Raw genomic sequence first — 56,879 nt, 5'->3', positions numbered from 1 at the left:
CTTGAGCGCGGGATTCTGCCCCGAAAGGTTTCGTTCAATCTCCTGCTGCGCGATCGCAAAAACGTCGAGTCCCGAGCCCCCCTGAGTTTCGTAGGCGCGGCGAACCGCCTGAACGATCTGGGTGGTGACGGCCATTCCGAGATCCCCCGCGATCAGGGCTGCTTCCAATTCTTCCAATGATTCGCCCGTCATCCGCGGCGAGCGCGTGACGATGCGTTTGATTTCGTGAACGAGCTTGTTCTGCGTCTTCTGCAGGCCCGCTTTAAGTTTGTCGAAGAGTCCCATGAAAGATCAGAGCGGAAACTAAAGGGAAACGGCCGGCCCCCCGGACCGTCGCGCAGCAGCCGCAGCCTGCAGCCTTTCAACCCGTTCCATCGGGAGCTTCACGGTTCCAATCAGCGGCTTGCCCTTGCTCAAGCCGTGGCAGTCGGAACCGCCCGTCACCAGCAGATTGAATCGCATTGCCATCCGCAGGTAATGCTCCGCCGTCGGGGCTGGATGCTTTGTGTGATAGCACTCCAGTCCATCAAGGCCCGATTCCACCAACTCAGGGATGACCTGATCCGTGCGATTCAGACCGGGATGCGCCATGACTGCCAATCCACCCGCCTGATGAATCAACGCAATGGCAGTGAGCGCATCCATCTTGGCTTTGGGAACCCATCCCGGACGTCCCTTCTTCAAAAACCGTTCGAACGCCTCATCGAGGGAATCGCAGAATCCGCCCTCCACCAACGCGCGCGCGACGTGCGGGCGTCCGGGTGAACGGCAGTTCGCGAGCCGGAACACAGCTTCAGCCTCCAGCGGAACATTCAAGCGATTCAGACGAGCAGCCATTTCGCGAATGCGTTCCTGGCGAACGGATTGAAAACGCGTCAACTCTGCAATCAGGACGGGGTTTGTGGCATCCAGGAAATAACCCAGGATATGCACCTCATTTCCGTCCTGCTCGGCCGTCAGTTCCGACCCGATGATGAACTCAATGCCCGCAGCACGACACGCAGCCTGAGCCCGCGCGCAACCTTCTGTCGTGTCGTGATCCGTCAATGCTATCGCGGCAAACCCATGCCGCGCCGCCTGCGCGATCAGCTCCTCGGGCGTGTAGGTGCCGTCCGAAAAATTTGTATGAAGATGAAGGTCAGCAAACATTGCAAAAACGCATCGGCTTCATGGCAGCATTATTCGACGATTCGCGCCGGCCGCATCAATTCGCCCTTTATCTTGTCCAGGATCCCGTTCACGAATTTCCCGCTGTCCTGGGTGGAGAACTTCTTCGCAATATCCACCGCCTCATTGATGCTCACAATGGGGGGAATGTCTTCGCGATACAGCATCTCGTAAATGGCCAGCCGAAGGATATTGCGATCGACCGCTGCGATGCGGTGCAGATCCCAGTTCTTCGCATACTTCTTGATCTGCGCGTCCACGGCTTCGCGGTTCTGGATCGCGCCGCGAATCAAGGGCTCGGCAAAAAGGCGCATCGCCGCCTCATCCGCGGTGGGCGGAGGCAATTCCTGGTGTTCACCCCATCGTGCACTCCCCTTGTCCTCCGCGATCGCCGCCGCACGCTGCGAATCCCAGAACTGCGTCAGCGCGGCCTCGAGATCGTCCGGCGGATTGAGGTCGTGCTGAAACAGAAACTGAACGGCGCGTTCGCGCGCCTCACGTCGCTTACCCATGCAGTAACAATGCCGCAGAAAGCAGTGTCTAGAAACGAAAAACTTTCCCGCGTGACTTTGAAGTCCCGGCATGGAAGATTGCGCCGCCTATGAAATCCTATGCTTTGCTGTGCGCCGCAGCGCTGTTGTCCGGCATCGCCGGGCTGTCCGCCGCTGAGGACACCAATACGGCTGCCGCCAATATTCCTGCCCAATCGACGCAACAGTCGGCAGGTTCCGACTCCTCATTTGCCAGCCCTGAACGGCTAAAGGAAAAGGCGCCCGAAAGCTTCAAGGCGAAATTCGACACCAGCGAGGGAGTGTTTGTCGTCGAAGTCACGCGGGCGCTCTCCCCAAATGGCGCCGACCGCTTTTACAATCTTGTGCGCTCAGGCTACTTCACCGACGTCCAATTCTTCCGCGTCATCAAGGGTTTCATGTGCCAGTTCGGAATGCATGGCGACCCCAAGGTTTCGGCCGCGTGGCGTTCAGCGCGGATCCAGGATGATCCCGTCAAGGGCTCCAACAAGCGCGGCACAGTGAGTTTTGCCATGGCAGGACCCAATACGCGAACGACGCAACTCTTTATCAATTACGTCGACAACACGCGCCTCGATGACATGGGCTTTTCGCCGTTTGGAACCGTGATCGAAGGAATGGACGTGGTGGATAAAATCAACGGCGAATACGGGGAAGGCGCCCCTCAGGGCCGCGGCCCGTCGCAGGGACGAATTCAGGCGGAAGGCAACGCCTACCTGAAAAAGGATTTTCCAAACCTGGATTACATCAAGTCCGCCACCATCGTGCCCTGAATTGACTTCAAATATGAACAACCCGAATAACAGCGAAGTAGCGATCATCAAAACGTCCGAAGGCGAAATGGTTGTAGAGTTCTGGTCCGATGTGGCGCCTGGCCATGTGGAAAATTTCAAGAAGCTTGCAAACCAGGGTTTTTACGACGGCACCTGTTTTCATCGCGTGATCAAGGGTTTCATGATCCAGGGCGGCGATCCGCTGACCAAGGATGAATCCGCGCGGTCCCGCTGGGGCACTGGCGGACCCGGGTATCAGATCAAGGCGGAGTTCAACACCAAGCCGCATGTGCGCGGCGTGCTTTCCATGGCGCGCTCCAGCGATCCTGATTCAGCCGGATCGCAATTCTTTATCTGCCACGCTGATGCTCGTTTTCTGGATCGCCAATACACGGCGTTCGGAAAATTGGTCAAGGGCGACGATGTGCTCGAGAAAATTGCCACGACGCAAACAGCTCCGGGCGACCGGCCAACAAAGCGGATGGGCATTGAATCAGTGAAAATTGTCCCCGCAGATCAGGCCAAATAATTGGGTGGCTCCGCCGCGAACATGGATGCTGTTGTGAACGCCGAGGATCTCGGTTCTGTCCTGGTTGCGCTCGGCTGTCCGCAGGATAAGGCGCCCGAGATGGCATCCCAACTCGACAAGCGGGCTCGTCAGCTGGCCGCAGAAAAAGGCCGCACGTATGAGGAAGCATTGACCCATCTGCTGACCTTGATGCGCCAGGGTTGGGCCGCCAAGGAACGCGGAATCTGAGCTGAAGCGTGAATCATCCACAGATCAAACCCTGGGAAAAAGTGCGCTCACGGGATGTGGGCGACTTCCGGATCTTCACGATTCGCTCGGAAACCAAGGTCTCGCCGCGAACGGGCAAAGAACACGACTTCTACATCATCGATTCCGTTCACTGGGTCAACATTGTGGCCGTCACTCCCGACCAGCAACTCGTCATGGTCGAGCAATATCGCCATGGCTCGAACACGGTAGAGTTGGAAATCCCGGGAGGATTAATGGACGCCAAGGACTTGCGGCCTGAGGTGACGGGCGCGCGCGAATTGCGGGAGGAAACGGGATTTGAAGGCGGCACGCCGCGGATTCTCGGCCAGACTTACGCCAATCCGGCAATCATGAGCAACACGTGTTACACGATCCTCATCGAGAACTGCCGCTGTGTGCATCCCGTGGAGTTTGACCACGGCGAGGACCTCGTGACGCGCCTGGTCCCCGTGCAGGACCTTCCCGCGCTGGTTGCGACGGGCAAGATTGCGCACCCGCTTGTGGTGGTCGGACTGTACTTTTTCGACCTTTATCAACGCGGGCTGAAAAAAGTCTGACCGGCGGACGCCTTCAGCAGAACTCCGTCACTTTCCTGAGCGAACTTGCTCCTTCTTTTCCTCGAGCTCGGTTTGCAGCGCCTTGCGTTCGCGCCCCAGCTGCTGCTGCAGTTCATCATACTTCGCAAAGTCTCCGGCGCCTGCCGCGCGATCCATCTCGCCTTTTGCGGCGATCTCGCGTTCAGCGATCTTCGCTGCATAACGTGAATCCAGGTCAGCGAGTTGGGCTTTTTTCTCTGCCGTCAATTTAACAGTCGGCGCCGTCTTGCTCAGGCGTTCCATCGCCAGTTCGTAGCTCGATTTCATATCAGTGTTTAAACGAACCTACTTCTTCTTCCACGGCATGTCAGGAAATTGCGTGGGCGGCGGAACGGCTGGGGCAGGAGGCTTTGCGAGCTCCAAGTCAGGATCCCCACCCGCCTTTTCACCGGGCTTCGACTTGTCTGATTTCCACGAGGCGATGCGGGCTTGAAGACCGTGATGCTCGGCAGTGGCCTTGTCTCCAGCCTTCATGTAGAACAGCGAAAGGTTGGTGTGGACGAGTTGCTCCTGCGGTCGCAGGTTCAGCGCTTTCAGGCCTTCAGCGATGGCCGTTTGATAATCGCCCTTGCGATAGTAAGCCATTCCGAGCCCGAGTTGCGCGTCGAAGTGAAGCGGCTCATCGGCGAGCACGCTCCGCAACTTTTCAATGGCCCGGTCGTAATCGCCCGTGCTGAAGTCGTACATCGCGTCGTCGAAACGTTCCTGCAGGGACATCGCGGCCACAATAGCGCACGCGCAGGCACTGGAGCAAGGGCCGAGGCATACCCGAATCTCGCGCCCCGACATTTGCGCCCCAGACCCAAACGGGTTTAGGATAACGCGACGCCGGGGAAGACCGCGCGAAATGATATCGAATACGATTTACAATAACAATGCCTCCGCCCATCCAGCTCATCTCAACCGACTTCGACGGAACCATCTTTGCCGAATTTGAGAACCCGCCGATCGCGCGCGAGTTCCAGGAACTGATCGCCGAGTTGCAAGCCGATGGCGCCAAGTGGGTAATCAATACGGGTCGGGACATGTCGAGCCTTATGGAAACGCTGGCGCGGGCGAAGGTAACCATCCAGCCCGATTATCTCGTCCTCGTTGAACGCGAAATCCAGGTGCATGACGGGGTTCGATACGCGGGGCTGGAGGAGTGGAATTCAGCGTGCACCCGCGCTCACGAGGAATTGTTCGTGCGCGTTCGAGAAGACGTTCCGCGCATAGCCGATTGGATCAACGCCCGATTTCAGGCAACCGTTTACTCGGATCCTTATTCGCCGTTTTGCCTGATAGCCGGGAACAACAAGGACGCGGACGTCATTAACGCATTTCTCGAAACCTACTGCCGTTCAATTCCCAATCTCGTTCCTGTTCGCAACGACGTTTACGTCCGCTTCAGCCACGCTGCGTTCAACAAGGGAACCGCTCTGGCCGAGCTCAGCCGCCGGCTTGGGATTGGCGCCGAGTCGGTGTTTGCCGCGGGGGATCACTTGAACGATCTGCCAATGCTCAATCCCCGTTTCGCCCGATGGCTCGGCGGACCAAGGAACGCGATCCCCAGCGTAAAACACCAACTGCAGCAGCACGGCGGACTGATCAGCGACCTTCCTCATGCCTGCGGCACCACGGAGGTCCTTAGAGAGTGTCTGCAGCGGGCTGGGGCGAAAACCCCCGATGATTCACCCGTGACCGCAAAGCAGATGAACTAATGCGAATGTTTCGCGACCTTGGTTCCGATCTGGGCCATCATACGTAAGTCTCTGATATGCAGGCACATTCGAATATTATTAGAATTTGACACGTCAGGGTGGGGTGTTAGTGTTTCAGGGCGTCGGTGCCGCCCGTTGCAATTCTTCAGGTGCGCCGAGGGCACAACGTCGAATAGAACTAACTATTTTCATGAGCGATACGTCCACCGCTGCCTCGTCCGCAGGCAGCGCTCCCAAAATTTCGAACATCTCCGAAGCAGTCATCCGTATAGCCGGGAATTCCCAGGATGGAATTCAAGCAATCGGCGGTTTTCTCGCGCGCCTTGCCGGCCGCAGCGAACAGGAAGTCATGACGTTCATGACCATTCCGTCCACCATTTCGGGTGGTCCATCCATATTCCAGGTGCGCATTGGATCGGGCGAGGTCCTCAGCGCTGGCGATGATGCCGATGTCCTGCTGGCCTTTTATCAGCACTCCTATGAAGGTCATATCAACTCGCTCAAGAAGAAGGGCATCGTGCTCTATGATGCCGACCACGTGGAGCCCAAGCCGGAATGGAAGGATGATTATCATCACGTCGGCATTCCGATTTCCACGCTGACAATTGAGTCTATCGGCGGCACCGCGAAGGACAAGGGCAAGAACATTTACGCGCTTGGCTTGATCGCACGCATGTTTGATCTCAACGTGGCGAAGCTGGAAAAGCTGATTCACGAACGCTTCGGCGGAAAGGACGACAGCATCGTGAAGAACGCGCTGTCAGCGTTTCAAGCTGGCTACAGTTATTCCATCGGCAACGTCATTGATACATTCCGGTTTGTTGACAGCACCAAAAAGGAGCGTCATCAGGTGGTCATGAACGGCAACGAAGCGATGGCCTATGGATTGATCGCGGCGGGAGTGCGTTTCGGCGCGGGGTATCCCATTACACCCTGGTCGGATATCATGGAATTGCTGCGGCGAGAGCTTCCCAAATACGGCGGGGCCTTCATTCAATGCGAAGATGAAATTGCGTCGATTTCGATGGCGATTGGAGCTGGCTATGCCGGGCGCGTCGCAGTCACAGGATCCAGCGGCCCCGGCATCGCGCTGAAGGCCGAAGCTGCGGGTTGGGCTGGGATGGCGGAAGTTCCGGTCATCGTGATCGACATTCAACGCGGAGGCCCGTCGACGGGCATGCCCACGAATGTTGAACAATCGGATCTTAACATCGCACTCTATGGCGCCCACGGAGATTCTCCCCGTGTTGTGATAGCGCCTGCGAATGTTGAAGATTGTTTTTATACGGCGATTGAAGCGGTAAACATCGCGCGCACCTACAATGTTCCGGTTTACATCCTTAGCGACCAGGCGATCGCGACCCGAATCGAAGCGTTTGATGAACCTGACCTTGAGAAGGTTTGCCAGGACATCAGTCCCGACCTGACGCCGGTTCAAGACTACAAACCTTACGATCTGTCGACCCCCACGGGCGTCGTTCAACGCGTGGTTCCCGGGACCCGCATTCTCAGCGGCAAGTATCCTGTTGCGACAGGACTTGAACATGACGAAATGGGACACCCGACCGGATCGCCGAAACTGCACCAGCAGATGACGATCAAGCGGCGCAAGAAACTCCAGGCCCTCGCGGAAACGCTTCCCGCGCCGCGCATTTACGGGCCGAGCGAAGGCAATGTTCTGCTCGTCGGATGGGGTTCAACGCAAGGTCCCATCAAGGAAGCTGTGGATCGCGCCCGCGCCGCTGGCGACAGCATTTCCTCGATTCACCTGCGGGCCATCAGCCCTTTGCCGCACGGATTGGAGAATATTTTCTCAGGATTCAATCACGTTTTTGTCGTCGAGATGAACGACGAAGGCATTTACAATCAGGGCGGGCAGCTCGCGTCGGTCCTCCGCGCGCGCTTTTGCAATCCTGCCATTCGCGGCATCAACAAGACAGACGGCCTGACATGGAAGGTTAAGGAAATCCTTGCAGCCGTGCAGGCAAGACTCGCCTCAAACGGCCAGCCCGTGACGGCTTGAAACTTTCGAACGATTCTCAACGCATTACCAACATGAGTTCCCTGACCGATTCCCCCGCTCTTACCACCGTCATTACAGTTCCTCCCGACGCAGAACGCAAAGGCCTGACCAAGAAGGAAATTGCAGCGGATCATCCCACGTGGTGCCCCGGTTGCGGAGATTTCTCCGTGCTGGCGCTGTATTTCAAGCTGATCGAAAAGCGGAAGCTCTGGCACGAGAAGATCACGACGGTTGCCGGCATCGGCTGCTCCAGCCGCTTTCCCTACTTCGTCCAGGCGCACGGCGTTCATTACATTCACGGCCGCGCCCTGCCATTCGCAACCGGAGTTTCGCTCTCCCGTCCCGACCTGCACGTGTTTGTGTTCGGCGGTGATGGCGACGCGTTTTCCATTGGCGGCAACCATTTCAACCACACCGCGCGCAAGAACGTGAAGCTCACCTACGTGGTCATGGACAATTGGGTCTACGGCCTGACGAAGAAGCAGACTTCCCCGACGTCGCCGCTCGGATTCAAAAGCAAGACCGATCAATGGGGCGCAATTGATTATCCCATCAATCCCATGAAGCAGGCGATTTCAGCAGGGGCCAGTTTCGTCGCACGCACGACGCACACGAACCCAAACCATGTGCTGCAGATGATGGAGGCCGCGATGGATCACGACGGTTTCAGCTTCATCGAATGTCTCAGCGAATGCGTGGAGTTTTACGAAGGCGCCTTTGACGCCTCGAATCCGCGCAAGGGCGGCGTGTTCAACGAAGTTCCCAAGGACCACGACGTGACGGATGAGCTCGCGGCGTACAAGCTCGCCAACGAACCGTTCCCCGGATACTTCGGCATTTTCTACAAGGCATCCAAGCCGACCAAGAACGCGAAGGAAGCGGAGATCGGCAAGTCTGCAATGGAGAAGGTCAAGGGCATGAAAGATTGGCAGATCCTGCAGAAAACGTTTGATCGTCTGAAGTAATTCAACTCTTAGCTCTACACGTTTCCAACCTGTCCGGCCCTCCGCAGTGGCTGCTACGGAGGACAGGCTGTATCGCCGGCTTCGCGCCGGCAGGATGTAGACAACGCCAGCACGTTGACCCATCTGCAGGACAGCAGAATGCCTCGCCCCACGCAGGTGTTCTGTGCCCGCGGTCATCCGCCGATCGGTCGAGCCTTACGCGACTATTGATCGGCACCGTTAGCCGGGGCTTACGCGGGAGGACCTCGGCGTTTACGGCCGCTTCAGCGTGCGCGAACGCGCAGGTCAATCATTTCACACGATTCCGTGCTCTCATTGAAGCGACCTGAAGATCCCGGTCCGAACGCACCCACCTCGTCTTGCGGAGAAAAAGCACTTGAAACGTTCGAAGCCTGCAGAAAAGCTGGAGGCCAACCGACGTCAAGGCACTTATTCATCCAAGCTGAAAGTGAGATTCCATGAAGAGCGAAATACGCGAGGCCGTGGAGAAATTCTTTGCGCAGGGCAAGTTCTCCCGGTTCGATCAACCGGAAGTTGAGATCACCACACGCGAAGAAGCCGAGGAATTCTGCCGCGTTTTCAAAGAGACTCTGGCCAGCCCCAGCCGCGCGGCCCGCCTCCTTCGCGCCTTCCAGCCCGAAGAACCTGCCCAAGAAGTCTTTCAAGTCTTTCGCGACGACGGAGTTCCGCTGCTGTTGGAATTGGAACCCTGCCTCATGGACGACGCGCCCACCGCCATCAGCGATCGACTGTTTCTTCTAAAGCTCCTGACGCAGTTTGCGACAGAAGACGGCACTGACCGCATCATTGCAGTCGCCCAATCTGGTTTTGCTTCCGAGGCATACATGTGGTCGTCAATCATCGGCGGCTTTAACAACGAGCACCCGCATTGCAGGCGGTTCTTCTCGGCATTCAAACTCTCGCTGCCTTCAGGGTTCGCGGCTGTCACCTTGTTGGATGCAGCCAACCAATGCGCGTTGGACGGTGGCGACATCGAGCATCCTTACGACTCTCCTTCGGGAATTGAGATGCTCCGCGGATGGCTGCGGGATTTGAACCCCGAACACTTCAGTTACGCGCACAGTGCAACCGCTGCGTTGCCGTTCATGACCCATCCGGCACGAAACGAATTGCTTGAACTGGCGATGGACCATCCGGATCCAGGCGTGTCAGTTGAAGCTGCGTGGGCGGCCGCGAAGATGGGCATGGAACGCGGCATTCGAAACCTCGCCCGCTTTGCCGTCCATGTGAACACTTCGTCGGCTGCCGTCCAGCTGCTCGAGGAGCTCGGCCGCGAGGACGCAATTCCGGCCGAGGCTGCCGATCCCAATTTCCAGGCGATGGCAACGATGGTTGCATGGCTGTCGCATCCCAGTGAGTTCGGCGAACCGCCCGCGCGGATCAGCATAGTCGACACGCGCGAGCTTTACTGGCCGCCCACGCAGGATCGCCGCCAGCTTTGGCTGTTGCGCTATGAGTATCCCAGGACGGACGAGCGCGAGGCAGACGACATAGGCCTTGGGATGGTTGGTTCGGTCACATTCGCGCTCTTTGGCGAAACGACAGCAGATCTCACCCCGTTGCAAGCCTATGCGCTTCACTGCTGCTGGGAGCTTGAGACGAACGGAGACCCGCTGGCGCCCAAGAAGCGTACGGTGCAGGCCGGTTTGACGATCCTAGGTGGGTACAATGAATTGCCGGACAACGAACTGAACGCGATTGCAGCGGCCCCGGATATCGCCGAGACGGATGACACGGCCGGGGAATCGCAACTTGAAGAATCGTATTCAGATGATCCCGCCAGCGATGCGCTCTCGCAGATTCTTGCACATACGAAGGATAACCTCGCAAAAGGAAACTCGGAGAAAAGAGCGTTACGTTCTGCAATGAAGCAGCTGATGGAAGAGCAGACCGCTCGTTTAAAGAAGGAAGTCGAAGAGTTTCGCACTCACCTTGTTGCCAAGCGCAAATTGGCGCCTGCCGTGCAGACTTCAACGCGGCGCGTCCCAATGGAGGCTGTGCAGCACCCGGATGTGGAACGTCAACGGAACGCGCTTGAAGCTGCGGGTTACCGTCTGGAGGGCATCTATGCCTTTGAGAACATACCCGGGTTCCAGCTCTTCCTTTTCGGGCATTCAGAAAATGGCACGACCGCCTCCATCAGCAGCGGCAAGGATCTTACGACCGAGATTGGGGCGCGTTATCCCGACGGCCGCGGTTTTAACGTCCGCGATACCGCTGCCGTCCCAGGACTCACCCCTGCCCCGTGGATTACTTACCGATATGAGCCGGGCCGAAGCGTCGCTGAACTCGTCGCCATCTTCGATTCATCCAGGCCGCCGGGACATTCGAAGATAACGGGGGCAGAAGCCGCCGCGACGCTCGCTGCAGACTTTCGCAAAGTCCAGCTTTGGCGCATGGAACGCGGAGGTTGGAACAGGGACGAAGTCCAGACCCAGCTCCGCATTGCCGATGCAGTCGCCGAGGAGGAAAGACTGAGCGAAATGTGTTTGGCCGTTCGGGAAACCTGGCTCTACGCCTGGTTCAAGGATCGTTACCCCGAGCTTGCTGAAGGCCTGATGGAATCATTGGTGATCGTTCATGACGAAATGGATGGTGCGCTACTGTATGTGCTCTGGATGATGGGAGGCGGCTCCTCAGAAGTCAGGACGGGCGAGTTCGACGATGGCAACCCCCGGGAGGTCTTTTCACAGGTAAACCTGAAGCACGGCCGCCCGCTCACGCTGATTGCATGCAAACAGGACGGTTTCCCCGCAGACTTCTACCGCCCCGCTGACCAACAATCTGCAACCTGATGACGCGACGTTCCCTGCAGCGAACCGCACCTCCGTGGGATCTCAACCGCTTCACGTTTTTGATTGTTCAGAGCTCTGCACCTGAAGTCTGCCGCTCGCCCGCAGCCAAGAACAGCCAGGCACACCATTTCATCAATCACGCCAGGCAACTGCTTCCGTGTGTCACGCTCATCGCGCTCGTGACGTTCGCAGGTTGCACTTCAAAACATTCAGCCAATCCTCCGTCCAAAACGGTTCATCGATTACGCGGCGGAGATGGAATGGGAGTATTATCACGATATTCTTCAGGACAGCGGAAAGTACGGCTTCGCGATGAACTTTCACGGGGCAACCCTGCCGCGCGGATGGATGAGCTTGGGGTTGAACGCACAGCCACGTTGATCACGGATGGCGACGGCGGCAATCTTCCCTTCCGGAACGGGAACTGAAAAGCAGGAGGGCTACGGAAGTGATGATCGCTAGGAAATTCAAAATCGGATGCGCTAAGGCTCCGCTCGAAAGAACTCGCTTTTGCCGTTTGAGGGCCTCGGCTGCAGGATGCGAAATGTGTTCGTCATGACAACTGTGTCGAACGCCTGCCACGGTGCCGACAACAGATTCGTGTTCGCCAGCAAATGGCGTATGGACCCACTCGGCGCGTAAAGCGTCAACTGCACATTGGTCGCTTGTCGGATGTGCAAGTCCAGCAACGCCGGTTCGGCCACAAACTCCCAGGCGCGATATTCCACGCTGCCGGTGGCAGGAGGTGCGATCACTTGAAAGTCATTGGTCAGCGGCACGCGGCCGTAAAACGCCCACGGAATTTGGGGCGCTTCGGGATTTCGATATTCGATCCAATAACTGCGCCACGGCACTCCCCGCATCACCAGATTCGTTGCCGCGATGCGGGTCAATGGCAAACCTGGAGTCCCTCCGGCAATTTCCAGGCTCACACCCGAGAAGAAGGCCGGTCCTGCGGGCAACGCCAGCCCGCCGCCATTGGTTGCCGTCAGCCTCGATGCGCTAGCTGTGTGAATCAGATTCAAAAGCGACGGCAGCGCGATGATGCTGCCCGCGCCCGATGATGCCATGGTGAGCCACGCAGTCCCATTTGTAAGAGCGTTTAACAGCACCTGCCCGCCGTTGGTTGCCACAATCTCCAGCGGAACGCAGTTACCGCCATCCATGCGTTGCAGCTGTGGAAGACTAAGAAGGCTCCCGGGACCGCGTGCCAGCCAGGTCGTGCTGTCACACCAATCCCCTTTGACATACTCGCGCAACGATGGTGCAGTCACGGTGCCACCGTCCAAAACCGTGAACGTTCCACGATCGATGTTGGTCAATCCATCGAGGAAAATATTGGCTCCGATCGCAGTCACGCTGCGCAACGTCGATAACCGGCTCGTCGGAATTACTCCGTTGGTCTTGATCGTGATCCACACGCTCGAACCGCCAAGCATGCTCGGCATTGCAATTTCGCCGGCGTTCCGCGCTTCAAACGAAACGACATTCTCATCAGCGCGTGACTCTCGCAGCGACGACAGGTTAATTGTGCTGTTGATTCCGTCGACCACGAACGCCACCGTCCCGTCGGCAACTGTGACAAGATTGCTGATGTTCACCAACCCTCCCGCCGTGGCTGAAATTACCAGGCTTCCGCATCCGCTGCCCACGAGATTCGTGAGCGACAGCAGCTCCAGGACACTGCCCGAGCCCGTGACTGACCATGCGTTCAGTGGGCATCCCGTCGACTGGTCGTGATTGAAAACACCCGGCAGCGACAACACCGCGCCTTGCTCAACGATCAAATTACCTGCGAAAAGGTTCGTGAGTCCGGCAAGGCTGAGGGATGTTCCGCTGACCGTGAGGCTTCTCAGCAACTTCAAGTGGGTCGTGTCGAACGAACCGCCCGAACGAATGACCAAGGTCACTGTCTCGCCTCCCTCGAATTCCGGCAGCTCGACCGACCCATTGTTCCGGGCTTCGAACGAAATGTTGTGACTCACGGCGTCGGAGTTTCGCAACCCTGAAAGATCGAGCGCGCTCCCAAGCCCGTCCGAGAGGAAAGCAGCGCCTCCTTCGCCCAGGCGCGACAACCCGCCCATGCGCACGTTTCCGCCAGCTTTCGCCTGGATCGACAAAGCGCCGCATTGCGGTCCAACCAGATTTGTCAGGCTTGAGAAGTCGAGGACGCTGCCGGGGCCGGTCGCCTGCCATGAGGAGAGTCCGCAGAACGCGGGGTCTACATGCGAAACCAGATGCGGGGCTGTGGCCACACCTCCGCCACTGACGATGACGCTCCCCGACGCAAGATTGGTCAGGGCGCCAAACACGACGTTCATTCCATTGACACTGAATCCATGCAGCCGCGCAAACTGCGCTATGGGAAGGATTCCGTCGTCATTGACTGAAACAAACACATTGGTGTTTCCCTCCAGCAGCGGAACAATGATTTCCCCGGAGTCAGCTGCGATCAGCGAGACCACCCTGCCGCCGTGCACATTCGCGAGAAGAGGCAACTCGATCGCGCTGCCGTTTCCCGCTGCCGAGAAGGTCAGCGTCCCGTTTGCCACCGTCTGCACCGAGTTCAACACAGCGCGCCCGCCGTTCTCCGCGTTCACTATCAGCGACCCGCATGAAGGGCCGGAGAGGTATGTGAGGCTCGACAGATCCAGAGATGATCCCGCGTCCCGGACCTCCCACACTGTGGAAACGCATGTGCCGCTGTGATCGTGCCTCACAAGCAGAGGAAGGGTGACGATCGCGCCATTGGCGACGGTGATATGCCCGTGCAATACGTTCGTCAGCGCAGCAAAATGTACATTCATCCCGCTGACCTGAAATCCGCTGAGCTCGCGCATGTTTTCGGTCGGAATGTTCCCGTTGTTCTCCAGAATCAAGAACGTGCGTGGGGTGCCAGTGTAAAGAGGCATCTGAATGGTTCCGGAATCCAAGGCTTCCAGGGCCACGATCCGTTGGGTCGCATCGGAACGATTCAGGTTGGCAAGATCGATCAGGCTGCCCGAACCGTGTGCACTGAACTTCAGTGTCCCTTCGGAAATCGCCCGCAACCCTGTCAGCCGGAATGTTGCGCCGCTGCTGGCGCGAAGTTCGCGGCTGCCGCAATCCGCGCCAACGAGGTTGGTCAAGCTCGAGAAGTCGAGGACGCTGCCTGGACCACTGACGTGCCACAATCCTGTGTAGCAATCGAGCGCGCCGTTGTGTCTGACGAGGTTCGTCGCTGTGACCACTGCATTGCTGGTCACGCTGATGCTCCCGTGCCCCAGGTTGGTCAGCGATGTGAAATTGAGGTTTGTGCCCACGACTGTAAATCCCTCCAACTCCGCCAGCTGGCCGACTGGCAACATTCCTCCCGAGCGGATTGCAACAGTCACTGTTTTCCCGCCGTGCATTTGCGGAATCGACATGGTCCCCCCGTTGCGTGCCTCGAAAGCCACGTTGTCCAGAACCCCGGCGGCGTTCTGGAGGGATGATAAGTCTACCCGGCTATTCGTTCCCTCAGCCAGGAAGGCGGCCATGCCTTCGGCGAGGGACACGACACTCGAAAGGACAATCCAGCCGTCATCGAGCGCCTGGACTAAAAGGTTCCCGCAGTCAGCCCCAGCAAGGTTGGTCAATCCTGGAAGGTGCAGCGCAGAGTTCGCGCCAGACGCTCGCCAGGACACCGTTGCACATCCAGACCCCTTGTTGAAGCGGGGCACCATCGGCGCGAAAAATTGCGCGCCACCCAGCGCTTCAAGCCCTGCGCGGTCAAGATTAAGGGCGTTGGGAAGAACCAGCCGCGTTGCGGGACCGCTCGCCGAAAGCGTGGGATTGCCAGAAACATGAACCTGCCCTTGCAGGATGGAGTCTCCGGAAGTGACACGAAAGACCCCGGCGGTGAGTGCGATGCTATTGCTGGCTTGAACACTGCGAATCGTGACACTGGCCGACGATGTTACCACCAGCCCACCGCCGGCGTTGAGAATTACATCGTCGTTGATGCCTGGCAGGGCATCATTGCTCCAGTTCGCCTCTGTTTGCCATGATGAATTCCCGCCGCCTCCATCCCAGGTAATCGTTGCGGCCATGCCCGTTGTGACACCACACAACACAATGAGGGGAAGGAGAATCGCATTCATGCACGTCGCTGGAATTGATGCGTAGCTTCAAAACAGGCTCCCAAACTTCCTAAACTCGTGGCGCTTAATTACTTGTTTGGCCGAGGCGAAAAATCGTCATGAGATATTCCTCTCCCTCATTCGCACGCTAGAAGCGGGAGTGTTCATTTTGTTACTTTAAGCCGTGACTGTATTGCGTCCTGCAGCCAAACGCCTAGCGTCCGAGCGCAACGCCTTCGGTGGTTTGCACGATGCGGTTCATCGTCCCATCGGAATTGTACTCAAGGTGTTCGATGCATACGGATCGTCGATAGCTTCCACCTGTCGTCTGCACGCCTCCGTTGTGGTAAATGAAATACCAGCGGCCCATGAACTCGATGATGGATTGATGGATCGTGTTGCTGTTCCCCGCGAGCTCAGACAGCAAACCGCGCGGTGTCCATGGCCCTGTCATCTTCGAACTCGTCGAATACGCGACCTTCTCTGGAAAACCAGTGGCATACGTGAGGTAGTAAATGTCGCCGCGCTTGTGAATCCATGGCGCTTCCGTGAAGCCCTTCACCTGTTCGTCGGGAATCACGTGAATTTCTCCGTCGAGCTCAGTCATGTTCGGTTTCAATTTCGCCCAATAACATTTCTGGTTGCCCCACATGAGATACCCCTGGCCATCGCCGTCAACCCACACGGTCGGGTCGATGTCATCCCAACTGATCCGCGTCGCCTTGGTCATGTCGTTGCTGATGAGTGCCGAGCCGCGTGCGTCCTTGAACGGTCCCGTCGGGCTGTCTGCCACCGCCACCCCAATAGCCTTTCCGCCGATGGTCGCGTGAGTGATCGAAACGTACCAATAAAACTTGCCGTCGCGTTCGATGACCTGGCTTGCCCACGCGTCATCACGCGCCCATGCGAAATCCTTCGTATTCAAAGGGGACCCGTGTTCCTCCCATTCCACCATGTTCGTGGAGGAGAAGCAGAGCCAGTCGTGCATGCGATAGTTCGAATTGTTGTTGGGCGGCACATCATGGCCTGTGTAAAGATAAACGCGTCCTTTGTGCACCATCGCAGCCGGATCCGCCGTGAAGAAGTTTGTGATGATCGGGTTGCCACCTGTTCGATGCGTCGGACGCCAATCGTCTGCAACCGGGTAACTGAAGTTCGGCGTTCCATCCGAATTCCAGCCCATCACCTGCGCGCGCGTGGCGCGATCCGGATTGCCGAGCGGATCTCCCGGGATGTGCTCGTAACGCCGCGCATGATAAACGAGAATATCGGTTTTGCCGTCAGGAGTTGTCGTGAAGCAATTATGACCCGGTCCGTACTGGCTCGTCTCACGATGGCTCTTGAAAACGGGTTCGGGAGATTTTCGCCATGATTTCGGATCCAGCGGGTCTGCATTTTCATCGGCGGCAAGAAGGCCGAGACAATAATTTGCATCCGTCGCGCTGGCGGAATACGTCATGAAGAGGCGCCCGTTTCGATGAATAACAGCAGGCGCTTCATTGACGTTGTGTCCGATGCGTTCCCATGGCAGTTCGGGTTTGCTGATGCACACCTGCGTGCTGCTGATGGACCACGGCGTATCCATTTTCGCGAGAAACAGACTCGTGCCGCGGACATCCGGAAAGCTTTGCGCCCATGCCAGGTAACGTGTTCCACGATGTTGGAATGTCGTGGCATCGAGCGTGAACGATTCCCAATTCATCTTGATCTGTCCTTTTTCCGTCCACTCACCCTCGAGCGGATTGGCCGAAGCATTCTCAAGAACGTATTGGCGGATCTCCCAAATTGCTTCCGCGCGGCCTGCGGCGAAATAGATGTACCACTTGCCATCGATGAAGTGAATTTCTGGCGCCCAGATGTGATGGCTCATGGGGCCGCTCTCATGTTTGCTCCAGACCACTTTGGAGTCGGCGCTCGCTAATGCTCCCAGTGTCCGCGCGCGGCGAAGCTCAATGCGATCGTATTCCGGCACCGTGGCAGTGAAGTAATACCATCCGTCGGAATGCAACACCACGTGCGGGTCAGCACGTTGGAGGAGGATTGGATTCGACCATGTGAGAGCATCCCCGGCTGCGTACAATTGCAACGCGAGCGCAGTGAGAACAATGAGCGTGTGCAGGAACGTGCGCGTCATGGCAAAGAGATGAACATCGGGTTGCGCTAAAGCAAGCCGAACCGGAGTCGCCCGTCGGCAGGCGTGAATACGGAGGCGGGTTTGAAAACTTGCGAGACAGCGCGGCGAGGACGGGAAAAACGACCAACCACGAACCACACAGCGCGGCAGAACCGCAACCAAAACGGGAAGGGAAAAAACGGGTTTACGCATACTCCTCGCGCCATGCTCCATTTTCTTGTGGCGAAGAAAACCGAAAGTCGCGAATTTTAGCTGTCATGCCCATTTACGAATTTGCCTGTCCGAAGTGCCGGAAGATCTACAGCTTCCTTTCGAAGCGGATTAATCCGGATCGCCTCCCCGTTTGCCCAAAGTGCGGCAACAAAAAAATGGAAAAGCAGATGAGCCGATTCGCGATGACCAAGGGTCTCGCCGAAACGCCCGCGGAAAGCGGCGGCGAGCCTGGAGATGAATCCATGCCGAATCTGGATGACCCCCGCGTGGCACGCGCCATGGCAGAAATGGAGCGAGACATGGAGCACATGGACGAAAACAACCCGCGTCACATGGCTCACATGATGCGGAAGATGAAGGACATCATGCCGCCCGGAACTGCGCCAAAGGAACTGGATATCGCGATCAAGCGTCTTGAGGCAGGAGAGGATCCGGAAAAGATCGAAGCAGACATGGGCGACCTCCTGGGTGATTTCGGGGGAGAAGAAGGCGGAGGGATGGGCGGAGGCGGATACAGCAAGGACAGCGGGCTTTACGATTACTAGCCCCCAGACGCCCGATTATTCCTTGGGGATGAACGGCGGCAAGGGGCAATCCAATGTGTCGGCGATGCCGCGCAGCAGTTCCGCTTCGCTCTCTTGAATCCATCCGTCGGCCGCGACCGTGGCGGCGCACGCAAACAAAACGTTCTTCTTGAGCTGTGGGGCCGCCGTGTTCAGCCGCTCCAATGCCGCATCAATCTCCGCGAGTCCGCACCGTTCACCTGGGACAAAATCGAGTGCAATCTGGGAACCGCGCGTCAACAGCATCGCACCGCGCTTGAATGCCTCAGCCGCGATTCCGGGATCACCTGATCCGGCATGAGCCATGGCCGAAATCAGGATTGCAGCGTCACCCGCGAGCGGGCGCATCGTATAGAACTGCACGATAACGGTCCGTGGCGGCTTGAATTGCGACTCAATATGGCGAATCGCAATTTTTTGCAGGACATATTCGAACAGATCGATTTCGTGATCGCTTTCGATCAGCTCGCGAATTGCGCGGGAAAATTCCTCGAACTGGGCGAACGACATCTGGCGCAGAGCGGGCAATGTCATATCCACCAGCGGCAGCCGCGCACGCACGGCCAACGCTGTGACGTCGGGGAGAACGCGTTCGACCTCGCGGCGAACGCCTGTTGAAGAGAGCCGGCCGATGTTTTCCAACTGTCTGTCTCGCAAAAGGGGGTCAGAACTGAGCAACTGGGCGTAGATGACAGCCATTGCGCTCATGGAATCATGAGTGGCCGTTTGCAGGGCGGGCGAAAAGGATCTGCGCAATTGCACCGCGTAACGCAGATGCCCGGGCGAAGGCGCGCCGGACGCAGGCACAACAGCCGAGACCGGGATCACCGGGGGCACAGCCATTTCCCGTCCTTCGCTTGCAGGGGCCAATCCTGGAACTTCGAACGGAAAGGGAAACGGAGATCCGCCGCGACGCCGTGCACGCGGGTCCTCCAGTTCAACGTCAGTTTCGCGAGTTGCGTCGACCCGCGGGAACGTCCCGTCGAACGAAGGATCAAGGGCACGAATGCGATCCTCCAGCGGTGGGTGCGTCGACATGAGGCCTGAGAATGCAGAACCAGTTCCCCTTCCAAAGAACAGGTGGGATGCCTCGGTCGCGTGCGGGGATTCCAGCTTGGAGCCGTAGACCAGGCCGCCAATTTTTTTCAGGGCACCCGCAAGCCCGGGCGGGTTGCGGGTGAATTGGACGGCGGCGGCATCCGCGAGGAACTCGCGCTGCCGGCTCACGGCAGCCTGGATCAATCGGCCGAAGAACACGCCGATCCCGCCCAACGCCAGGAAGACCAGGCCGACGAGCGGCAGCGGATTCTTGTCGCGACGGCTGCCTCCGCGAGTGTGCAGGAGCACGCGTCCAATCACCGAGATGCAAAAAATCCCAAAGATCCAGCCCATCAATCGCAAATTCAACCGCATGTCACCATTGAGAATGTGACTGAATTCGTGTGCGATGACGCCTTGCAGTTCATCGCGGGAGAGGAGCTTCATGCAGCCGCGCGTGACTCCGACCACGGCATCGCTCTCGGTGTGTCCCGCCGCGAACGCGTTGATCGCGAGCTCCTCATCCATCACGTAGACCTGCGGGACGGCGATGCCTGAGGCGAGCGCCATTTCCTCGACAATGTTCAGCAGTTTGCGCTCGTCGGGATCGGCAGTGTTGGGATTGACCGCGCGTCCACCCAGCATGCTTGCCACGGCGCTGCCGCCGCGGGAAAGTTGCAGCGTCTTGAATAGGCTTCCCATCAGGATCACTGCGCCTGTTCCGATGGCAGTGCCGAGAAATAGTCTGGGGTTCCACAAGGAAAAACCCTGCGCCTCGATGTAGCGCCGTGACGTTTCAGGCCACTGGAGGACCAGCACGAGGGCCACATAAATGGCGGCGATCAGCAGCGCGACGCCAAGGAGGAAGTACACCACCAGCACCTTGGTCTGGCGGCGCGCCTTGTCCTGCCGATCGAAGAAATCCATTTCGCGTTAGAACTGAACCTTGGGTGCGGCTTTTTCCTCCTGCCGCTCGATCACGAACAGTTCAGCGGGCCCGAAGTTGAACATCCCCGCAACAATGTTCGAAGGGAACACTTCGCGCTGGGTGTTGTAGGTCATGACAGAGTCGTTGTACGCCTGCCGGGCAAACGAAATCTTGTTCTCCGTGGATGTCAGTTCCTCGGTCAACTGCATCATGTTCTGGTTTGCCTTGAGGTCGGGATACGCTTCGGAAATCGCCATGAAACGGCTGAGTACCCCAGCAAGTCCTGCTTCCGCGGACGCTAGATTCTTCACTGCGCTGGCGTCGCCGGGAGTTGATGCCGCGGTTTGAGATGCCGCATATGCGACGTTGCGGGCCTTGATGACATTCTCCAGCGTCTCGCGTTCGTGCTTGAGATAGCCTTTGGCCGTTTCGACGAGATTGGGAATCAGGTCATAGCGGCGCTTCAATTGCACATCGATTTGTGAATAGGCGTTCTTGAAACGGTTGCGCAGGCCTATGAGCCGGTTGTAGACGCCGACGCCAAACATGACGAGCAACAGCGCCAACACCACCAACCCGGCCAGGATGATCAATCCGATGGAGGTCATAATTTTGTTTGCCTTTCTTTGACTGCGTTACAGCTAGGACAAAGCGGAAGGCCGGGCAATTACAAATGCACCCCGGAACTCCAATCCCCCGAAAACGCATTAATTCCCGTCGATGGCTGGAAACTCCACCCAGAACCGGCTGCCCTCGCCGGGGTTTGATTCCACGCCGGCCCGCGCGCCGATACGCTCTGCGCCTTTGGAAACGATAGCGAGCCCAATCCCCGTGCCTGGAAAACGATTCCCGGCGTGCAACCGTTCGAACACCCGGAAAATGCGTTCATGATATTCGGGGCGAATCCCGATGCCATTGTCTTCGACCCACAGGCGCACTCCTGAATTCGAGTCGGCGTGAATACGCACGTGCGGTGTGCGCTCGGCTGGAACAAACTTCAACGCGTTGTCCACCAGGTTCATGACGATCTGGCTGACAACCGCACTGCTGGCTTTCACATTGGGAAGCGGACGCTCCACCTCAACGACTGCATTCCGAGCGGCAATGCGGGCGGAAAGTTGTTTCAGTACGGTATCGACCTGCGTCTCCAGATTCACATTTGAAACGCTGATCTTTGAGTGGGCAAGGTGCCCGTACGTGAGCAGGTCCTGCACAAGTTCATCCATGAACTGGGCCGACTGCCCAATCCGCTGCGCATAATCCTGCGCCTTGTCGTCCAGATTCGGCGCGTATTCATCCAGGAGAATCGTGGTGAAGCTGGACATCGAACGCAGCGGCGCACGAAGGTCGTGCGCAACGTGGTACAGCAGGCTTTCGAGCGACTGCAGGCTCTGGCGCAAATGGGCCGTGCGCTCGGCGACGCGATGCTCGAGTTGCGCGGCGTAACCCCGCAGCTGTTCCTGGGCCGTGCGCAATTCGCTTTCGGCACGTTTGCGTTCCGTGATATCAACTCCCATTCCGATGCAACACGGAATGCCGTCGAAGACGATCCGCCGCCCGTGCCAGAGAAACGGGATGGCAGAACCGTCGCGGGTGATGAGGTTCGATTCCACGGTGGCGTGCCCAATTTCGAAAACCCTGCGAATGGCTTCGTTGACGCGGTCCACGTCGTCTGGCGGACAGAATTCGATCGGGCGCCTCGCCGCCACTTCATCAGTGGAATACCCTGTTATGTTTTCCAGGTTCTTGTTCCAGCGCACCCAGTTTCCGTTCTGGTCAAAAAGGTAGAACACACCAGGAAGGCTGTTGATGACCATCTCCGACAGGTCTCGTTCCCGCCGGACGCTGGCTTCGGCTTCGAGCTTTTCAGTCACGTCCCTCGCGACTTTGATGTAACCGACGCGGTGGCCTTTGGAATCGTCCATGACGCGAATAATCCCGCTGACAAACAGCCGTGAACCGTCGTTGCGTTCATGCCAGCGATCACTGCGCGCGACGCCTGTTTTTGAAGCTTCCATCAACTCCTCTTCCGGAGCACCGGCAATCCGATCCTCGGGAGTAAAGATCAAGCCGGCGTTGCGGCCGACGATCTCGGTTTCCGTGTATCCAAAAAGCCGTTCGGCGCCACTATTCCAACTCACCACGCGGCCTTCGATGTCCAATGCGAAAATCGCATAATCGCGGGCGCTTTCCACGATCAGGCGAAGGCGTGTTTCGCTGTCGCGCAACGCCGCCTCGGATTTCTGCAGTTGTCGCGTGCTCGTTTCTGCACGGGCGCGGGCGCGGGCCTCGGCAGACGTCAGGTAGAACAGGAGCAAACTTAGCGCGGTTCCGATCCCCGCGATACTGTAAGGTGCCCACCATCCAAACATGGCTGTGGCGGAACTCGAGCAGACCAGCGTCCAGCGGCGTTCCGCAAACGCGATCGACAGCTGAACGCGCTGATCTGGAACGAACAAACTGCCTGACTTTTCAGGCGCAGGTCCCGAGCGATACACAAGGTTCGCTTCAGTCGGGGTTTCGCCATCATGCACTTCCAGGGTGATCGTCTCCAGGAGCGTCGCATCGAGTGCGTTCCGGATAAAATCCCAAATACGAAATGGACAATACGCAAAACCTTTTAAACGCGCCCGTCGCTCCTCGATCGTTTCCGGGATATTCCCATCTTCGTAAACAGGCGTGTAGATGAGAAAGCCGGGCTGTTCCTCTTCCTCAATTTCCTGAACCAGCCGCACCCTTCGCGACGCCACAGGGCGCGCCGTGTCCCGCGCCATTTCCATAGCCTGGCGCCGAACGGGATCGGAGAACATGTCATAGCCCAGTGCCGCGCGGTTTCTTGGGCCCTGAGGTTCCAGTAACACGACTGCATGGTATTCGTCGCGCGGTGTGTCAGGCCACGGAGTAACGTTCGTGAACGCCCGACTGCTCAGCCACGCTGCCATCGAGGCACGATCATCGACGGGAACGCGGAGGGAGAAGCCAATTCCCTGGACGCCGGGATAATTGGACGCGAGTTGCAGCCGGTTCACGTATGCAGAGTAAGCGGGGTGTGTGATGTTGGATTCCGACGCGAACAGCCCCGCCACGCCGCGCATCAGCGCGATGTACGTTTCAAGCGAACGGCCGATCTCCGCCTGCGCGCGCTGAGCCGCGCTGTCGAATTCGGCGCGATTCCGCAGATGGACAGTCCTGCTTGCAAAATAGGTCGCGAAGATGGTCAGAGTCAGCCCAGCCAGCAGCACTCCCAGCGGAAACCAAACTTGCCGAGCAACGGCTTTCATAGAAACGCCTTACCCCGCCCAGGCAGGGAAGAGTTGTCATCCAAACCTTCCGTGCATTGTCCGGCGGAAGTCTGGCGAATCGACCATTCGCAGTGTCGGGGCATTCGGGTATCGAAAATCCATTAAAGCGTATGTGCTAGGAGGACTTGGCTGGAATCAGGTGAATCCCCACTGATCAGTACAGCAAAAGGCGCGAACCGCGACGGTCCGCGCCGTGAGTTGAACATTTGTTATTGATCGGAACTTCCGGAGCTTGAACCGCTCGAGCCGGAACTGCCGCTCGATCGAATGCTTGATCCAGATGAGCTCGAGTCACTGGAACCGGTGCTGGAGCCGTAAGGTGATTCGGATCCGCCGGTCGAACCCGACATCCCAGAGACGCCAAAATGTGAGTTCACGCGCTGGCTGAATCCGGATTGGCTGATCTCCGACCAGTTACCGCGGCTAAGTGAGGGGGCCGACTGCAGCTTGGTGCTGTCCACGTTCAGCGTGAAGCTTTGCTGGCTGCTGCTGCTCATGCCCAACGAGGACGAGCTGGAACTGGCCGAGCTTGACGATTCAGTCTGCAGGAGCGACCACGGAACCGGGATGAGTTTCCCGCTTGAGGAGCTTGAACTCGATCCGGCTGAACCGTAGGTCGTCGAAGACGTCGTGCCAGCTCCGCCTTGTGAACCGCCGCTTTGGGTGGTGCCGGCATTCATTCCCTGGCCCGTGCCGCTGTTCTGGGTGTGCGCCCCGGAAGTGCCGTCGGAAGTACTGGTTGAACTGCTTAAGCCCGACGCAGACGATCCCTGGCCTGACAACGAAATCACGGCGAAATCAATGCGGCCTGACGTGGGGTTGAGGATTACATCTTCGATGCGACCGATGGTGCTGCCCGATCGATCCTTGATTTGTGAGCCCATGAGGTTGCTTCCCCGTACTGCCTGAGAACTGCTGCGACCCGTAGCGCTGAGGCCGCTGCTGCTGCTGGAGCTGTGATCCAGGGATGAACCAGAGCTGCCGGATTGTCCACTCTGCGAGCTTTGTGAACCCGACGAGCCCGACATTCCAGAGCTGCTCGAACCCGTTGACGAGTCACTTCCGATCGACGAACTGCTCGACGTGCCCGAGCCTGAGGAACCGGATGAGCCGGTGGAGCTGGAGGCAGCGACTGCAACGGCCGCGGAAGCTGCGCAGGCCAGACATGTGATCAATGATTTTTTCATAATTAAGTTTTTGTCCTCTTGGTTGTTGTTTCTCGTGAAAGTCCGACACCGTGGGGCGCGGAAACGAAACGTATGCGAACAGTCGTATGCAGTGCCACACGGGCCAAATGGGGAGGAAACCTGCTTTAGGAAGGGGAACGGTCCCGCTGCGGCCAACAATGTAATCAAGTCAGCGGACTAACTTCAAAAACTCGTCGAAATCCGCAGGTCGCGGCGCCTCAAACTTTGTTCTGCGGCCAGTCACGGGATGGGTAAACGCGAGAGTGACAGCATGCAGCATCACGCGAGGAGCGCCAAACCCAAGCAGTTCCTCCAAACGGCGATTTTGCCGCTGGCCATAAGTGTCGTCGCCCGCAAGCGGAAATCCCAAATGTCGAAAATGGACGCGAATCTGGTGGGTTCGCCCGGTGTGCAGGATGGCTTCGACAAGGGTCGTTGAGCGCAACTTCTCAAGCACGCGATAACTGGTATGTGCTTCGCGGCCGCTGCCATCGCTGACAGCCATTCTTTTGCGATGAGACGGATGCCGTGCAATGGCAGCACGAATCTCACCGTTTTCCTTTGCGAGTTCCCCACAGACAATGGCGTGATAAATCTTCTCTACTGTTCGACCGGCAAATTGGGCGGAGAGGGCCAAGTGGGCGGCATCGTCCTTCGCCACGACCAGGCATCCGCTCGTTTCCTTGTCGAGCCGATGCACAATTCCCGGCCGGGCAACACCGCCAATTCCGCTGAGGCCTCCCTGACAGTGATGGAGCAAGCCATTCACGAGGGTATTATCATCGTGGCCCGCTGCCGGATGAACCACCAGTCCTGGGGGCTTGTTGATGACGAGGAGGGATTCGTCTTCGTACAGAACATCCATCGGCATCTCCTGCGGCTGCGCAGTCGCAGGCCTGGCTTCCGGCCAGAAGATCTCAATGCGTTCGCCGGCGCGAGGGACATGAGTCGTCTTGACGGTGCGCCCATCCACGCGAACATGCCCCTCGTCAATTAGTCGTTGAAAGGCGCCGCGTGACACGGCAGGAAATTCGTCCCGGAGAAAGATATCCAGCCGTTGAGAGGGAAGCGTCCTGCAAACGATGACCACTTCGGTTCGACCGTTCATTGGCCGTCAACGTAGCTCAGTTTCCGCGGCAGGCGATTGCACGGTGCGGGCGGTGCGTTCAGCGCGCCATGTCAGCAGAAAGACCAGCCCCACCCCGGTGCAGATTGCGGTATCCGCAACGTTGAAAGCCGGAAATCCATGCACCTGTCCCTGGCGTTCAACGTAAAAATACAGGAAATCGATGACATGCCGGCGGGTGGGGAGCAATCGGTCGATCAAGTTCCCGATGATGCCACCGACGATGAGGCCGAACGCCACCTGGCCAAGCCGGGAGCGGGTATCGAAGTGACGGCGGGTGAGGTAGAGAACAATCAATGCGGCCACAGCGATCACGGCCAGCAGGAGATTATTGCCCTTGAACAAACTCCAGGCTGCGCCCGTGTTTCCCCAATGCACCAGCTTGAAGAAGCCTTCGATGATGACCCGCTCCTCCTCGTACCCGAGAAAACGGAGGACAATTGCTTTGGAAAGCTGATCCAGTGCGACGATCGACAAGGCAAGCGCGGCGATCCGCCATTCAGGCGTGCGCAGGGGGTTGCCAATCGGGTTCATACGAGAAGCGGTGATTTAACAGATCCAGCGGTGAAAAAACAAATTCTTTTCCGTTTCGGCACGTTGACAGCCTGTCGATGCGTGGAAAAATGAGGCGTTGACACCCATTTTGAATTCTGGTCTCATCACCGTCCCTTTTGCGGGGAAATCATTTTATGTACGCTGTATTAGAAACCGGAAGCAAACAGTATCGCGTTAGCGCGGGCGATACGCTCCAGGTCGAACGTCTCGCTGTGGACGCCGGCCAGCCCTTCACTTTTGACCGCGTCCTGCTCGTCAGCAATGACGGCAAAGTCACGGTCGGCGCCCCTACGGTCGCCAGCGCTTCTGTTGTCGCCGACGTAGTCGAGCACATCCGCGGCGAAAAGAAACTCACGTTCAAGATGAAACGCCGCAAGGGCTATCACAAAAGCATCGGACATCGTCAGGAACTGACGGTCGTCAAGATCAAGGAAATTAAAGCTTAAGAGTTTATGGCACATAAGAAAGGTCAAGGCAGCGTTCGCAACGGGCGCGACAGCGTCAGCAAACGGCTTGGCGTCAAGCGTTTCGGAGGACAGTTCGTCACCGCGGGCAGCATTCTCGTTCGGCAGCGCGGCACCAAGTTCCTCGCGGGCCAGAATGTAGGCACCGGCCGCGATTGGACTTTGTTCGCCCTCGCAGACGGCAAGGTGATGTTCGACAAGGACAGCCGCCGCGTGAACATCGTCGCAGAAGCTCAAGCCACCGCGCAAAACTAGGTTTTGTTCGTTCCATTTCAAGGCGAGGTTTCGGCCTCGCCTTTTTTGTTTCCGCAACAGCCCCCGGCCGCACTTGCGTCCGGCCCGCCCGCAGGAGATAAGTGATTTAACGCCTGATTCACAAGGTCAGGCCGAGCAGGAGAGAATCAACGCATGTTTATCGATGAAATCAAAGTGTATGCCCGCGCCGGCCATGGCGGAAAAGGCGCTATCGCGTTTCATCGTGAAGCCTACATTCCCAAGGGCGGCCCGAGCGGCGGCAACGGAGGACGCGGCGGAAGTGTCATCTTGCAGGCGGATCATGACTTGAACAACCTGATCGGCCAATATTATCAACCCAGACTGATCGCCCAAGACGGCAAAGGCGGCATGGGCAAGGGCATGGATGGCCTCGCCGGGAAGGACCTGATCATCAAGGTCCCGTGTGGAACGCTGGTCTGGCGATTGCCGTCCCAGCCGAAACCCGAAGAGGCTGATGACGATGAAGCGGACGAAGTTGAACCGCCCAAGCCCTTGTTGAGATTCAGCGGCAGCCAGCGGGCGGTGATCCGTCACGCAGCCGGTGCAGCTGCCATGGAAGTCGACCTTTCTGCCGAAACCGAAACCCCGGGCGAGAAGCACGATGCCTCGAAGGGCGAATTGGTGGCCGACCTGACGCAACACGGCCAGCAGTTTTTGCTGTGCAAAGGCGGCCGCGGCGGCTTGGGAAATCGAAACTTCGCCACGTCGGTTCGCCAGACACCGCGATTTGCGCAACCTGGCGAGGCAGGCGACGAAGGTGAATTCCTGCTGGAATTGCGAATTGTGGCAGAGGTCGGGTTGGTGGGATATCCGAATGCCGGAAAGTCCACTCTCCTGACAGCCATTTCACGCGCCCGTCCAAAAGTGGCGCCGTATCCGTTCACCACTTTGCACCCGCAAATCGGCATCGTAGAATACTCAGACTTTCACCGCCTCACTGTTTGTGACGTTCCCGGTTTGATTGAAGGCGCCCATCAAAATGTCGGCCTTGGCCACGCATTCCTGCGCCACATTCAACGCTGCAAAGTCCTGGTGGTGCTGGTCGACATGGCGGGCAGTGACGGACGGGAACCCTGGGACGACTACCGCAAACTGCTGAAGGAACTCGAGCTTTATGCGCCGGCCTTGATCGAGCGGCCGCGCCTTGTTGTTGCGAACAAAATGGATGAGGAACCCGCCGCCGAAAATTTGAAGAAGTTCAAACGGCGCGTTCGAAAAACGCCAGTTCTGCCGATCGCCGCTGCGTTCGATGAAGGAATCGAAACGTTCAAGCAGATGATTCGCGACGCCGTTGCCGCCGCAAAATAGTTCATAGAATTTGCCGCACCTTTCGAGTTCCGGCTGGCGGTCGGGCAGGAACCCCGGTAGAAACCTGACTCCATGACCACCGGCCTAATTCGGGAATCGTGGAGTTCGCGGCTCGGAGTGATCATGGCCGTCGCCGGAAGCGCCGTCGGGCTGGGCAATTTCCTGCGCTTTCCGGGACTCGCCGCCAAGTACGGCAGCGGCGGGTTCATGATCGCCTATTTCATTTCGCTGCTCATCCTGGGAATTCCCATCTGCTGGGCGGAATGGACTCTCGGACGATACGCAGGACAGAAGGGATTTCGTTCCAGCCCCGGGATTTTCTACGCTCTTATTCGACACCCTGCGGGGAAGTACATCGGCGTGCTGGGTGCCATCATCCCTGTCACGATTTACATGTATTACGTGTATATCGAGGCGTGGTGCCTCGGTTACGCATGGTATTCAGCCAGCGGGGCCCTGAATCTCGGGACCGATGTCAGTTCCTACGGCGATTTTTGGGCGCGGTTTGTTGGCGCCACTGAGAACGGCTTGACCGTATCACAGGGCCACAACCAGGTGGTCGTGTTCCTGGTGATTGTCTTCGCGATTAACTTCGCAATCATTTACCGGGGGATCTCCAAAGGGATTGAAGCGTTCTGCCGCTGGGGCATGCCCACGCTCATACTCCTCGCCATCATTGTCCTCGTGCGCGTTCTCACGCTGGGGACACCCGACCCGGCCCTGCCCGAACAATCTTTAATCAATGGGCTCGGCTATATGTGGAATCCGGGCGACATCTCCCAGCAACTTCGGAATCCCCAACTGTGGCTTGAAGCCGCTGGGCAGGTGTTCTTTTCGTTGTCTGTCGGTTTCGGGGTGATCATCACCTATTCCAGTTATCTCCGCGAAAAGGACGATATCGTTTTAAGCGGCCTGACCGCCACGAGCGCGAATGAATTTTGCGAAGTGGGCCTGGGTGGAATGATCACGGTTCCAGCAGCATTCGTGTTTCTCGGCGCGGCGGGAATCATCGGCCAGGGAACGTTTGGGCTCGGATTCAAAGTCCTTCCTCTCGTGTTCTCCAAAATGCCGGCTCCGCAGTTTTTTGGCGCCGCCTGGTTCTTCCTGCTGTTCCTTGCGGCGATTACCAGCTCGCTGTCCATGCTGCAGCCGGGCATCGCGTTTCTCGAGGAAGGCCTCGGCCTCAATCGCAAACAGTCCATCAGCCTGCTGGGCCTGATGACCGCCATGGGATGCCTGTTCGTGGTTTACTTCAGCAAGGACCTGAAGGCGCTCGATACGATTGATTTCTGGGTGGGCACTTTCCTGATATTCCTGCTCGCGACCGTTCTAATCATCGTGTTTGGGTGGGTCCTCGGAATTGAAGAGGGCTGGAAGGAGGCGCATAAGGGCGCGTCGCTCCGGATTCCTTCGTTCTTCAAGCTCATCATCAAATACGTCTGCCCGCTTTATCTCCTGACAATTTTTGGATTCTGGGTGTGGTTCAAGGTATTCGGATGGAACCCAGCCACGCGAACGTTTGAGCCGACAAGTTATGTCACGGATCTTTACGGCCCAACAGCCAGCCCGGTCGCGCGCATGAGTGTCGCGCTGATCGTCCTGATTATCACATTTTTCATCATTACCACCGCCGCGGCTGGCAGACGCTGGGACAAGGCGGGCAATTCAACATCCAGGGAGAAACAACCATGACAACCGGCGGCTGGATCAACATGATTGTGTCCGTGTCCTTCGTGGTGGCCCTTTTCGGCTGGTGCATCTACCGCATCCTGACAGAAGCCAAACCCGATGAGCACATTCACGGCATTGAGGATATCCAGAAGGGAGAGGATTGATTTTCGCGATTTGATGAACACGAACAACCGGCGCCAGTTTGCCAGCGATAATTATTCAGGAATCTGTCCCGAGGCGCTCGCTGCAATGCTTGAGGCCAATGAGGGACATGAAGTCAGCTACGGAAATGACTCATGGACGAAGCGGGCCTCCGACCTGATTCGCGAGGTGTTTGAAACCGACTGCGAAGTATTCTTTGTCTTCAACGGAACTGCCGCCAATTCCCTTTCCCTCGCGGCATTATGCCAATCGTATCACAGCATCCTGTGCCACGAGCTCGCGCACGTTGAGGTTTCGGAGTGCGGCGCGCCCGAATTTTTTGCAAACGGGATGAAGGTGCTGCTGCTCCCGGGCGCAAACGGAAAGATCGATCCGTCCGCCATCGAGCAAGCCGTTCAGAAGCGCACGGACATTCATTACCCGAAGCCGCGCGCGATCAGCCTCACTCAGGCAACAGAAGCCGGCACGCTGTATTCACCTGCCGAGTTGAAGCATCTCGCGTCGATTGCGCGGCGGTTCGATTTGCGGATGCACATGGATGGCGCCCGCTTCGCCAATGCCGTGGCCGCTTTGAACCTGAGCCCAAAGGAACTGACGTGGCAGTGCGGGGTTGACGTCCTCAGCTTTGGAGGCACGAAGAACGGCATCGGCCTCGGAGAAGCCGTGGTGTTCTTCAATCACGATCTCGCGCGGGAGTTTGATTATCGCTGCAAACAAGGCGGCCAGCTGGCGTCAAAAATGCGATTCCTCTCCGCACCGTGGCTCGGCACGTTGCGTGACAATGCGTGGTTAAAGCATGCCGCCCACGCGAATGCCATGGCGCGGCGCCTGGAACGGGAATTGGCTTCGATTCCAATTATCCACATTGCTTACCCTGTCGAAACGAACGCGCTGTTCGCGACCATTCCAGACGCCATCGTGCAACGCATGCACGAGCGCGGATGGAAGTTCTACACGAATGTGGGATTCGATTATGCGCGTTTGATGTGCAGCTGGGACACAACGCCCGAAGATGTCGATGCGTTCGCTGCAGACCTCCGACGCTTCGCAACCGAGCAATAATCGTTCACGCGGGAACCGCTGCGGGCCGTCCGCGGAATGTGCCTTTGAGCCAGGTCCAGGCTGCGCGTAATCCCACCTCGCGTGTTCCCGCCAATCCGTAAACCTGCGCAAATTGCTCCTCGTGCCCCACGTATCGCGGTGGCAGCAGCAGCATGGTCTTCGCCTCGCCGCCTTCAACACGCACTACCTCCGAGTAGAGGAACCCGCATCCTGCCAGATAACGCCCCGCAGGCAGCGTCTGCGTCTTTTCGGGAAGCACCAGCCACGGCCGGTATCTGAGCACGAGTGCTCCGCTGGCATCGCGTGTGAGGCGGCCATACGTGCGGGCGGGCGCCTTCTCGATTTTCCGTGCCAGGAACAATTTGTTCTCAGTCGCATGCGGTACAAACCGCTTGCACCGGCCGGTGACGAAATCCCAGATGAAAACGAGCCCGAAGTGCGACAACCGGAACGACCAGCCTGCGATGCAATACGCGAACGCAATGATGATCAATGCCCAGGCGGCCCCAAGCCACGGGTCGATCCATGCGGTTCCCGCAACACTTGCAAGGAGCGCGAGGCGAAATCCCTTCAACGCAGTGTCAATGATTGTGAACGGACTGAGCAGGATCAGGATGTTGATCGCATTGGAAGCGAGAAAGACGATGAAGAAGGCCAGCATGGCCAGCGGAATGACGAGTGCCGTATAAAGCCAGCCGAAGTCGATCGCGGCAAATCCCAGCGAGGCAAGAGATGCGCCATCCCCTGGGTTGCCCTGCTGGAACAACGTCACGGCCAATGGGACAAACGCGCCTGTTGCAACGAGGCCGCTGATCTTGTTCTCGATCGTGTCAGCGACATCGAGGGGCTTTTTGAGCGCCGTGGGAAGAGCGGTCCCGAATGTGTCCTTGATGAAACACAATGCGACCAGCACCAGCGCGGGAACCCAGAAAGCGGGATTCGCGTACCAGTGCAGCTTTGCCTTTTGCTCGGGTGTCTTGGCTTCGAAGTATTGCCACGCGCCCACCGCGCCCACTCCCAGGAGAGGCGAAATGGCGACGCCCGTGATCATGGAAATGGTTTGCGCCATTTCCACGCCTGGAACCTTTTGTTTCTTTTCGGCTTTCGATTTGGTGCCAAACCACGGCGCCGCATGGGCAGTGAGCAAGGTGGCAGCAAGCAGAATTGCTGTCAGGGCGAGCATCCTTGATTTCATGCCTTGTAGATTGGCTGAAGATTATTCGCTGTAAAGAGGAGGAACGCACTTTGGCGTTCCACGGACGAACGGTGTTTGTAATTCAATCGCACGAATGAACCAGTAGCGGCCCCGTTTTGGACACAATCGTTTCGAGGATTACATTTTGTCGACGTCACTTGCAGCGTTCGCGGTTGAGGCGGCTGGGCTGAACACCTGATCCGATTTTGCAAAAAAACTTTTGCAAATTGTCGCTGCACTGCTAGAAGAAAGCCTGTCGGCCCGCAAAGCCGGCACAATTTTAAATCCTGTTGAACGAATTCCGCGTGGGCGCGTCGGTTCCTCACGACCAAGTTTGCGGACGAATATCGTGTTGGAATGAACGTGCCTATATTTTTCGCGGCCGCCGCCGCAAAAGCCGGCGAGTACGAACTGGTCTACATCTGGCGCCAAGCCACGATTGAAGCCAAAGTCATCATCCTCTGTCTTGCCGTCTTTTCCATCGTCGCGTGGTTCGTCATGTTTTCCAAGGCCGCCCAAATGCGGCGCGCCAAGAAACTGAACCATTTCTTCACTGCTGAATTTCGATCTCAAAAGGGTGTCCTCGACGTCTACGATCGCCGTGTTGAGGCGGAAGGATGCCCGCTGTTCATGGTCTACCGGGCAGGCAGCATTGAGCTGGATCGGCGCTTAAAGAGTCGCGAGGGCATGCGGAAGCAATATGTTTCACTGAAAGGCATGGAACACGTGAAGCGAACATTGGAAAACAGCGTTGCCCAGGAATCACTCAAGCTCGAATCCGGCCTGATCCTCCTGGCAATTGCCGTCAGCGGCGGACCGTTCTTAGGGCTGCTCGGCACGGTTTGGGGCGTCATGAGTACGTTCGGCCACGTCGCCATGCAGGGCAGCGCCAGCCTCACAGCCATGGCACCCGGCGTTGCGGCCGCTCTCATCACTACTGTGGCCGGCTTGCTCGTGGCCATTCCGTCCATGTTTGGTTATAATTGGCTGGTACACAATTTGCGCGTCATGACCGTTGAATTGGACAATTTCGCGCAGGAATTGGTGTCGAAGATGGAAACAGAATACTTGAAGGAGGAATGAGACGTTTCTCCCAACGCAGTCACCTGGTAACGCTGAGCGAGATCAACATCACGCCACTGCTGGATCTTGCATTTGTCCTGTTGATCATCTTCATCATCACCACGCCGCTCCTGGAACAGGGCATCTCGCTCAAGCTCCCCACGGGCGGCAAGCCCGACAGTCCCGTGACGCAAACCGACATCCGCACGGTTGAGGTCAGTCCGCAGGGCGTTTATTTGCTGAACAAAAGGCGGGTGACACTGGATCAATTGGAGGCTTTGCTGGTGCGGGATTGGAAGGCAAACCCGAACCTCGTGGTTTATATTCGAGCTGATGAAAATAGCCGCACAAAGGATTTCACCGCGGTGATCGACCGTTGCCAGCGCAATGGGATCACGCGTTATTCCATCCGAACGGAACCGCAGCGCCGATGAATCGCACCCAGAAAAAATGCATGGTCGCTTCAACAGGCATTCACCTGTTGCTGCTCGTCATTTTACTGGTCGGTCCCGCATTCTTTGCCGGCAAGCCGCCGATAGACCACTCGCAGATCATTGAATTCATTCCGCTCGTTACGACAGATCTGAAGGCCTCGGGGGGCGGCGATCCAACGGTGACGAAGCTTCCCGCCGCTGCAAAGGTTGAAACACCGCAAGCCGATCCTGAACCGCCCAAGCCGGCCCAAAAAGAACCTGAGATCGTGGCACCGCCCGTGTCCAAACCGCGGCCGCAGCCCAAAGCCGCCGAGCCTGAAAAGAAGGAAGACAGCGAATCGCTCGAGGTTTCGTCGAAACGGCCAAAGCCGAAGGTGAACCTGAACCTGGTGAAGCGGAATACGGATGCAAAGGAAGCGGCAAAGGTCCGCGCCGCACAGCAAGCCCGCGAAGCTGCTGCATCTCAGCGCCGCCTCGCGGAGCGACTCGATCGCGCCGTGTCAGGCATCCGCGGCGGTTTGTCCGGGAGCACGGAAATCCGGCTCAAGGGCCCGGGCGGAGGAGGCGTTCCCTATGCGAACTTCTACGACGCCGTCAAATCGGTTTATGCCCGTGCCTGGCGGGTTCCCGATGACGCGACGGACGACTCCGCCACGGCGGTTGCTTCGATCGTCATCGCAAAAGACGGGACCGTCATCAGCGCGCGCATCGTTAAATCTTCTGGCAACACAGCCGTCGATCGCTCCGTGCGCACGACACTGGACAACGTCAAATTTGCAGCACCTCTTCCTGCGACCGAAACCGCCCCTCAGCGGGAGGTGACCATCAACTTCAACGTTCGGGCGGCGAAAATGTACATGGGATGAAAAAGCTATCGATTTACGCAGTTGTCACGGCCGCAACGCTCCTATCTTCAACCGCTGCGGACATCAGCATTGAACAAACAGTTCGCGGCCTCGGCAACACACCGCCGATATGGGTCTCGCTGAGCGGGATTTCCGGTGAGGCCGCCGAGGTTCTCCAGTTCGATCTCTACGTGCAGGGTTTCGCGTTCACCAATTCCGCGGGTGCGCAATATCAGATCAGCGGCACAAGCGCTGGCAACCTGCAGGCAAGGGTCATTGATTCCGTGACCAGACAGGCGCTTGTTTCCAAGAACTATTCCGGCGCCTCGCTGCGGCGTCAGTCGCATGCCTTTGCTGATGATTTTGTCGAGGCCCTCGGAAGAAAGGGCATCGCACGAACGCGTCTCGCCTACAAAGCGGCCGCAGGAAAGAACAGCGAAATTTTCGTCGCGGACTTCGACGGGTTCAATCAACAGCCCGTCACTGCGGACAAGACAATCGTTGCTGCGCCATCCTGGGTTCCAGGAAAATTCGGCCTGTGCTTTGTTTCCTACAAACTCGGCAACCCCGCGATTTTTCATCAGAACCTCGCCTCAGGCGCGCGGACTAAGGTCGCCTACTACGGCGGCTCCAGCATCAGCCCGTCAGTGTCTCCCGACGGAAGCCGGGTCGCGATGATCCTCAGCAAGGGCGGCAGTCCCGACGTCTACGTTGCAAACCTCGATGGCACCGATCTGAAGCGGCTGACAACAACGCGCGAAGCGGAATCATCGCCGTGCTGGTCGGCGGACAGCCAATGGATCGGGTTTGCCACCGAGATCAAGGGACGCCGGACGCTCGCGAAAGTCCCAGCCGCGGGCGGCGTCGTGAAGACGATTCCGACGCCTGGTTTTCTAAATCCAACCGAGCCCGACTGGTCTCCGGACGGCAAGTGGCTGGCGTTCACATCGCAGATGCGCTCCTTCCGGATTTGCATCGTTGCGGCTGAAGGAGGCACGGTGACAGAGCTCGTTGAAGGCGAGGATCCGTCGTGGGCACCGAATTCCCGGACTATCGCATTCACTCGCAGACACAGTGGGGGGCGCCGCGGACTGTCTCTACTTGACGCGCCTACCAAACAAGTCAAGGATGTCGTCCGAATTTCGGGCAACAGCTCGCAACCGAGCTGGGAGAAGTAAGTTGTTCGTGAAGAACAGAATGAAAACCATGCGTTTCGCGACGTTTTTGGCGGTGGGTCTGATGCTTGGCGTGACAACTTCCGGTTGTCGCAAAAAACCCGTGGCGGTCGAAACAATTCCCAATCAACCGATCGCCCATGTCCCGGATTTGCCGACGATGCCGCCGATCGAAGGACGGGACTCCGATTCTGATTCGGCCACGGAAGCTCCGATGCAGCCGCTGCCTGAAGCAGATTCCCATGAAGGCTGGGCGAACAACACGGACATTTTCAAGATTCACACGGTTCGCTTCGGCTTCGACAGCGCCGCGCTTGGCAACGAAGAAAAATCCAAGGTGGCGGCCGTAGCCGATTACCTGAAATCGCATCCCCGCGATGCAGTGCGCGTCGAGGGTCATTGTGACGAACGTGGAACCGAAGAATACAACCGCACGCTGGGCGAACGGCGTGCGCTGGCAGTCCGTGATGAATTGCTGCGCCTCGGAATTGAAACCGGCCGCGTGGACACCATCAGCTTTGGCGAGGATCGGCCAGTCGATCCCGCCCACAACGACAGTGCCTGGCGGCAGAATCGGCGCGGTGAGTTCATTCTCCTGACGCCCCCCTCCTGATCTTGCGGTAATCCTAAAAGACAAATGAAACTCATCAATCTTTCGGCGGTGTTGATTATCGGGCTGCTGGTTGCCGGGACTGCGTCCGGTTGCAAAACCAAGAAGAGCGGTGCCACCCCGCTGCCGCGCAACGGAGGCATCGGGCTGACCGGTGGAAACCTCGGGGAAGGCAATCGCCTGGGCCAGGGCGATGGCTTTGACAGCACGCTCAGCAGCGCCCCGGGCGGCGGCGAAGCTGCGGAATTCGATCCCGACCAAATGAACCAGGATCGCGATGCCCTGGCCGCATACACAGTTTATTTCGGTTACGACAGCCACTCGATTGCACCCGGTGAGCAATCAAAGATGGAGTCGGTTGCCGCAGCCTTGCGCAGCGATGCTTCGGCCCGTCTGCTGGTTGAAGGTCACTGTGACGAACGCGGCACAGAAGAATACAATCGGTCCCTGGGTGATCGCCGCGCCCTGACTGCGCGCGAAGTCCTCGCTGGCATGGGTGTTGAGCCGGCCCGTGTCGCCACACGCACCTACGGTGAGGATCGACCTGCGGATCCCGGCCAGGGCGAGTCGGCGTGGGCTCGAAATCGTCGTGCTGAATTCATTCTGCTTCACCCCCGTTAAGGCGGTTTCACCGCATTGAAATCGGTTTTGACACTTTACTAGGCAGTTGAAGCGACGTACCGTGCTTTCGCTAGTTTTATGAATATCACTTTTGCAGCAATGCTGGGCGGCTGGGAAATCGTTCTGATTCTGGCTGTGGTTCTCATTTTGTTCGGGGCCAAGAAACTGCCAGAACTGGCGAAGGGCTTGGGAACAGGCATCAAGGAATTTAAGAAGGCCACCCGCGAAGTGACTGATGAGATTCAGAACGCCACGGACGACACCCCTCCACCGCCGTCGCGGCGCCTGCCTCCGCAAAATACAGCTGCCGAATCCGAACCTACCATCCCGCAGTCTTCGTCCGGCCCGAAAAGCTGATTGCCTGAACGCATTCTGCCATGGCCGACGAACCGGAAGCGGAACGCTTTGACGAACCAGAGGACGAAGGCGGACCAGTAAAATCTTTCCTGGAGCACCTGGAGGATCTTCGCTGGGTGCTCATCAAGAGCGCGGTCACGCTTTTCGTGGCCATGCTCCTCTGCCTGATTGCCGGCAACTACGTTGTCAACATTCTCAAGTGGCCCCTCACCCAGGCAAACATCAAGTATCCCGGCACCAACCAGGTTGCCACCATCCTTTACGGCACCAATCGACTCGGGACGTATCCCCTCTCGGCCGAGCAACAGACCGTCCTGAACCTGGGAAGCAATCGTTTCGTTGCCATTCAGATTGAGCCCAGTGTTATCGGCACAAACCAGGTGCTTTCGTGGCGGGTTGCCGAAGATCCGACTGTCGCGGCCCAGGCTCAGAAGATGCAGATTGACCTCATCAATCTCAGTCCTGCCGGGGGATTCATCGTCGCGTTTCAAGTGGCGCTTTACGGCGGGATGGTTCTCGCCGGACCGTTTATTCTGTATTTCGTGGCGGCATTCGTCTTTCCCGCACTGAAGCTGACGGAGAGGAAATATGTCTATCGCGGACTGTTCTTTGGCGGGGGGTTGTTCTTTCTTGGGGTGCTCTTCTGCTATTTCATCCTGATGCCGCTGGCGTTATCGGCATCACAGCTTTACTCGAACTGGCTCGGCTTCGGCGCGTTTCAATGGAAGGCGGAGGATTACATCAGCTTCGTCTGCAAGTTCATGCTCGGCATGGGACTCGGCTTCGAGTTGCCAGTCATCATCCTGACGCTGGTGAAGATCGGGGTGCTCAACTATGGCATCCTTTCGAAAGCCCGGCGATACATGGTCGTGGTCAATCTCATCCTCGGCGCCGTTCTCACGACGCCCGAAGTGATCACCCAGGTCGCCATGTTCATCCCGCTGCAGCTGTTATATGAAATCAGCGTCCAGGTCGCGCGTTACTGGGAGCACCCGAACCCTGCAAAGGTTCGGCGGCAACTCATCCTGCTGGTTCTTGCGTTGATCATATGCGGCGTCGGCGCATGGCTTGTCTACGTCTGGCGCGTGCCGGCGGCTGGAAAATAATCGCGCGGATCAAGCCGGCTCCCTCGGGAAACGCCTACCTCCCGGATTTCCAAAACACTCTTTACAAAAAGAGGGGTCGCGATAATCTCCGGACAACGAATCGAACTCTATGCGAAAAACCCTTTCCCTATTGGCTCTAATTGGAGTGATCGCCCTTGGTACCGGCTGCGCAAATGTCGAGCGCAAGATGGGTCGCGGTTTTGCAAACACTTTTGAAATCGTCCGCGGCGGAGAATTTCGCCGCACCATGGAGCAGACCGCATTATTTGATTCACCCGATGAAGCCTACTCCACTGGTTTCATTCGCGGCGTCAATCGCACGCTCGCCCGCACGGGATTGGGTGTCTACGAAATCGTGACGGCGCCCATTCCGCCTTACGATCCCATCTTCACAAACTATCTCGCCCCTGGGCCGGTTTATCCCGACAACTACCAGCCCGGCCTCCTGGCTGATTCAATGTTCGATACCGACACCTACTTCGGTTACAGCGGCGGCGACGTGATGCCGTTCGTGCCCGGCAGCCGTTTCCGCGTGTTCGATACCCATTGAAGAACTTTCGCTTCCACAGCACGCGCCAACTTTCCGTTGGCGCGTTTTTTGTATGATGACCCTGGACAAACTGTCGCCCTGCAAGGTCAACCTCATCCTGAATATTCTCGGAAAACGCGCGGATGGATTTCACGAACTCGAAACGATCATGCATCCCGTGGCCGTTTGCGATCGGTTAACATTTCAACGAATCGCGGTGGCCGTTGAGCTGACTTGTAATAATCCCAGCCTGCCGCTCGACTCAGGCAATCTCGTCGTCCGAGCGGCAGAGTTGTTTCGCAAGCGAACCGGCATTTCGGACGGCGTCCGTATTCATCTCGAGAAATATCTTCCCCTCGCTGCGGGCCTCGGCGGAGGGAGTGCCAACGCGGCTATCACCCTGCAGGCCCTGAATGAACTCTTCGGATCACCCCTGGAATTCGATCAGCTTCATCAACTTGCCGGAACTTTGGGGTCAGACGTTCCGTTTTTTCTGCAATCGGGACCCGCCCTCGCGACAGGACGAGGTGAGCACGTCAGGCCGCTTGAAGGCTTCGCTGCGTTGCACGGCACCGCGTTCCTGCTGATTCATCCCGGGTTTGGAATATCCACGGCCTGGGCTTACAAAACCCTCGCGCAATACCCTCTCGCGTTGAACGGGACCCCCGGCCGGGCAGAAAAGCTCGTCAGCCTGCTACGGGAGCGGGATGCGCGGGCGGCTGGCGCGGAGTTCTACAATTCCCTCGAGGCGCCAGCGTTGCATAAGTACCCGCTGCTGGTGCTGTTTCAGGAGTTCCTGCGAGAACAGGGAGCGTGGGCGACCCTGATGTCGGGGAGCGGTTCGACCACATTTGCCATCGCGGAAAGCGTCTCAAAGGCGGAATCGCTGCGTGAGGGATTCTTTGGCAAGTTCGGCACTACTCACTGGACGGCGATCGTTCCTGCCTAAGTCAGGGTCTGGTTTTCCTCGGCATCTCGAGCCTGCCGACGTGATCCGACAGCTGCTCCTTCAGCTTTTCAAAGCGGGTGTTCCAGTCTGACCAACTGACTTCCCATTTGTCTCCGCTGAATGTTTTGCGGTATCCGCTCCAGTTCTCTTGCAGAACCCTGAACTCACGCGCTGCAGTCATGGAATCCCCCCATCGGGTATACGCTTCGATCAGGATCAATCGATTTTCGGGATAATCGGGTGCCAGCTCAACGGCCCTGCGCAAATGCGAACGGGCCTTGGACCGGCTGCCAATGCTTCCAATCACAGGCGCCTCCAGGTAGAGAAGGCCAAGGTTGCGATCCGAACCGGCGTAATCGAATTTCGGATCCAAACGCTGGCTCGCCAGGAACTCCTTTTCCATTTGGTCAACCAGGCGAAGAGCTCCGAGACTCTTGGTTCGCGCCAGTTGTCCGAGGTTCATCCCAAGGTAATAGCGTCCCGGAGCCAGATTCGGAACCCGCGAAACCAGGTCGCGCGCCACCGAAATTCCCGTCTCGGCAATTTCCGCCCGGTCGGAATTGTTCCGCGCGAACTCCGCCAAATCAAAGCATGCGCGGGCGAAATGCCAGGCGATTTCTGAATTGGTTGGATTCGTCTGGAAGCGGGACCGCGCCTCCACAAAATCGTGTCGCGCTCGGGCGGCCGGCGACAGCTTGGCGGGAGTGTTCGTGCCCTGTCCGCGGACGCATAAAGTTGCACAATCCAGGGTGGCCAGACAGCAGCAAAGCCAGGCTGAACGCAGAGCAAAGCGGAAACACACAAGTAGGCTTAATACGTTCATCCAGAACGGAATAGCAATGGGTTAATAGCCCCCCAAATAGGTATTGCTAACGACACTTCCAGTCTTATACTGCGGCCTGAGTGAGATCAAAAGGCAAATGGCTCCTGTGTGCTTTTTATTCCACGCTGCTGGTTTTTATTACCGGCTGCGGCGGTATTCACGCGTCACGTTCCGTTTCGCCGTTGGACTTCTTCCTGCCCGGGTTGCTGCAAGCGGACCCACCACCTCATCCCGAACGCATTGTTCCGGGAGCTGAGCCCGTCCAACAAGTTGCTCAAATCTGATTCCCTATGCGATTTCCTTTCGCGCTGTCGGCGAAAATCGCCGGCCACATTATTAAACACAAGGTCCGGCGCACACCCAAATTTGCAATGGTGCTGCAGCTCGAACCGCTGCACACATGTAATTTGACGTGCACCGGGTGCGGGCGTATTCGCGAATACTCCACATCCCTCAAGGACATGGTGCCGCTTGAGAAGTGCCTCGAGGCCGCCCGCGAATGCGATGCTCCCATGGTGTCAGTCTGCGGTGGCGAACCTCTCATTTATCCCAAGATCGAGGAATTGATAGCCGGGTTGCTGGATCAGGGACGCGTTATTTATATCTGCACGAACGGCATGTTTATGCGGAAAAAGATGCGCGATTACGTCGCCGCCATCTACTCCCCGGAGGTTGAGCCGAAGGTCAAGGAGCTGCTCGCGGCAAAATTGATCACGGAAAAGGAAGCTGAAACGATCCGGAACGCGGATGATGCCGCGCGCAAGAAGGTTGTGATCCGTCCCACAACGTGGATGTATTGGAACGTTCACGTCGACGGATTGGAATACACGCACGACCTCATCGTCGAACGCGAAGGCGTGTTCAAGGAATGCGTCGAAGCCATCAAGATGGCCAAGATCCTGGGCTATCAGGTTGCAACCAATACAACGGTTTACCGCGAAACGGATGTTCAGGAAATCGAGGACATGTTCAAGTTCCTCAGCTCCCTGAACGTGGATGGTCACACGATTTCGCCGGGATACGATTACGACGCCGCGAAGAAGGACATGGTCAAGCGGCTGGGCCGCGATCCGAAAGAGTTCTTCCTGACCCGCGATATGACACGGCAGAAGTTCGCGAAGATTCTTGACTGGGGCCGCCTGTTCACGATTTTTGGCACCCCCGTTTATCAGGAATTTCTTGCGGGCAAGCGTGAATTAACCTGCACCGCGTGGGCAATCCCCACCTACAACGTTCGAGGCTGGAAAGCTCCATGTTATCTGATGACCGATGGCCACTATTCGGGATATCAGGAAATGCTGCAGAAGGTGGATTGGAACAAGTACGGCGTGGTCGACGGGGTCGCGCGTGATCCGCGCTGCGAAAACTGCATGGTCCATTGCGGATACGATCCGAGCGGCGCCTTGGGAACCAACTACCAGGCCGGCGACAATTGGAAGAATTTCAGGTACAACTTCTGGCCGCGTCCGAAGCCGTATCCCGCCTCGCCAGATCTGGTGGCGCGAGCGTTCAATGGTTCAACCATTGGCAAGGGTCATCTTGCTGAGGCCAAGGCCGCTATTAATCCGGCTGCAGGCGCACGGGGCGCTTTCACTCGCAAGGAAGAGGCGCATTCGCACGAAAACGGCAATGGAACCAGCGGCTCCTCCTGCGGCACGGGCGACACTTCCGCCCGGGATGAATTGCTTGCGAAGATCGCTGAAGCCAAAAAGGCGAGTTAACAGCTTCGCTTTTAATGATTTCAAGGCTGCCAGTGTTTGACTTGCTCTCTCGCGCTCCGTCCGCCGGGGAACTCCGTGGTCCTCACGCGGCGCATAGGCCCGAATCTGCTCCATCGCCGGCTGCCCATTCGTCTGCACTCGACCGACCAGCAGGTCTGGAAACCTGCGATACAGCAGACTTCGAAGTCTGTGCTACACCCTTTCATTGATCTATGAGCGCATTGTTTCTTTCTCCCCCCAGTTTTGACGGTTTCGATGGCGGCGCCGGCGCGCGTTACCAGGCCCGCCGCGAAGTCACCAGCTATTGGTATCCGACGTGGCTCGCGCAACCCGCGGCGCTCGTGCCCGGGTCGAAGCTGCTCGATTGCCCGCCGCACAATATTGGCGTCGAGGAATGCTTGCGCATCGCCAAGGATTTCGACCACGTCATCATCAACACCTCCACGCCCTCGTTGAAGAACGACTGCAAGGTTGCTGAAGCCATCAAGGCCCAAAAGCCTTCCACGAAAATTGGGTTTGTAGGGGCGCACGCAATGGTGCTGCCGACGGAAACCTTGAAGGCATCGCCCGCGATTGACTGGGTTGGCCGCAAGGAATTCGATTACACGTGCAAGGAGGTCGCCGAGGGACGTGAACTCTCGTCGGTCAACGGCCTGTCCTACAGGGAAAAGGATGGAAAGATCAAACACAATCCGGAACGCGAGATGATCGCCAACATGGATGATCTTCCGTGGGTGGCCGATGTCTACCGGCGCGATCTGCAGATCGAGAAATATTTCATCGGTTACCTGCAACATCCGTATGTGTCGATGTACACAGGCCGTGGATGCCCGGCGCAGTGCAGCTTCTGCCTGTGGCCGCAGACGATTGGCGGGCACAAATACCGTGTTCGCAGCGCCCAGAATGTCGCCGACGAAATGGCCTACATGAAGAAGATCTTCCCGCAGGTTCGGGAGTTCTTCTTCGATGACGACACGTTCACTGCCAATCTGCCCCGCGCCCGTGAAATCGCAAAAAAACTGGGGCCTCTCGGCGTCAACTGGAGCTGCAACAGCCGCGCCAATCTCGATTACGACACGATCAAGAGCTTCAAGGACAATGGCCTCCGACTGTTCCTCGTGGGCTACGAATCGGGAAACGACGAAACGCTCAAGCGCATCAAGAAAGGTGTCACCACGGACGAAATGCGCCGCTTCACGAAGGACTGCCACAAGGCCGGCGTGGTGATTCACGGAACGTTCATTCTCGGGCTGCCTGTGGAAACAAAGGAAACGATTGAGCAAACGATCCGCTTCGCGCAGGAACTCGACGTCTTCAGCCTTCAGGTCTCGCTTGCGGCACCTTATCCGGGCACGGAACTTTACGAACAGGCCAGGTTGAATGGATGGTTCGCCAAGAAGGACAAGAGCGATCTCGTGGAAGGCGACGGTTTCCAGCAGAGCGCACTCGAGTACCCAGGTCTGAGCAAAGAACAAATCTTCGAGGAAGTGGAGCGATTCTATCGCAGCTACTATCTGCGTCCGAAGCCGATCCTGCGCATCATCAAGACGATGTTGGAAGACAAGGACGTTTGCGTGCGCCGCCTGCGTGAAGGATACGAGTTCTTCAAGAGCATGGCCCAACGTCGAAGCGACCTGGCGGCCGCCAAGGCGACCGCTTAAGCGTGTCATCCTGGGCGGGGCTGCAAATCAGCGGTGTCGCAGGTTTTCCGCCTGCGTCACGTAATTCACCTTTCCCGCCCGCAGAACCGGGGATTCGCAGGCTTCGCAACTTCCGGCCCGTACCACACAGCCGCCGACGTCGCGTGCCCACTCGAAACGTATTTCCCACCTTGCGGCGACGCGAAGTCGGCTTAATGTCCGCCCATGTTTAAGCACCTTTTTGGCGGCTTAACCGTTTGCAGCATGCCGTTCCTCGCCTGCGGCCAACCCGCGCGTCAGGATGGCAATACTGCCGTTCGCTGGACCTATTCCGCCGATGTTTCCCACTCCTTCGATTCCAGCTTGGAACGCGGTTCCTCTGAGTTTGGCGACTTCAATGCCACCCTGCATCGCGGACAGGTCACTGCGCTGATTCCATGGCGCGAGACGCAATCGTGGAGCGTCGGGCCCCTGTGGGAGTTCGGCCACTTCAACGCCGGTTCCAGCGCCCCGGTTCCGGAGGATGTTTATTCCGCAGCGCTTCGCCTCGGCTATGGTGCGCAGTTCAAGGAGCATTGGAGTTTCCGTGCGGAAATTCGCCCCGGCCTTTACTCCGACTTCGAGGACATCAGCTTTGACGACTTCAACGCGCCCGTGCTGCTGACCCTTACCTACCAGGTGAACCCGCGATTGTTGCTGGCTCTTGGCTTGAACGTGAACCTGCGCAGCGACCTTGCAACCATCGGCGGCCCGGGCGTCCGCTGGCAATTCGCAGACGACTGGACGCTAAACCTCTTTCTGCCGAAGCCTACGGTGGAGCGCACGATCAATGATTCGGTTTCCATTTACGCAGGAGGCGAATGGCGAAGTTCAGCATTCCGGCTCGCCGAGGATTTCGGCTCCCGCCGCGGCCGACCCCGGCTGAACGACGAAGATTTCAGCTACCGTGAACTAAGAGTCCTCGCAGGAACGCGTTGGCAGGTAAGCCCGGCGTTGGGCGTGGCACTTGAGGGGGGCTGCGCATTCCAGCGCAAAATGGAATTCCGTCAGGCCGACACAGCGTTCAATGCCGATGGCGCCCCGTTCGTTCAGTTCGTCGCCAGTGGATCGTTCTGAATGCCTGAACGCGAGCCGGTGATTTACGGCGCGGGAATGAAAATTTTCTGTCCGACGCGAAGTCGATTCTCGTTCAGCCCCGGGTTGGCTTTCTTCACCTGATCCAGGCTCACCTTGATTCCTTCAGCACGGTAGGCCGCAATGACCGAGGAGAGCGTGTCGCCAGACTGGATTTCATACTCGTAGCCCTTGTCCGAAAGTCCTCCGCCGGATTGGGTTGTGGGTGACGTCGACGGGCGTGACGGCGGGGTTGCTGACCGAATGATCGTTCCCACTTCCCGACGGATGTCCTCAAGTATCTTTTCGTTGTCCGCCTTTCGCTTGCGATCGATCTCTTTAAGGTTTTCGGACAAGGCCTTCACGTCCTCCGCTGACGCATACGCGGCGGTGGGCTTGTTCATTTGCTGCTGCAATGCGTCGATCGCCTTGCCTAATTGCTCGATCCTTCGATTTTGTGCGTCCTTCGCCTCGATCAGCACCTCGATTTGGGCGGCCAACTTGTTAAACCGCTCTTCAGTGGCGGCATCCTGTGCGCTCGCGGGAACGCTCGCAAAACAGAGCAAGAGTAACAGCAGAAAGGAAATCCGTTTCATGTGCCGACAATATACCGCCCGTATGGGCGTTCAAGTGACAAGTGGGCATCCGTCGTGCACAGCCGTTACATGCGCCTTCGGGTTCGGAATCTGTCGCACCTTCGAAGACTCAACCTGCGCATTGGCCTATCAGCTGGAACGACGAGGTGCGAACAATTCAGAAACGTTCAGCAATCCGCCAGCCGCCGCCGATGAATTTGAATCGGACTTCCATAGGATCCCATTCACGTCCGGGAACAGTCCCCAAGTGGAGACAAACCCCACCTTCAGCCAATGGTTCCTCCTTGATCAAATAAAACCAATCCGGAAGGCGGAAGTCGCCGTCATCGAACGCCTTGGCGACTCCGTCCGCGGCTTCAGGCGTAAACACCCGCAGCGCCATCTCACGGTTGCGTGTTCGCATCGCCCACAGCCACGTCTCCAAAGTTTGCTTTGGCGTTCCCATCCCAACATTCTGCGCCTCGCCGGTGCGGACATACCCGGCGGGAAGAGAACTGGCGGAATCCTTCGCTGCAAGTTGCACCTTCAGAGCTTCATTTTCAGAGCGTACGGACTCCAGCGTTTTGCGCAGCGCCATCAACTTGCCGACTTCACTGCGCAGCCGCAGCAAATCCGTTTTGATTCCCGGATCAATAGCAACCGATGGCTCCTCTGGTGGCGAAGTATTTGTCATCGACTCCGCCGCGCGCCGATCAAGCTGAAGGGCTTTTTCCTGAGAACGCAATTCCGCCAGGGTTCGCTGTTGAACAAACGCGGCGACCAGCAATGCTGCGGCTGCGACACTCAACAGCAGGAGAGCAATTCTTAGGATCATCGCTCTTGCGCAGCAGGACTGCGTTCCATGAAGAGCTTTCCGTCACGTTGCACAAACCATTCGGGATGCTCTTTCGCGGCACCGAGGTGAACGCTGCCATCGGCCAGGCCGACGGTGCCATGAAAGGGACAACGGGTCAGTACACGCGCTGGCTCGATTTCGGAAGCGGGTGGATCAGAAGACCATTCGTACGAAACGTTAGCCGCCGTGAACGACGCGAAATCAGTTGCCGGTCTCCGTTCCCCATCCGCCGGACATATCAAAATTCGAGGCGTGCTCAGCTCATTGCTCATCGTCACAATGTCTTTCGGATACCGATCCTCGTTATCACCGGCCCATATCCGCGCAGCGAGTCCAACCTGTTTCAGATGGTTCACGCATTGAATTGCCTGGGCCCGTTCCTTCGCCGTTGCAAGCGCCAGCCCTTCCTCCGTCGAGTTTCCCGGCGTTGTTGCCAGCCGGACACGCATCTCCTCGTTCTGCTGTTTCAATCGCGCCAACTCTGTGACCTCGGCTTTCAATTGCAGCGCCGTTTCGCGGAGGAGCTTGATTTCGTCGCCGGCAACGGTGCGGGAGTCTTCCGGCTCCATCGTTTCCAACGGCAAACGTTCTTGCACAGTTTGCTGCGCGTCCTCGCGAAGAGTGGCGATGCTGGCGTTCAGGGCGGCGATTTGCCGCTGCTGAATTCCAACGACCACCATACAGCAGAGCATCAGTCCCGCTGGAATCAGAACAGGCCACCACCAACGTCTCCTGCCCGCAACCACGGCCGGGGTTGCGACAGATTCGCGGGGCTTTCGAATTCGAGCATTCATCAGAAGATCCTCCTTTAGCCCGGAACGCGGGCGCGGCTGTGGAGCCCTTCGCAATAGCTGCTCCAGTTGGTTGGAATCAAGTTTCATAACCGCAATAGTTTCAGGAATGAATTCGCTCGTCCGCCAATGCGTGCTGCAATCGTTCCAGCGCCTTGCGCAGTCGATACTTCACTGTGGATGAGGCGATGTTCATTGCCTCCGACGTCTCATCGAGTGTCAGACCCTGGAAATAGTGAAGATGCACCGCATCGCGCAACTCAGCGGGAAGCTGATCGACGCTCCGATACAGTCGTTGCGCGAGATCAGATGTCGCAGCAGCCGCATCAGGTCCGACGTCGTTTGACACACATTCAGCCCACCATTCATCCGACGCTCGCTCGCCAGGCCGGTGCTTGCGGCGCCAGTCCACATAAACATGATACGCAATGCCGTGTGTCCAGGATGACGCTGACGACCGCCCGGTGAACGACGGCAGGGCGCGTTGCACGCGCAGGAACGTTTGCTGCGTAAGGTCCTCCGCCTCGGAGTCGCTCCCGCTGAGGCGCCGCAGAAAGGCGTAAATGCGTTCATAAAGCTGTTCAATGAGAACGGCCGTCGCCGCAGCGGGATCGCTGCAGGCGAGCTCTTTGATTTCGCGAGCCGTCACATCCATCGTTCTCACCACTTATGTCGAAGTTCAGGGGCACGGTGGACAAAAAAACTTTCTGCAACACTTACGCGGCTCATCATCGCCCCGTAGCGCCGCTGCGCATCAAGCGCTCAACGGGTGCGTGCTCATCCGTGAAAACAGGCGCGGAAGCGGCGGAACTTGGAGTCACATCCCTGAACGATAGCGCCCGAATCCCGAAGGCGGGTAGGCGCACGATGTTTGAGCTCGCCAATCCAGCCGCCTCTTGCTGCACCCAATCCAGATTCACCCGTTCTGCCGATTTCGTTGCGACCAGCACCACATTTCTGCTCGACGCCGCCGGAAACAAATAAACATTCGGGAACACCTCCTTCATCGTTCGGAACATTCCGCCGATGATGTCCGCCTTCCAGCCCTGCACCTGTCCAATCACATTGTAAGCCAGCACGCCGTTGGTGGTCATGTGGCCGTCCGCCAACTGGAAAAACTCCTTCGTGGTCAGGTGCGGCGGGATTGAAGAGCCGTAGCGCGTCGTAGTGTAAGCGTCCAGCATGATGGCGTCGTACTGTTCTCGGGTCCGCCGAAGAAAGACGCGGCCATCTTCGTTGTGAATCTTGTGACGTGGCGATTCTGGAACGGAAAAGAACTGCTTTGCCACATCAACAACAACGGGATCGATCTCCACCGTATCGATCACCGTGTTGGTGTAGTAGTGCAGGAACGAGCGTTGCGTGCTGCCGCCGCCGAGACCGATCATTAGAACCCGCTTCATGCTCCTGTTCCAAAGCCACGGCATATGGAAGAACTCGGTGTATTCGAAGTGTCCCTGCAGCGGGTTTGCGAGCGACATGCGTGTCTCCTGTGTTCCATTGAAGCTCAGCATCCGCATGCCACGCTGGTCAATCACCTGCACATGATGATACGGAGAATACTTCTGGAAAACCATCTGCGCCCGCAGGGGAATGGCAGAGATCCACGCCAACGAAACCATTAAGAAAGCAGCGGAAGCGCGTTTCATGGGTTGCGGTGTTCGGGTTTGATCATCCATCGATCCATCATGAGGCTCAATCCTGCAAGCGCTAGAACGAGCGCCCCCGTGCAGCGGAAGATTGCGGAGATGTCGAAGTAATCGATCAGGATGTAACCTGATCCAAAGACGCCTGCGATGCTTCCAACCGTGCTGGCTGCGTAGACCAGGCCGCTGATGGCCCCGACCGTTTCAAGCCGCGTCGCCGCAAGTCGAATGGTGTAGGGCGATAACACGGCCAGGACGCAGCACGGGAGAAAGAACACCAGTGTGCTGCCAAGCACAGGATCCAGTTTCTGCCACAACGCGGGAATCTCGCGATCCAGCGGATGCCGCATCACGATTGCATCCACCAGTGGCGGGGTAAACTCGGGGATGAACAGGATGAACAAACCCGCCATGGTCAGCGGTATTGCAAGAAATCCAGCGCGTCGAAACTTGTCCGCAAGCGCACCGCCCACGCCATAGCCGAGCGCGAGCGCAACCAGGATGATTCCGATCTGGCTGATCCATACATAGAACGTTCCTCCGAAATCTTTCGCGAGATAGCGGGCGCCAACAATCTCCAGCACCATGACAGCAAACCCGCCAAGAAACACGAAAGCCGCGGCAGCGAGTTTGATCATGACCCGAATGTATCCATGCATTGGCATGCCGGAAATAGAGTTCTCAGGTCGGCCGTTTCCTACGGCGGGTCGTGCCTGTCCGCCGCGCGGTTGAATCCCCACTTCCAAAAATCCAGCCGTCACACTACTCTCCGATCTCGTGAGACCATCCCCTGAGCTGCTTACTCTGCTGCTAATGTTGATGGCGGGATTCGCAGCACAACACTCTCCCGCGGCGCAGCTTGTAGCATGGGGTGAGATGGTCATCCCGTATCTGCCCGCCGACGAAGCCATCATCGATATCGCAGGCGGCGAAGATCACACCCTGGCATTGACTGCTTCGGGAAAGATGATCGCGTGGGGAAGTAATCGACAGCAACAGTCAACGATTCCCCCAAACGTCACCAACGCCATAGCCATTGCCGCCGGGCGCTTTCACAACCTCGCGCTTCAAGCAAACGGAACAGTGCTAAGCTGGGGGGATCTGGCATATACGCCGGCGGGACTTGCCGATGTGATTGCGATCGCCTCTGGCGGGAGCCATAACGTTGCCCTCAGTGCGGACGGCACGGTGCACGCGTGGGGCTATAACTTATTCGGCCAGTGCACGGTTCCCCCAGGTCTCAATAACGTTGCGGCCGTAGCAGCGGGCGGTGATCACACTCTGGCTTTACGAGGTGATGGAAGCGTCGTCGCGTGGGGACGGAATGATAACACGCAAACGAACGTTCCTCCGGCGGCTACGAACATTGTGGCTGTGGAAGCGGGGTTTGACTACAGCATGGCCCTGCGTGCAGACGGGGAAGTCCTCGTCTGGGGCCGGTCGGCATTCGTTCCCGCATCTGTCAGCGCAGTGAGACAGATTGCAGGGAACGGAACGCATCGGCTGGCACTCAAGGAAGACGGGTCAATTGTAGGCTGGGGCGGCTTAAACAATCACGGGCAGAACACCATTCCTTCAAACCTTACAAATGTGGTGAAGATCGCAGCCGGCTCCTATCATTCGCTTGCGCTGAGCAGCAACGGCGTCGTGTCAGCCTGGGGCCGGAACACATCCGGCGAGTGCGTCACCCCACAGCAAATGTCCGATGTTGCACAAATTGCAGGCGGCTTCGGTTTCAATGTCGTGCGGCACGTTGATGGCACCCTCCAGACGTGGGGTGAGATCGACTTCGTCAAGGCTACAGTCTCTTCCGGATTAACCAATGTTTCGGACATCGCCTGCGGCTCGCACCATTGCCTCGCTGCGCTTGGCAACGGGACGGTGGTTGCCTGGGGCTCATCGTCCTGGGGCAAAACAAAGGTTCCCTCAGGGTTGATTGATGCTGTTAAGGTTGCGGCTGGCGCTTCCCACAGTCTGGTTCTCCGCAGTGATGCGACAGTGACGGCTTTTGGCCTTGAAACTCTTACGAACATACCTCCAGGCCTGACAAATGTTGTGGCGATCTCTGCCGGTTCTGCACATAGCGTTGCACTTCGCGGCGACGGCAGCGTGATTGCCTGGGGATCCGGCCTGTTCGGCGTCACAAACGTCCCGCCGGGACTGTCCAACGTCGTTGCGATTTCGTGCGGGGCACATTATTCCATGGCGCTTAGGTCGGATGGAACGGTCGTTGCCTGGGGTGCGAATGAAGTGGGCCAAACAAACGTGCCCGACGATGTGGCCGACGTGATTCAAATTGCCGCCGGCCGTGGTAGCAATCCGCACAGCCTGGCGCTGAAGCGCAACGGTCGCATTGTTGGATGGGGTTGGAACAATCGCGGTCAAATCACCGTTCCCGTCGGCTTGATTGGAGTTCCACAGATCGCGGCCGGGTTCGATCAAAGTTTTGTCATGCTCAACCAACCGTCACTTCATCTATCACTTGGTCAACAAACCGGACAGGTGGTTCTCCGGTTTCCAACGATTCCCGGGATTGCGTATCAATTGCAAGCCGCCGCAGAACCGTTTGGTAATTCATGGGCTGACATTCCTTATACCGCTTTGACCGGCGATGGGACCACCGCTTCAATCACCAACATCATCGTAGCGGAACCAAGGTTTTTCAGGCTGGTTTCCCCGAAGCATGGCCACTAAAAGTTTCGTCCTTGCACGTTCTGGATGTTGTGCTCAGCGACAAAATGGGAGTTTAAGTCACGATAACCGGCCCTGTCCAATGGCCGATTCGCCTCACGGCTATGCGTCTAAAACTCCACGCGTGCGCTCAGTTGCGGGGTCAGGAATTCGTCGGGGTCCAGCACCTGCACCTTGATCTGCAACGTGCCCTTCGCGCGATCCGCTTCTGGCGCAATCTCGGCGACCACGCCATCATAATGCCGGTCGGGATATGCTTCGGGTGTGACGCGGCACTTCTGATCGAGCGCAACTTTTGAAAGGTCCGCTTCGTTTAGATCAATCTCCACCTGGAGATCCTTTGGATCCGCGACAGCCAGCAACGCGGTGCTCGGCCCGCGCAGTCCGCCGAAGCTCTGCGGGACGACGAGTTCCTCAGGATCAACCAGCTTCTCAAGCACGACGCCGTTGATGGGGGAGCGGATCGTGCACCAATCGACATAGGTTTGCGCAAGCTGATGCATTCCCTGCACTTCGCTTACGTTGGCCCGCGCAGCCTGCAATTGGATCCGTGCGTCATCGAGCCGCTGCCTCGATTCAATGTCGGTTCGCGCCAGCTCCTCAATGCGGCGAAAATCCAGCTCAGCCTTGTCGAGGTTTGCCTGCGCCGATGCGAGGGCTCCCGCAGACTGCTGCAATCGGGCACGATATTCCGCATCATCCAGCAGCACGACGACCTGCCCGTTTGTCACGGCATCCCCTTTCTTCACGCCAATCCATTTCACGACACCCAGAAACCGCGGGCTGAGTTCGATGCGCTCCCGATTAATGATGTATCCGCTCACTGTCAGCGCGACGTTATCGTTGGTTGATGAGGACCTTGACGCGGACGCGGTGACATTCGTGGCGCCTGCGCGCTGGGTGTTGATCACCCGTTGTTTATCACTCGACCTCGGCCAGGCATAGAAGATGGCAATCGCGGTTACGCCCAGCACCCCAAGGAAAATCGCCCAGAGCGAACCCTGCGGACGCCGCTTCTTCTCGGGATCGATCTGCAGGTTCTTGAGTTTGTCGGACATGCGCATCGCAAGATGAAGTCAAAGTGAATTCGGGAAAAGAGAAAACGGGACTACGGGACTACGGGACTACGGGACTACGGGACCTGAAACGAACAGTCCTCAAACAACTTTCAACGCCGCAATCACAGGCAACCGTGATGCCCTGACGGCTGGAAAGAAACTGCCCAGTACTCCCACCACAACCGCAAAAACCATCCCTTGCGCCGCCAAACCGGGGGTGATGCGAAACTGAAAGACCACTTCACTGAAGGTGTTGAAGCTCATCGTGCCGAACTGCCAGCCCAGAAATACCGAAAGGCTCTGGAGGCCCAGCGAGATGAGACAGCCAATCGCGCCGCCAATCGCCGCCAGAATCGCCCCCTCAAGAATGAAGCTGGCAAGAATCGTTCGCCGCCTGAACCCCAGCACGCGCAACGTCCCAATCTCCCGCGTGCGCGCACCAACGCTCGCGTACATGGTGTTCATCGCGGCAAAGAATGCGCCGATCGACATCGACACCGCCAGGAAGGTGCCGATCACCTGGAAAATCTGGGACGTGCGCGTCTGCTCGCTGTAATACGCAATTTCCGGGTCCACTCGCAGCGGCAACCGCTTGTCCGCCTCGATTCGCTTCATGAACTCCTGCGCGGCCTCGGGACTGCGCATCCGCACAAGGGCGCTTGAATAATTCTCGCGATCGAACACCGACCGCGCCTCGTCAGCGTCCATCCAGATTTCTGAATCAAAAGCAGTTTCGCCGCCGTCGAAATGTCCCACCACGTGCAGTTCATGACCTCCCGTGCGGAATCTGTCGCCGATTGCGCACTGCGCGAAGCGCTTTGCCATCTTCGTGCTCACCACGACTTCGCGCCCGCCCGGCACAAACCAGCGGCCTTCGACCAGCGTCACCTGGGGACGCAGTTCAACTCCTGCGCGAGAGATCCCACGCATTGTGACATTGGCCTCACCCTTCCCGTCCTGCCGTGGCAGGCTGATCAACACGACAAGGTCTGCGGAGATCAACGGTTGTCCTTGTGCATCCCGCTCAATCTGCGGCAGATATTGCAGCGTCTTGAGCTGCGTGCGATTCACCTGGCTGCTCGATTCCGCCGTAGAACCTTTCCTGACGATCATCAGGTTGCGCGGGTCTCCCGTATTCCGCCCAGACTTTTCCAGCCCGACGGCCAGCGATTGAATCAAGATGTAAACCGCGACGACCAGCGCCACTCCGATGATGGTTGCCATTGTCGCGCGCCAGCGAACAAACACATTCCGAATGTTGTAACGGATCGGCAGCGTCACGGCTCTTCCTCCCGACCCGCAAAGCATTGGCGGATGATCTCCGTCTGCCACAGTCCGCGCGCGAGCCCCTCGACATCCGGAAACAAGGTGCGGCTGTTAATTGCCAAGCGCTCCAGGTCGAGAACGATTCCCGTCTTGTCCTCGCTTCGCACGGTCCATTTGATGAGTTTGGAAACGTCCAGGTCAGTGGGATCGTACGGCTGGCCGGCGCTCTTCACCATGTCCGTCCATGGATCGCTGTGAATCGTGAACACGCCCGACTGCGCAGTCATGCGTGGTGTGGGATTGAAGGGCATAACGAGTTTGATCCCTGCAATCTCCAGCGGCGGCGTGTCATCATGCAAGACGTCGAGCTCGGTGATTTTCCGCCTTCGCTGGATGGCCCAGACTGTGCCATCCACGTTCAGCTTCTCCGTGCTCATATGGTCCTCACTCGAGGGCGGCAGGAATTCCTCGCTCTCGTAAAAGGCGGCGAAGTAAAGCGCGACCAGCGGATTGAAGGTCCAATCCAGCAGCCGGGTGGGAAGCCCGTGATGCCGCGCCACGAACAGGTTCTCCCATTCACTCGCTATGCGTCCAAAGTGTTCGTAACTGTGGCGGCGGAACTGCAACAGCAGGCTTTTTTCCTGCTCGGAAGAAAATGTCACGGAACGGCCGAGGTAATAGTGTTTGCGTCCGATGGACGGCATCAATCCCTCGGTCGGCTGGCCGTGCCCGCGAAAATACAGGCCGAAATCGCCAGCTCCCGCGGCGCGTTTTATCTCCGCGAGAAAGTGTTCCACGCTGCGGATTGTGCCCGCCTCTTCAAAGACAAATTGCGCGTGCTTCATTCAATCCAGGGTTTTAAGTCCGCTGACAACGCTCATCCGCGCGACCGACAGCGCGGGTGCCAGGCTGGAAATAATCCCCAGCGCTGCGGCCACGATTGCAGTAATGGCGAGGATCTTTGGAGTCACTTCAAACGTGATGAAAAAGCCGTTCGTCATTTTCGAGATGTCGGGATTCTGATACGCCCACATACCGATACTGCCGACCAGCAGCGCGATCAACAGGGCAAACACCGCACTGAGGATTCGCCGGTGAAACAGATGGTTGAACATCGACACCGCGATCAATGCTGAGACAGCCATCAGCACGCCTCCTGCGATTTCGCCATGGGTGAACAGCAGCCAGGCTCCGCCCGCGCCCACGACCAATCCAGCGAGAGCGAGTCCAAAGCTCTCCGCGAGGATGAAAGCGAACAGCTCGCGCCGTCGAAAACCGATCGCCTTCAGGATGGCCAGCTCGCGAAAGCGCTCCCGAATCGCCATGCTCATCGTGCTTGCCGAAACAAGAATCAGGGTGAACACCACCACGCTGGAAATCGAGCCGATCAAAACGCGGACGTTGCCGAGCATGGATATGAAGCTGAGTTGAAACGCCCGTTCGCTTTCGGCGCGCACTTCCGCCGACGTGTTCTCGAATGCCTTGTTCACCGCGCTGATCACGCGCGGCATGTCATCCGGACTCGCAACGCGCAACCACCACATGCCCACCCAGCCCGCATTATCGCAGGCATCATCGAGGTACTCGTGATGGAACAGCATGTTCCGGTCATCCGCAGTTCCCGCATAAATCCCGACGATTCGAAAGTTGAGCGTGCACGGATAGATCGTGCTTTCGAGAGTGATCTTGTCGCCGACCTTCAGCTTGTATTTCTCAGCAGTGACTTTCCCGATGATGCATGAATCGCGAATGCTCTCAAAGGCGTCGTATTCCGCAGCCGACATCTTCGCCTCGCCAAAAACCGTTCGAAGCTTTTTCGCATCCATGGCGAACTGCGCGAACGTCATGCTTTCTTCGTTCTGGTACTTGCCACCAAACCAGGTGAACGGCGAAACAGCTTCAACCCCAGGGACGCGCTCGATGACAGGCAGTTGCTTCGCGGGAAGAAGATTGGCGATGCTGATCTTGTTGCGCACGGCAACGCGCAACGCTGCCCCAACATCCTCAGGTGGCAAGGTCAGTTCGCGCAACGTCACCAAAAGGAACACGAGTAGAAACAGGCTGACAGCGACGCTCAGTATTGAAAGCGTCGCGCGGCGCTTGTTGCGCAAGGCATTCTTGACGATGAACGTGGCGGCGGTCATGCCTTCAGTTCGTCAATTCCCCCTTTTCCAGGTGAATCGACCGCGAGCCATAAGCCGCCGCTTTCGGATCGTGCGTGACCATGATGACGGTCTTGGATGCCGTGCGGCTCAATGATTGCAAGACGGTCAGCACCTCCTGGGCGGAGTGCGAATCCAGATTGCCCGTTGGCTCGTCCGCAACGACCAGGCTGGGATCCGTCACGAGCGCCCGCGCAATGGCGACGCGTTGCTCCTG

Annotated in this window: 55 protein-coding genes and 2 pseudogenes (1 of these 57 running past the window's edge); 30 read left to right on the top strand and 27 right to left on the bottom strand. The window is 57.7% G+C overall.

Annotated elements, in window-relative coordinates; genetic code table 11:
• The 3 genes in view from ftsY to nusB are tightly spaced (at most 29 nt apart) and all read right to left on the bottom strand, a layout consistent with a single transcriptional unit that may run on beyond the window.
• Window positions 1-285, bottom strand: the beginning of a protein-coding gene (gene ftsY, locus VEH04_15660) for a signal recognition particle-docking protein FtsY (protein HYG24214.1). It extends 633 nt beyond the left edge of the window; the window shows 285 of its 918 coding nt (coding positions 1-285); the start codon lies at window positions 283-285; its stop codon lies beyond the left edge, outside the window.
• 18 nt (window positions 286-303) lie between these two features.
• On the bottom strand, window positions 304-1,149 hold the full coding sequence (locus tag VEH04_15655; GenBank protein HYG24213.1) for a PHP domain-containing protein: 846 nt from the start codon (window positions 1,147-1,149) through the stop codon (window positions 304-306).
• Between the two features lie 29 nt (window positions 1,150-1,178).
• Entirely contained in the window at window positions 1,179-1,679 is a 501-nt protein-coding gene (gene nusB / locus VEH04_15650) for a transcription antitermination factor NusB (protein HYG24212.1), read from the bottom strand.
• Between the two features lie 89 nt (window positions 1,680-1,768).
• Here nusB and VEH04_15645 point away from each other — a divergent pair, with 89 nt between their 5' ends.
• The 4 genes from VEH04_15645 to VEH04_15630 are packed head-to-tail and all read left to right on the top strand — an operon-like array spanning window position 1,769 to window position 3,805.
• Window positions 1,769-2,470, top strand: coding sequence for a peptidylprolyl isomerase (locus tag VEH04_15645; protein ID HYG24211.1), 702 nt, complete (start codon window positions 1,769-1,771; stop codon window positions 2,468-2,470).
• Between the two features lie 13 nt (window positions 2,471-2,483).
• Window positions 2,484-2,999: a peptidylprolyl isomerase gene (locus VEH04_15640; GenBank protein ID HYG24210.1), complete on the top strand. Its 516-nt coding sequence runs from the start codon at window positions 2,484-2,486 to the stop codon at window positions 2,997-2,999.
• Between the two features lie 21 nt (window positions 3,000-3,020).
• Window positions 3,021-3,227: a hypothetical protein gene (locus tag VEH04_15635; protein HYG24209.1), complete on the top strand. Its 207-nt coding sequence runs from the start codon at window positions 3,021-3,023 to the stop codon at window positions 3,225-3,227.
• Between the two features lie 8 nt (window positions 3,228-3,235).
• Window positions 3,236-3,805, top strand: coding sequence for an NUDIX hydrolase (locus VEH04_15630; GenBank protein HYG24208.1), 570 nt, complete (start codon window positions 3,236-3,238; stop codon window positions 3,803-3,805).
• 27 nt (window positions 3,806-3,832) lie between these two features.
• On the opposite strand, the gene VEH04_15625 is transcribed toward VEH04_15630, so the two are convergent.
• On the bottom strand, window positions 3,833-4,111 hold the full coding sequence (locus VEH04_15625) for a hypothetical protein (GenBank protein ID HYG24207.1): 279 nt from the start codon (window positions 4,109-4,111) through the stop codon (window positions 3,833-3,835).
• Window positions 4,112-4,129: 18 nt separating this feature from the next.
• Entirely contained in the window at window positions 4,130-4,561 is a 432-nt protein-coding gene (locus tag VEH04_15620; protein HYG24206.1) for a tetratricopeptide repeat protein, read from the bottom strand.
• A 158-nt stretch (window positions 4,562-4,719) separates the two neighbouring features.
• On the opposite strand from VEH04_15620, the gene VEH04_15615 reads away from it, so the two are divergent.
• The 5 genes from VEH04_15615 to VEH04_15595 all read left to right on the top strand — a co-directional run bounded on the left by VEH04_15615 (window position 4,720) and on the right by VEH04_15595 (window position 11,776).
• The gene (locus VEH04_15615) at window positions 4,720-5,544 is read left to right on the top strand and encodes an HAD hydrolase family protein (protein HYG24205.1); all 825 of its coding nucleotides are present in this window, start codon (window positions 4,720-4,722) and stop codon (window positions 5,542-5,544) included.
• 190 nt (window positions 5,545-5,734) lie between these two features.
• Window positions 5,735-7,567, top strand: coding sequence for a 2-oxoacid:acceptor oxidoreductase subunit alpha (locus VEH04_15610; GenBank protein ID HYG24204.1), 1,833 nt, complete (start codon window positions 5,735-5,737; stop codon window positions 7,565-7,567).
• A gap of 32 nt (window positions 7,568-7,599) precedes the next feature.
• Window positions 7,600-8,532 carry a thiamine pyrophosphate-dependent enzyme gene (locus tag VEH04_15605; GenBank protein ID HYG24203.1) on the top strand — a complete coding sequence of 311 codons (933 nt, stop codon included), beginning with the start codon at window positions 7,600-7,602 and terminating at the stop codon, window positions 8,530-8,532.
• Between the two features lie 458 nt (window positions 8,533-8,990).
• Window positions 8,991-11,348 carry a HEAT repeat domain-containing protein gene (locus tag VEH04_15600; GenBank protein HYG24202.1) on the top strand — a complete coding sequence of 786 codons (2,358 nt, stop codon included), beginning with the start codon at window positions 8,991-8,993 and terminating at the stop codon, window positions 11,346-11,348.
• Window positions 11,348-11,776: a hypothetical protein gene (locus tag VEH04_15595; GenBank protein ID HYG24201.1), complete on the top strand. Its 429-nt coding sequence runs from the start codon at window positions 11,348-11,350 to the stop codon at window positions 11,774-11,776. Before VEH04_15600 ends, VEH04_15595 begins: the two co-directional genes overlap by 1 nt.
• A 54-nt stretch (window positions 11,777-11,830) precedes the next feature.
• Here VEH04_15595 and VEH04_15590 read toward each other — a convergent pair whose 3' ends face one another.
• From VEH04_15590 to VEH04_15580, 3 genes and pseudogenes are all read right to left on the bottom strand, one after another.
• Window positions 11,831-15,469 (bottom strand): hypothetical protein, encoded by a 3,639-nt coding sequence (locus VEH04_15590; GenBank protein ID HYG24200.1) that lies wholly within the window; start codon window positions 15,467-15,469, stop codon window positions 11,831-11,833.
• Window positions 15,470-15,662: 193 nt separating this feature from the next.
• A pseudogene (locus VEH04_15585) lies at window positions 15,663-16,553 on the bottom strand (glycoside hydrolase family 43 protein).
• A 63-nt stretch (window positions 16,554-16,616) separates the two neighbouring features.
• A pseudogene (locus VEH04_15580) lies at window positions 16,617-17,582 on the bottom strand (glycoside hydrolase family 43 protein).
• A 257-nt stretch (window positions 17,583-17,839) separates the two neighbouring features.
• On the opposite strand from VEH04_15580, the gene VEH04_15575 reads away from it, so the two are divergent.
• Entirely contained in the window at window positions 17,840-18,340 is a 501-nt protein-coding gene (locus tag VEH04_15575; GenBank protein HYG24199.1) for a zinc ribbon domain-containing protein, read from the top strand.
• 15 nt (window positions 18,341-18,355) lie between these two features.
• Here VEH04_15575 and VEH04_15570 read toward each other — a convergent pair whose 3' ends face one another.
• The 6 genes from VEH04_15570 to lspA form a co-directional block, all read right to left on the bottom strand.
• Complete coding sequence (locus VEH04_15570; protein ID HYG24198.1) at window positions 18,356-20,323, bottom strand: M48 family metallopeptidase; 1,968 nt, start codon at window positions 20,321-20,323, stop codon at window positions 18,356-18,358.
• Window positions 20,324-20,329: 6 nt separating this feature from the next.
• The gene (locus VEH04_15565; GenBank protein ID HYG24197.1) at window positions 20,330-20,932 is read right to left on the bottom strand and encodes a LemA family protein; all 603 of its coding nucleotides are present in this window, start codon (window positions 20,930-20,932) and stop codon (window positions 20,330-20,332) included.
• A gap of 99 nt (window positions 20,933-21,031) precedes the next feature.
• Window positions 21,032-23,605 carry a CHASE domain-containing protein gene (locus VEH04_15560; GenBank protein ID HYG24196.1) on the bottom strand — a complete coding sequence of 858 codons (2,574 nt, stop codon included), beginning with the start codon at window positions 23,603-23,605 and terminating at the stop codon, window positions 21,032-21,034.
• 230 nt (window positions 23,606-23,835) lie between these two features.
• Window positions 23,836-24,813, bottom strand: a complete 978-nt coding sequence (locus VEH04_15555; protein ID HYG24195.1) for a PRC-barrel domain-containing protein — start codon at window positions 24,811-24,813, stop codon at window positions 23,836-23,838.
• Window positions 24,814-24,982: 169 nt separating this feature from the next.
• Window positions 24,983-25,921 carry an RluA family pseudouridine synthase gene (locus VEH04_15550; protein HYG24194.1) on the bottom strand — a complete coding sequence of 313 codons (939 nt, stop codon included), beginning with the start codon at window positions 25,919-25,921 and terminating at the stop codon, window positions 24,983-24,985.
• Between the two features lie 6 nt (window positions 25,922-25,927).
• Entirely contained in the window at window positions 25,928-26,473 is a 546-nt protein-coding gene (gene lspA, locus VEH04_15545) for a signal peptidase II (protein HYG24193.1), read from the bottom strand.
• A 155-nt stretch (window positions 26,474-26,628) separates the two neighbouring features.
• Here lspA and rplU point away from each other — a divergent pair, with 155 nt between their 5' ends.
• The 6 genes from rplU (at window position 26,629) to VEH04_15515 (ending at window position 31,437) form a co-directional block, all read left to right on the top strand.
• Window positions 26,629-26,940 (top strand): 50S ribosomal protein L21, encoded by a 312-nt coding sequence (gene rplU / locus VEH04_15540; protein ID HYG24192.1) that lies wholly within the window; start codon window positions 26,629-26,631, stop codon window positions 26,938-26,940.
• Between the two features lie 6 nt (window positions 26,941-26,946).
• Window positions 26,947-27,213: a 50S ribosomal protein L27 gene (gene rpmA, locus VEH04_15535; GenBank protein HYG24191.1), complete on the top strand. Its 267-nt coding sequence runs from the start codon at window positions 26,947-26,949 to the stop codon at window positions 27,211-27,213.
• Between the two features lie 153 nt (window positions 27,214-27,366).
• Window positions 27,367-28,542: a GTPase ObgE gene (gene obgE / locus VEH04_15530; GenBank protein ID HYG24190.1), complete on the top strand. Its 1,176-nt coding sequence runs from the start codon at window positions 27,367-27,369 to the stop codon at window positions 28,540-28,542.
• A 72-nt stretch (window positions 28,543-28,614) separates the two neighbouring features.
• Window positions 28,615-30,234: a sodium-dependent transporter gene (locus tag VEH04_15525; protein HYG24189.1), complete on the top strand. Its 1,620-nt coding sequence runs from the start codon at window positions 28,615-28,617 to the stop codon at window positions 30,232-30,234.
• Window positions 30,231-30,377, top strand: a complete 147-nt coding sequence (locus VEH04_15520) for a hypothetical protein (protein ID HYG24188.1) — start codon at window positions 30,231-30,233, stop codon at window positions 30,375-30,377. The genes VEH04_15525 and VEH04_15520 overlap by 4 nt, the downstream gene beginning before the upstream one ends.
• A gap of 13 nt (window positions 30,378-30,390) precedes the next feature.
• The gene (locus tag VEH04_15515; GenBank protein ID HYG24187.1) at window positions 30,391-31,437 is read left to right on the top strand and encodes a low specificity L-threonine aldolase; all 1,047 of its coding nucleotides are present in this window, start codon (window positions 30,391-30,393) and stop codon (window positions 31,435-31,437) included.
• 4 nt (window positions 31,438-31,441) lie between these two features.
• Here VEH04_15515 and VEH04_15510 read toward each other — a convergent pair whose 3' ends face one another.
• A complete protein-coding gene (locus tag VEH04_15510) occupies window positions 31,442-32,632 on the bottom strand; it encodes a hypothetical protein (protein HYG24186.1) in 1,191 nt (396 codons plus the stop codon).
• 357 nt (window positions 32,633-32,989) lie between these two features.
• Here VEH04_15510 and VEH04_15505 point away from each other — a divergent pair, with 357 nt between their 5' ends.
• The 10 genes from VEH04_15505 to ispE all read left to right on the top strand — a co-directional run bounded on the left by VEH04_15505 (window position 32,990) and on the right by ispE (window position 40,320).
• Window positions 32,990-33,715 (top strand): MotA/TolQ/ExbB proton channel family protein, encoded by a 726-nt coding sequence (locus VEH04_15505; protein ID HYG24185.1) that lies wholly within the window; start codon window positions 32,990-32,992, stop codon window positions 33,713-33,715.
• Complete coding sequence (locus tag VEH04_15500) at window positions 33,712-34,128, top strand: biopolymer transporter ExbD (protein HYG24184.1); 417 nt, start codon at window positions 33,712-33,714, stop codon at window positions 34,126-34,128. The genes VEH04_15505 and VEH04_15500 overlap by 4 nt, the downstream gene beginning before the upstream one ends.
• Entirely contained in the window at window positions 34,125-34,994 is an 870-nt protein-coding gene (locus VEH04_15495) for a TonB family protein (protein ID HYG24183.1), read from the top strand. Before VEH04_15500 ends, VEH04_15495 begins: the two co-directional genes overlap by 4 nt.
• The gene (locus tag VEH04_15490; protein ID HYG24182.1) at window positions 34,991-36,151 is read left to right on the top strand and encodes a hypothetical protein; all 1,161 of its coding nucleotides are present in this window, start codon (window positions 34,991-34,993) and stop codon (window positions 36,149-36,151) included. Before VEH04_15495 ends, VEH04_15490 begins: the two co-directional genes overlap by 4 nt.
• Before the next feature lie 19 nt (window positions 36,152-36,170).
• The gene (locus tag VEH04_15485) at window positions 36,171-36,761 is read left to right on the top strand and encodes an OmpA family protein (protein ID HYG24181.1); all 591 of its coding nucleotides are present in this window, start codon (window positions 36,171-36,173) and stop codon (window positions 36,759-36,761) included.
• Window positions 36,762-36,785: 24 nt separating this feature from the next.
• Window positions 36,786-37,379, top strand: coding sequence for an OmpA family protein (locus tag VEH04_15480; protein HYG24180.1), 594 nt, complete (start codon window positions 36,786-36,788; stop codon window positions 37,377-37,379).
• 99 nt (window positions 37,380-37,478) lie between these two features.
• Window positions 37,479-37,736: a twin-arginine translocase TatA/TatE family subunit gene (locus VEH04_15475; GenBank protein HYG24179.1), complete on the top strand. Its 258-nt coding sequence runs from the start codon at window positions 37,479-37,481 to the stop codon at window positions 37,734-37,736.
• Between the two features lie 20 nt (window positions 37,737-37,756).
• Window positions 37,757-38,842, top strand: coding sequence for a twin-arginine translocase subunit TatC (tatC, locus tag VEH04_15470; protein ID HYG24178.1), 1,086 nt, complete (start codon window positions 37,757-37,759; stop codon window positions 38,840-38,842).
• 109 nt (window positions 38,843-38,951) lie between these two features.
• Entirely contained in the window at window positions 38,952-39,392 is a 441-nt protein-coding gene (locus VEH04_15465) for an exosortase system-associated protein, TIGR04073 family (GenBank protein ID HYG24177.1), read from the top strand.
• Window positions 39,393-39,444: 52 nt separating this feature from the next.
• The gene (ispE, locus tag VEH04_15460; protein HYG24176.1) at window positions 39,445-40,320 is read left to right on the top strand and encodes a 4-(cytidine 5'-diphospho)-2-C-methyl-D-erythritol kinase; all 876 of its coding nucleotides are present in this window, start codon (window positions 39,445-39,447) and stop codon (window positions 40,318-40,320) included.
• Between the two features lies 1 nt (window position 40,321).
• Here the strand turns inward: ispE and VEH04_15455 are convergent, their stop codons facing one another.
• Window positions 40,322-40,981 carry a hypothetical protein gene (locus VEH04_15455; GenBank protein HYG24175.1) on the bottom strand — a complete coding sequence of 220 codons (660 nt, stop codon included), beginning with the start codon at window positions 40,979-40,981 and terminating at the stop codon, window positions 40,322-40,324.
• Between the two features lie 452 nt (window positions 40,982-41,433).
• Here VEH04_15455 and hpnH point away from each other — a divergent pair, with 452 nt between their 5' ends.
• The 3 genes from hpnH (at window position 41,434) to VEH04_15440 (ending at window position 45,620) form a co-directional block, all read left to right on the top strand.
• The gene (gene hpnH, locus VEH04_15450; GenBank protein HYG24174.1) at window positions 41,434-42,864 is read left to right on the top strand and encodes an adenosyl-hopene transferase HpnH; all 1,431 of its coding nucleotides are present in this window, start codon (window positions 41,434-41,436) and stop codon (window positions 42,862-42,864) included.
• Between the two features lie 212 nt (window positions 42,865-43,076).
• Window positions 43,077-44,525 (top strand): hopanoid biosynthesis associated radical SAM protein HpnJ, encoded by a 1,449-nt coding sequence (hpnJ, locus tag VEH04_15445; GenBank protein HYG24173.1) that lies wholly within the window; start codon window positions 43,077-43,079, stop codon window positions 44,523-44,525.
• Window positions 44,526-44,729: 204 nt separating this feature from the next.
• Complete coding sequence (locus tag VEH04_15440) at window positions 44,730-45,620, top strand: DUF6268 family outer membrane beta-barrel protein (GenBank protein ID HYG24172.1); 891 nt, start codon at window positions 44,730-44,732, stop codon at window positions 45,618-45,620.
• Between the two features lie 23 nt (window positions 45,621-45,643).
• On the opposite strand, the gene VEH04_15435 is transcribed toward VEH04_15440, so the two are convergent.
• The 6 genes from VEH04_15435 to VEH04_15410 form a co-directional block, all read right to left on the bottom strand.
• Complete coding sequence (locus VEH04_15435; GenBank protein HYG24171.1) at window positions 45,644-46,213, bottom strand: LysM peptidoglycan-binding domain-containing protein; 570 nt, start codon at window positions 46,211-46,213, stop codon at window positions 45,644-45,646.
• A 157-nt stretch (window positions 46,214-46,370) separates the two neighbouring features.
• A complete protein-coding gene (locus VEH04_15430; protein ID HYG24170.1) occupies window positions 46,371-47,027 on the bottom strand; it encodes a hypothetical protein in 657 nt (218 codons plus the stop codon).
• Window positions 47,024-47,842, bottom strand: coding sequence for a hypothetical protein (locus VEH04_15425; GenBank protein ID HYG24169.1), 819 nt, complete (start codon window positions 47,840-47,842; stop codon window positions 47,024-47,026). The genes VEH04_15430 and VEH04_15425 overlap by 4 nt, the downstream gene beginning before the upstream one ends.
• Before the next feature lie 100 nt (window positions 47,843-47,942).
• Window positions 47,943-48,494 carry an RNA polymerase sigma factor gene (locus VEH04_15420; protein HYG24168.1) on the bottom strand — a complete coding sequence of 184 codons (552 nt, stop codon included), beginning with the start codon at window positions 48,492-48,494 and terminating at the stop codon, window positions 47,943-47,945.
• Window positions 48,495-48,567: 73 nt separating this feature from the next.
• Window positions 48,568-49,488 (bottom strand): fused MFS/spermidine synthase, encoded by a 921-nt coding sequence (locus tag VEH04_15415; protein ID HYG24167.1) that lies wholly within the window; start codon window positions 49,486-49,488, stop codon window positions 48,568-48,570.
• Window positions 49,485-50,144, bottom strand: coding sequence for a fused MFS/spermidine synthase (locus VEH04_15410; protein ID HYG24166.1), 660 nt, complete (start codon window positions 50,142-50,144; stop codon window positions 49,485-49,487). The genes VEH04_15415 and VEH04_15410 overlap by 4 nt, the downstream gene beginning before the upstream one ends.
• Window positions 50,145-50,262: 118 nt before the next feature.
• Between VEH04_15410 and VEH04_15405 the strand changes: the two genes are divergently transcribed.
• Window positions 50,263-52,179: a hypothetical protein gene (locus VEH04_15405; GenBank protein ID HYG24165.1), complete on the top strand. Its 1,917-nt coding sequence runs from the start codon at window positions 50,263-50,265 to the stop codon at window positions 52,177-52,179.
• 107 nt (window positions 52,180-52,286) lie between these two features.
• On the opposite strand, the gene VEH04_15400 is transcribed toward VEH04_15405, so the two are convergent.
• The 5 genes from VEH04_15400 to VEH04_15380 all read right to left on the bottom strand — a co-directional run.
• Window positions 52,287-53,234 (bottom strand): efflux RND transporter periplasmic adaptor subunit, encoded by a 948-nt coding sequence (locus VEH04_15400; GenBank protein HYG24164.1) that lies wholly within the window; start codon window positions 53,232-53,234, stop codon window positions 52,287-52,289.
• Between the two features lie 99 nt (window positions 53,235-53,333).
• Window positions 53,334-54,515 carry an ABC transporter permease gene (locus tag VEH04_15395; GenBank protein ID HYG24163.1) on the bottom strand — a complete coding sequence of 394 codons (1,182 nt, stop codon included), beginning with the start codon at window positions 54,513-54,515 and terminating at the stop codon, window positions 53,334-53,336.
• Window positions 54,512-55,345, bottom strand: coding sequence for an FRG domain-containing protein (locus tag VEH04_15390; protein HYG24162.1), 834 nt, complete (start codon window positions 55,343-55,345; stop codon window positions 54,512-54,514). Before VEH04_15390 ends, VEH04_15395 begins: the two co-directional genes overlap by 4 nt.
• Complete coding sequence (locus tag VEH04_15385) at window positions 55,346-56,644, bottom strand: FtsX-like permease family protein (GenBank protein HYG24161.1); 1,299 nt, start codon at window positions 56,642-56,644, stop codon at window positions 55,346-55,348. It abuts the gene before it with no gap.
• Window positions 56,645-56,648: 4 nt separating this feature from the next.
• Window positions 56,649-56,879 (bottom strand): ATP-binding cassette domain-containing protein (locus tag VEH04_15380; protein HYG24160.1); only part of this gene is annotated, 231 nt, incomplete at its 5' end.

It is taken from the genome of Verrucomicrobiia bacterium (assembly GCA_035629175.1).
GTDB lineage: Bacteria > Verrucomicrobiota > Verrucomicrobiia > Limisphaerales > DASXHY01 > DASXHY01.
This window is presented reverse-complemented; position numbering and strand designations above follow the sequence as displayed.

Excerpts from the sequence above, each read along its gene's own strand:
- tatC (HYG24178.1), top strand. The coding sequence starts at position 37,757 with ATGGCCGACGAACCGGAAGCGGAACGCTTTGACGAACCAGAGGACGAA.
- VEH04_15595 (HYG24201.1), top strand. The coding sequence starts at position 11,348 with ATGACGCGACGTTCCCTGCAGCGAACCGCACCTCCGTGGGATCTCAAC.
- VEH04_15385 (HYG24161.1), bottom strand. The coding sequence starts at position 56,644 with ATGACCGCCGCCACGTTCATCGTCAAGAATGCCTTGCGCAACAAGCGC.
- VEH04_15415 (HYG24167.1), bottom strand. The coding sequence starts at position 49,488 with ATGAAACGCGCTTCCGCTGCTTTCTTAATGGTTTCGTTGGCGTGGATC.
- VEH04_15550 (HYG24194.1), bottom strand. The coding sequence starts at position 25,921 with ATGAACGGTCGAACCGAAGTGGTCATCGTTTGCAGGACGCTTCCCTCT.
- rpmA (HYG24191.1), top strand. The coding sequence starts at position 26,947 with ATGGCACATAAGAAAGGTCAAGGCAGCGTTCGCAACGGGCGCGACAGC.
- VEH04_15590 (HYG24200.1), bottom strand. The coding sequence starts at position 15,469 with ATGAATGCGATTCTCCTTCCCCTCATTGTGTTGTGTGGTGTCACAACG.
- VEH04_15560 (HYG24196.1), bottom strand. The coding sequence starts at position 23,605 with ATGAAAGCCGTTGCTCGGCAAGTTTGGTTTCCGCTGGGAGTGCTGCTG.
- hpnJ (HYG24173.1), top strand. The coding sequence starts at position 43,077 with ATGAGCGCATTGTTTCTTTCTCCCCCCAGTTTTGACGGTTTCGATGGC.
- VEH04_15645 (HYG24211.1), top strand. The coding sequence starts at position 1,769 with ATGAAATCCTATGCTTTGCTGTGCGCCGCAGCGCTGTTGTCCGGCATC.
- VEH04_15605 (HYG24203.1), top strand. The coding sequence starts at position 7,600 with ATGAGTTCCCTGACCGATTCCCCCGCTCTTACCACCGTCATTACAGTT.
- VEH04_15565 (HYG24197.1), bottom strand. The coding sequence starts at position 20,932 with ATGACCTCCATCGGATTGATCATCCTGGCCGGGTTGGTGGTGTTGGCG.
- VEH04_15425 (HYG24169.1), bottom strand. The coding sequence starts at position 47,842 with ATGAATGCTCGAATTCGAAAGCCCCGCGAATCTGTCGCAACCCCGGCC.
- nusB (HYG24212.1), bottom strand. The coding sequence starts at position 1,679 with ATGGGTAAGCGACGTGAGGCGCGCGAACGCGCCGTTCAGTTTCTGTTT.
- rplU (HYG24192.1), top strand. The coding sequence starts at position 26,629 with ATGTACGCTGTATTAGAAACCGGAAGCAAACAGTATCGCGTTAGCGCG.
- VEH04_15515 (HYG24187.1), top strand. The coding sequence starts at position 30,391 with ATGAACACGAACAACCGGCGCCAGTTTGCCAGCGATAATTATTCAGGA.
- VEH04_15635 (HYG24209.1), top strand. The coding sequence starts at position 3,021 with ATGGATGCTGTTGTGAACGCCGAGGATCTCGGTTCTGTCCTGGTTGCG.
- VEH04_15465 (HYG24177.1), top strand. The coding sequence starts at position 38,952 with ATGCGAAAAACCCTTTCCCTATTGGCTCTAATTGGAGTGATCGCCCTT.
- VEH04_15440 (HYG24172.1), top strand. The coding sequence starts at position 44,730 with ATGTTTAAGCACCTTTTTGGCGGCTTAACCGTTTGCAGCATGCCGTTC.
- ispE (HYG24176.1), top strand. The coding sequence starts at position 39,445 with ATGATGACCCTGGACAAACTGTCGCCCTGCAAGGTCAACCTCATCCTG.
- VEH04_15420 (HYG24168.1), bottom strand. The coding sequence starts at position 48,494 with ATGGATGTGACGGCTCGCGAAATCAAAGAGCTCGCCTGCAGCGATCCC.
- VEH04_15555 (HYG24195.1), bottom strand. The coding sequence starts at position 24,813 with ATGAAAAAATCATTGATCACATGTCTGGCCTGCGCAGCTTCCGCGGCC.
- VEH04_15435 (HYG24171.1), bottom strand. The coding sequence starts at position 46,213 with ATGAAACGGATTTCCTTTCTGCTGTTACTCTTGCTCTGTTTTGCGAGC.
- hpnH (HYG24174.1), top strand. The coding sequence starts at position 41,434 with ATGCGATTTCCTTTCGCGCTGTCGGCGAAAATCGCCGGCCACATTATT.
- lspA (HYG24193.1), bottom strand. The coding sequence starts at position 26,473 with ATGAACCCGATTGGCAACCCCCTGCGCACGCCTGAATGGCGGATCGCC.
- VEH04_15615 (HYG24205.1), top strand. The coding sequence starts at position 4,720 with ATGCCTCCGCCCATCCAGCTCATCTCAACCGACTTCGACGGAACCATC.
- VEH04_15500 (HYG24184.1), top strand. The coding sequence starts at position 33,712 with ATGAGACGTTTCTCCCAACGCAGTCACCTGGTAACGCTGAGCGAGATC.
- VEH04_15475 (HYG24179.1), top strand. The coding sequence starts at position 37,479 with ATGCTGGGCGGCTGGGAAATCGTTCTGATTCTGGCTGTGGTTCTCATT.
- VEH04_15510 (HYG24186.1), bottom strand. The coding sequence starts at position 32,632 with ATGAAATCAAGGATGCTCGCCCTGACAGCAATTCTGCTTGCTGCCACC.
- VEH04_15410 (HYG24166.1), bottom strand. The coding sequence starts at position 50,144 with ATGCATGGATACATTCGGGTCATGATCAAACTCGCTGCCGCGGCTTTC.
- VEH04_15490 (HYG24182.1), top strand. The coding sequence starts at position 34,991 with ATGAAAAAGCTATCGATTTACGCAGTTGTCACGGCCGCAACGCTCCTA.
- VEH04_15575 (HYG24199.1), top strand. The coding sequence starts at position 17,840 with ATGCCCATTTACGAATTTGCCTGTCCGAAGTGCCGGAAGATCTACAGC.
- VEH04_15520 (HYG24188.1), top strand. The coding sequence starts at position 30,231 with ATGACAACCGGCGGCTGGATCAACATGATTGTGTCCGTGTCCTTCGTG.
- VEH04_15570 (HYG24198.1), bottom strand. The coding sequence starts at position 20,323 with ATGGATTTCTTCGATCGGCAGGACAAGGCGCGCCGCCAGACCAAGGTG.
- VEH04_15640 (HYG24210.1), top strand. The coding sequence starts at position 2,484 with ATGAACAACCCGAATAACAGCGAAGTAGCGATCATCAAAACGTCCGAA.
- VEH04_15485 (HYG24181.1), top strand. The coding sequence starts at position 36,171 with ATGAAAACCATGCGTTTCGCGACGTTTTTGGCGGTGGGTCTGATGCTT.
- VEH04_15495 (HYG24183.1), top strand. The coding sequence starts at position 34,125 with ATGAATCGCACCCAGAAAAAATGCATGGTCGCTTCAACAGGCATTCAC.
- VEH04_15610 (HYG24204.1), top strand. The coding sequence starts at position 5,735 with ATGAGCGATACGTCCACCGCTGCCTCGTCCGCAGGCAGCGCTCCCAAA.
- VEH04_15620 (HYG24206.1), bottom strand. The coding sequence starts at position 4,561 with ATGTCCCTGCAGGAACGTTTCGACGACGCGATGTACGACTTCAGCACG.
- VEH04_15390 (HYG24162.1), bottom strand. The coding sequence starts at position 55,345 with ATGAAGCACGCGCAATTTGTCTTTGAAGAGGCGGGCACAATCCGCAGC.
- VEH04_15400 (HYG24164.1), bottom strand. The coding sequence starts at position 53,234 with ATGTCCGACAAACTCAAGAACCTGCAGATCGATCCCGAGAAGAAGCGG.
- VEH04_15505 (HYG24185.1), top strand. The coding sequence starts at position 32,990 with ATGAACGTGCCTATATTTTTCGCGGCCGCCGCCGCAAAAGCCGGCGAG.
- VEH04_15480 (HYG24180.1), top strand. The coding sequence starts at position 36,786 with ATGAAACTCATCAATCTTTCGGCGGTGTTGATTATCGGGCTGCTGGTT.
- VEH04_15600 (HYG24202.1), top strand. The coding sequence starts at position 8,991 with ATGAAGAGCGAAATACGCGAGGCCGTGGAGAAATTCTTTGCGCAGGGC.
- VEH04_15525 (HYG24189.1), top strand. The coding sequence starts at position 28,615 with ATGACCACCGGCCTAATTCGGGAATCGTGGAGTTCGCGGCTCGGAGTG.
- VEH04_15625 (HYG24207.1), bottom strand. The coding sequence starts at position 4,111 with ATGAAATCGAGCTACGAACTGGCGATGGAACGCCTGAGCAAGACGGCG.
- VEH04_15430 (HYG24170.1), bottom strand. The coding sequence starts at position 47,027 with ATGATCCTAAGAATTGCTCTCCTGCTGTTGAGTGTCGCAGCCGCAGCA.
- obgE (HYG24190.1), top strand. The coding sequence starts at position 27,367 with ATGTTTATCGATGAAATCAAAGTGTATGCCCGCGCCGGCCATGGCGGA.
- VEH04_15655 (HYG24213.1), bottom strand. The coding sequence starts at position 1,149 with ATGTTTGCTGACCTTCATCTTCATACAAATTTTTCGGACGGCACCTAC.